The sequence below is a fragment of the Chloroflexota bacterium genome, from assembly GCA_040902225.1.
Classification (GTDB): Bacteria; Chloroflexota; Limnocylindria; order QHBO01; family QHBO01; genus CF-167.
Window position 1 is genome coordinate 166,539 of record JBBDXT010000007.1, and the last position, 55,230, is coordinate 221,768.

The following is a 55,230-nucleotide window of genomic DNA, read 5'->3' on the forward strand; positions in this document are numbered from 1 at the left end:
GGCCAGCACATTGTCTCCGGGGTCCGCGACCGTCTCGTTGGTGCCGCTGACCATGGACTCCGACGCCGGCACGTTGATGAAGAAGATGCGAGCCTTGCTGAAGCCGAACGGCTGTCCGCTGGCCCAGGTCGGCTGCGTGCCGGCGATGTCGGCCGCGGAGCCGATCGTGAACTTGCCGCCCAGCCCGCTGCGCACGTTCGGCCACAGGAAGTTGACGCTGCCGGCCAGGAACTCGATCGACAGGATGCCGGTTCCCACCCAGAGGATGCGGCGCATGAAGCTGCGCCGGCTCATCTCCCCGACCGGAGCCGCCGGGACCTCGCCGTAGGTAGGAAGGTGGCTCATAGGGTGAAGTAGAGCCCATCCCACGGCCAGACCCAGTTCCAGCCGGGGCCGCGGAAGAAGGAGCCGATGAGCGTGATCAGCAGGCCGCCGACCATGAGCGACAGGAAGAAGACCCAGGCCGTCTTGCGGTCGCGAGCTGCTTTGTAGGGCGAGCGGTCGATGTACGGAATGACGGCCAGCCCGACCAGGTACAGGGTCGGCAGCAGGACGCCGCCGACGGTGGCATTGAAGTACGAGAGCAGCTCCTGCAGGCCGAGGAAGTACCACGGGGCCTTGGCGACGTGCGGGGTGACGCCGGCGTTCGCCATCTCCTCCAGCGGCGCGTGGATGAAGACCGAGGCCACGACGAGCAGAACGCTGATCAGCAGCGCCATCAGGAACTCAGCGCGCAGCAGGTGCGGCCAGGTCAGGACGGTCTCATCGGGCCTCTTGTCGACGCGAACCATCGACTCCTGCTTGACGTAGGCCAGCAGGCGGAAGCGCTCGGTACCCGGCACGCCGGGCGGGCCGGGGAGCTTGGGCCCACGGTCGCGCTCGACCGCCGGGAGGCGCGGCGCCTGGGTGGGGGCGGTCTTGTCAGCGGTGGCGTTCGGCCGCTTCTCGATCGTCATCGGTTCACTGCGCCTTTCAGACGGGGCCCGAGACGCCGCCGTCCTTCCGGATCCTCCAGAAGTGGACGACCAGGAGGATGGCGACGATCAGCGGGAAGGCGATGACGTGCATGACGTAGAACCGGATCAGCGTCCCCTGACCGACCTCCACGCCTCCGAGCAGGATGAAGCTCGACTCCTGGCTGAGCAGTGGCGCGTAGGTCGCCATCTGGGTGCCGACCGTGATCGCCCAGAACGCGATCTGGTCCCAGGGCAGGAGGTAGCCGGTGAAACTGAGCCACAGGGTGCAGAAGAGGAGGACGACGCCGATCACCCAGTTGAACTCGCGTGGTGGCTTGTAGGCACCGTGGTAGAAGACCCGGATCATGTGCAGGAAGACGGTCAGCACCATGAGGTGTGCGCCCCAGCGATGCATGTTGCGCACGAACGTGCCGAAGGCGACCGAGTTCTCGATCGAGAGGATGTCCTGGTAGGCGCGGGTCACCGACGGCACGTAGAAGAACATCAGGTACACGCCCGTCACGGTCAGCACCAAGAAGAGGAAGAAGCTGACCCCGCCGAGGCAGAAGGTGTAGGTGTAGCGCACCGCATGCTTCTTGACCCGAACCGGGTGGAGGTGCAGGAAGACGTTGTTCATGACCGCCAGGGCGCGAGTGCGGCTGGTGGTGGGATACGGCTGGCGGAAGAGGCTGCGCCACACCGACGACTCCCTGACGACCCGCATGAGGTCGCCGGGGCCGGGGAAGGTCATCGCTGGACCGCCATGCCGGCCTCCTGGCCGATCTGACCCAGCACGTTGTCCTTGTAGCTCTCCAAGAGCACCTTCCCGTCAGGCGTGAGCCGCTCGAGCTCGAGTCGGTCCATCGTGATGCAGTTGGTCGGACACCGCTCGACGCAGAGGTTGCAACGGATGCAGCGCTCCTCGTCGATGATCATGGCAATCCCGCGCGGCCACGACTGGAAGAGGTCGATCTCCGGGTCGTCGCCGCCGACCTGCGCCTTGTCGATCATGTAGATCACGCCCTCGGGGCAGACATCGGCGCAGAGCCCGCACAGGATACAGCGGGGCCCATCGATGTTGATGTTGTGGTTGCACTGCAGGCAGCGCTGCCCCTCGGCGATGGCGCTCCGCGTGTCATAGCCGACCTCCACCAGGCTGGTGAAGTCGCGTCGCAGCTCCGGCGGCGCCATCGGGATGTGCTGGCGCTGGATCGCCTCGTACTTGTCCGGCATGTCGTGCTCGAGCACCTGGGTCACCACCGCGCGGTTGATCACCGGCAGCTCGACCAGCTCCTCGCCGCGTACGCCGAGGAGCCAGCGGTCGACCGCTCGCGCCGTGCGGCGGCCACGCCCCGCCGCCTCGATGATGGTGGCGGGGCCGGTCACGAAGTCGCCGCAGGCGAAGATCCCCTCGACATTGGTCTGGAAGGTGTCCGGCTCGGCCACCACGTTGCCGCGGCTGAGCTCGAACTGGAGGGCGTTGTATTTCTTGCCATCGGGGCCCACCGGCGTGGTCCCGTTCAGCGGCGGAGTCCGCCACGACGAGACCGATCCGCCCGGCACGAACTCGCGCGTGTCGGTCACTCCCAGGTGCCGGTTCAGCTTGGCGCCGTACTCGCCCAGCACGTTGTTGTCGGACGCCTGGCTGGTGCACGGGATGACCATGTCGCAGGGGATCGTGAACTCGCTGCCGGGGATCGGCTCCGGGCTGCGCCGGCCGCTGGCATCCGGTGGGCCGAGGCGCGTCCGCTGGAAGGTGATCCCGGCCACCTTGCCGTCCTTCTCGACGATCTCGACCGGCGACGAGAAGAACTCAAAGCGGACCCCTTCGAAGCGGGTCTCGTGCTGCTCCTCCTCGTCGACCACCATCTCCTCCGGGCCGCGGCGGTAGACGATGGTGCTGGTCTTGGCGCCGATTCGCAGCGCGGTGCGCGAGGAGTCCATGGCGGTATAGCCGCCACCCACCACCACGACGTGCTCGCCGACCCACTGCTCCTCGCCCAGGTTGGCGCGCTTCAGGAAGTCGACGCCGTAGATCACGCCGTCGATCTCCTCGCCGGGGACGTTCATGGCGACGGGGTACATGCACCCGGCCGACACCACCACCGCATCGTGCCGCTCCCGCAGCTGGTCGAGGGTGATGTCGCGGCCGACCTCGACGTTGTAGTGGAAGTCCACGCCGTGCTTGGCGACCCAGCTGACGTCCAGCTCGATCACGTCCCTTGGAAGCCGGAACGCCGGCACGCCGATGAGGCAGGTTCCGCCACCCGACGGCAGCGCCTCGTAGATGTCGACCTTGTGGCCGTAGCTGGCCAGCTCCTTGGCAACGGTCAGCCCGGCCGGGCCGGCGCCGATGACGCCCACGGTCTTGCCGGTCGGGGAGGCGGTCACGATGTTGTCCGGCATGTTGTTGCTGTAGTGCCAGTCGACCAGGAAGCGCTTCATGGCGCGGATCGAGAGCGGCTTGTCGATGTCAGCCCGTCGACAGGCCTTCTCGCAGGGCGCGCTGCACACGTAGCCGCAGATGGCGGCGACCGGGTTCGGGTCGCGCGCCAGGATGTAGCCCTCCTCGAAGCGCCCCTCGGCGGCAAGCATCAGGTAGCCACGGCAATTCGTGTTGACCGGGCAACCTTCCTGGCATTCGATGTTGCACTGAAGCCAGTCGACGCCGACTTCGGCGGTCTGGAACCTCAGTGGAATGGCGTTGGCGGAGATCACTGGCACCGTCGTAGAGCGGGTTCCACCACGAGTTGCCGAGGCGAGTGAGCGGCGCACCGATGGTATCCGTCGCGGAGAGTAGGTGTCAAAGCAACGGGAGGGAGCGGGATACGTTCAGCGAGGCTGCCGGCGTGCGCTGCGCAAAAGGCTGATCAGTCCGGCACCGGCCAAGAGCGGTGCCATGAGAAAGACAAGGAGCATTGATGCGATGTACGCGGCCGCCGGCAGCGGACTTTCCGGCCCTGACGTCCAGGCGAGCGGAGCCGTCAGCATCAACATGGCGACGCTGCCCAGGTATGCACCAACCGCGAGCGCCAGCCAGGTCCACCACTTCATGCGCAGATGGTAACCGCCGGTGACGCCCACTGTGCGGTGCGGCTCCGGACGGTCAGGGCAGGCCGGCGGCCGGCGCAGGCTGTTGCGAGGCCAGCCAAGCCGGTCGTCGGACTGACCTCACGGTCCGTAGAAGTACGTGGACATCACGCGCCGGACGAGTGGGGCGGCATCAGTGCCGCCTGTCGCCAGCCTGACGTGGACCAGCACGGTGGCGGCGGCGATCTCGGCGTTGCTCGCCGGCGCGTACGCGGGGAACCACGCATCTGGCCTGGGCGTGCCGGTCTCGGCGGTTCCACTCTTGCCGGCAGCCGGGATAGGGAATCCGGCAAAGGCGCGGTGAGCAGTGCCGTAGGGAAGCGTGATCACCGCGCGCAGCGTCTTCGTCAAATAGGCGAAGCTCTCGGGCTTTACGTTCACCTGGCGCGCCGCGCGGGGCTCGTTGCGCTCGAGGACCACTCCATCGGGTCGCGTGACGAGCGTCACTAGGCGCGGTACCCACAGCGTGCCTCCATTCCCGAACGCCGCGTAGGCGTTGGCCAGCTGGAGGGGAGTGCCAAGGAAGCTGCCCTGTCCGATGGCGAGCTGGATCTGGTCGAAGGGCCCGTACGGGCTGATCTGGCCGCCGCCCCGAGGGGTCAGGGAGAAGTAGCTTGCATTCGGGAGGATGCCGGGGTTGTCCGCAAGGTGGAGGATGCCGGTCGAGACGCCGAACCCGAACTCGGCGACCAGGTCGGGGAGCGCCGTCTGGTCTGCGTCCCAGACCCTGATCGAAAGCGGCATGTAGGTGGTGTTGCAGCTGAAGGCCATCGCCTCCTCGAGCGACACGCTCCCGCCCAGGGTGTGATCCAGATAGTTGTGGAAGGTGAATCCGCTGTAGGTCCAGGTGCCGAAGCAGGACATGCGGGTCGTAGGCGTCGCCACCCCGGTCTCCAGCGCGGCCAGCAGGGTGAAGGGCTTGAATGACGAGCCGGCCGGGTAGGCGGCGAGCGTCGCCTTGTTCAATGACGCGCCTTCGATGGGAGTTGGCAGAGGCTGACCGGCGAGGGTTGTGCCCAGGGTCATCGCGTTCGGGTTGAAGGCAGGCGCCGATGCGAGTGCCCAGACGTCGCCGGACTTCGGATCGAGCACGGCAGTGGCCGCGTCAGCGTACGGGGCCAGGGCGGCCTGGGCCGTGGCCTGAAGGTCCGGACGGATGGTGATCGTCACGTCGGCGCCAGGAACCATTGACCGTGTCAGAAGGGGTACCGGGTCCCCGGTGCGTGGCACAGCCGCCAGGGCAACTCCCGGCCTTCCCCGCAACAGCCGCTGCGCCCCCTGCTCGAGGCCGCTGCGTCCCATCGCCTCCCCCACCTGGTAGTCCCCCGTTGGTGGCAGTGTTGCCAGCTCAGCGGCAGTCACCGGAGTTACGTAGCCGACCGTCTGCCCAGCGAGCCACTCCTGCGGATACACGCGCGCCCCGTCCTCACGGTTTTCCGCCCAGATCGTGCCGGCGACGCCGACGATGCGGCCGCGCGGCGCGGCGGTGCGCTGCAGCGCCAGGGCGTCTCCGTCACCGAGGGCCGGGAAGAGGAGCGACGGGCTCCAGCGCGCCTCCCATCCCTGCGGCCCCCGGGTGAGCAGCAGCCGTGTGCGAATGGCCACCGTGCCAAATCGGTCCGTCTGGAAGGTGAGGCTCAAATGGACCGCGAAAGCGGGGACCGGGCCTTCGGCCGGGACGTCCGGGTGAGCGCTGCTGCGGATCGGGGGACCGGTCTCCCCAACCATGCTGGTCACACCGGCCAGCTCGTCGAATTGGCGGAGCAGGCGAATGATGACCGCGGGGATGTACCGCTTGCGGTCCTGCACGGCAACAAGATCGATCAGCTGTTCGTAGCGCCGTTCGCTCCATTCGGCCACGAACTGACGCGCAACGAGGCCGGCGGCGTCGGCTTCCGGGTCGCGTGGGGCTGCTGTAGCCGATGGCCCGGCGCTCGGGCTCGGCTCGGGCGGCGTTGGTGCGCATCCCGCCAGGACTGTCGCGGTGAGCAGGAGCATGGCGAGGCGCATCGTGACGCGCGAGCGGATCATCGGGCGAGCATCACCCGGCGAAAGCCCTCCGCCGCGGGGTAGCCGGCCCGCTCACCCAGCTCCTCGGCTCCCCGGCGCAGCCATCGAGCGGTCTCGCCAAAGTCGCGGAACTGGCTGGCGTGATGCGCCAGGGCCGCGATCTTGCGTTCAAGCGTGTCTCCGATATCCACCAGCTGGTTTGCCTCGTTGGTGCTCCACAGGAAGAGCTCGGCCACCTTCCAGGCAGCGAGGCCTGCGGCGAGGTGCTCCGGGAAGTTGAGCGGGTCGCGCGCGGTCGGGAAGACGGCGTCCACCACCACCGTCCCGACCGCCCGATGGTCGGGATGGTTGATCCACTCGTTGTTCACGAACAGGACGGTCGGGTCGTGGCTCATTACGATCTCGGGCTGAAAGGCTCGGATCGCGCGGGTGACCCGCTCGCGGAGCCGCAGGCTGGGCTCCACCTGGCCGTCCGGCTCGCCCAGGAACTCGACGTCGGTGACGCCGATCTCGGCGGCCGCGGCCCGCTGCTCTCCCTCTCGCAGGCTGGCCAGCGCGACCGGGTCCGTGGCCGCGTTGTCACTCCCCTTGTCGCCGCGCGTCATCAGCAGGTACTGCAACCTGGCCCCCTCGTCGATCCAGCGTGCGACCGTCCCCGCCGCGCCGAACTCGATGTCGTCTGGATGCGCGGCGACGACCAGGACGCGTTCGGGTGTCGGGAGCCGGTCGTTGGGCATCGGTCACTGGTGCGGGGCCGGATGAAGGTGGGCCGAATCCTACCAGTCGAGCGCCGGATCAGCGGTTAGCGGCCTCAGCCAGTGGAGTCGTGGCCGGAGCCACCAGCCGGACAAGCCTGTCCCGCGGCTCGGCAAGGGATGAGCTGGCCCAGTCCACGACCTCCGCATCGTGGCTGAAGAGGATCACCTGCCGGTCGGCGCTCAGCGCGTGGAGCACTTCCAGGATCCTGCGCTTGCGCTCCGGGTCGGACTGGGTCGTCACCTCATCGAGGAGGAGCGGAGCCCGCTCGTCGGTGGTGACCAGGTGCTCGGCCATCGCCACCCGCAGCAGCAGGTAGATCTGCTCACGGGTCCCCTCCGACAGCAAGCGAGCGTCGCGCCACTGGCCGGTGCGGGCCTCCCTGACGTCGACGGAGAGGTCCCGCGGGTTCATCCCCACCTCCACGTAGGCGCCGCCGGTGATCGCCGACAGGTGGCGCTGGACGGACTCGGTGAGGATCGGCGCGAGGTCGCGGTGGACCCGCCGTTCGGCGGCCTCGAGGAGGGCGAGCGTCTCGTCGATCACCGCAGCCAGCTCCTGGACACGCGCCAGCTCGGTGCGCGCCGCGTCCGAGCGCTCCTCCGCCTCGGCCACGTCAGGCAGCGTGGTGGCCAGCAGGCGAAGCTCCCCGGTGAGCGCGTCAACGGCCTCCTTGGCCCGCGACGCGTCGGAACGGGCAGATGCGACCGCAGCACTCGAGTCCGCCTTCGCGGGGAGAGATACCTGCTCGCCGGCCACGGCGAGCAGCCCGGTTGCCGCTTCATCGCGCCGAGCGGACTCTTCCTGGAGATCAACCAGGCTCCTGCCCGCCAGGAGTCCCTGCAATTCCTGCCATTCCCGGATCGCGACCTCGCTGGCACGGGCGATCTCGACCCGCTGTCCCTGCCACGCGGCGAGGCCGGCAGCCAGTGAGTCGGGCGCCCCTTCACTCTGCTCGCCGATGAGCCGCGCGGCCTCGCGAAGCGCGCTTTCGATTGCGGCGGCCGCCGCGACGGCGCGCTCCGCGCCCTCTTCGGCAGTCAGGCGCGCCTCGATCGCGCGCTGGAGGCCCTCCGACCCCGCCGATGCGCGAGCGAGATCGTCACGCTCGGCGCAGGCAGTCTCGTAGGCCGCGGTGGCCGCGCGCAGCTCACCGTCAGCAGCCGCTCCGCGGGCTGCCAGTGTCGCGCGCAATTGGCCCTCGCCCAGGCGAATCGCCTCTCGCAGGCGATCCGATCTGGCCTCTTGGTCAGCGGCCACGCCCGGATTCGATCCAGGGTCAGCGGCGGTTCGGCGGCTCGACCAGGCCCACGTCGCGATCACGAGCGCAACCGCGGCCAGTGCGATGCCCGGAAGGGCCTGGCCGAGGGTGATGAGGACCAGCCCCGCAACGCCGACGCCGGCCGCGACGAGGAGCGAAGGCCATGGCAAGGCTCCAGGTGTCGAGGGCCTGGACGACGGTGCTGGGATCTCCGTCGGTTCGACGTGGAGACGGAGCGCCTCTTCGGCGAGGTCGAGCGCCCGGGCGGCGTCGATGACAGATCGGTCCGGCCGGCGATCTCCGTCGGGTACGGTCGGCAGTGCGGCGAGCCGGGCCTGCAGCGCCGCGGCGGACGGTCCGGTGAGCGTGACCGGTGCAGGACGTCGACGCCACGCCTCGAGCGCAGCCGCCACCTCGTCGGCCAGCTCGTCGCGGCTCGCCAGAGCGGCCGGTGGCTCAGGGTGTGCCGCCGCCAGGACCGTCGCCCGCGCTGCCCGCGCCGCGAGGTCATCGGCTTCGCGCCGGGCCAGTCCCGCTTCAGCTGCAGCCAGCTGGCGACACGCGGCGAGGTGAGCACGCGAGGCATCTTCGAGCCTCGCCTCCCGGTCGAGGTAGTCGGCATGGATGCGGCGCGCCTCGGCCAACGCCGATTCAGCTGCCTCCTGCTCGCGCATGGCAGCCCACATCGGCCCGGTGGCTCCGACACGGACCGCTCCGACGGCCTCGCGGCGGAAAACCTTGAGCCGCTCGATCGCCTCGGCCGCGGTCGCATCGGTTCCATGGGTGGCGGCGGCGCGCTGCATATGGTCCTGCAGGGAGCCTGCGCTATCGGCCACGGCCATGATCTGGGCTTGGCTGACGGCGGCGACCGATGCGAACGACTCGCGATCGAGGCCGAGCCAGCGGGTCGCGTCCGGCGTCCCCTCGTTGATGATCTCCATCGAGACGTTGTCGCCCAATACCACGTCGCGCGCACGGGACTGGATCCGTCCGGCAAGGTCCTGGTTGATGTCGACGGTGCGGCCGTCGGCCAGGTGCAGGCGAGCCTCCACCTCCCAGCGCTCGGGCGAATCCCAGGGGCGGTGGCGCTCGATGACCGCCGCCGTCTCCTTCGTGCGTCCCGGCCCGCGGCGAACCCCGGTCAAAGCCAGCCGCGTGGCGGCGTGCCAGCTCGTCTTGCCGGCCTCGTTCGGGCCGCCGATGACAGTCATCCCCTCGCCCAGCTCGAGGGTCTCGTCGGTGAGGGGGCCGAAGGCGCGGGCGATCACCCGCTCGATCCACATGCTCAGGCCACTTCGAGGTCCGCGCGACCCTCAAGGGCGCGCAAGCCGGTGATCAGCACCTTGCGGCGACGGTCGTCATCGGTGATCGCGAGGGTGTCGCGCGCGAACTGGCCGCGCACCGTCGCCTCGGCGTGAATCGCCTCCAGGTCGTAGGAGGGCAGGAGGGCGGCGCTTCGCACGACGAAGCCGTCGAGGTGCTCGCCGAGCTCGGTCAGCGCTCGCGGATCCACCGGCAGCTCGGGTGGCACCTCGCCGCTGAGCATCACGCGCACCGAGCCGGCGAGCGGGGCGATCGTCATCGCGATCCGCTGGCGGACGTCATCGAGGTGGTGGCAGCCGTCCAGGGTGACCGTCAGGTCATGCACCTGGCTGACGGCGACCGATCGACGCTCGCGCGTCACCGTGCCGTCATCGGCGACGGTTGCCAGCACCACGCTCCGCCCATCCGACTCGCCGAACTCCAGGGGATCCGGGTTGCCTGGATACGTGTAGCGCTCGCGATCGCGCGCCACGTGGTAATGCCCCAGGAATGCGTGGGCGATGCCGGCCGCCTCGAGCTCGGCAGCGTCGAAGGGCGAATGCGGCTCCTTCCCCGATTCCTGGAACGGCAGGGCGCTGCGCTCCGAGGCATGGGCCAGGGCGAGGTGCACGCCCCCCCGATCGGCCCGGAAGTCGGCAAAGAAGGGACCCGTTCCGGCTGGGGCCTGATGGGCGGCGCCCCACAGCGTCAGGCCGTCAGCGAGCTCAACCGGGGTCAGCTGCGACTCCGTGAAGAGATGGACGTTCGGGCTCCAATCGACCAGCGCATACGGGCTGCGCGGCGAGTACCAGTCGTGGTTGCCCGGCGCGAGGTAGATCGGGAGACTCGTCCGGCCGAAGCTCTCGCGCAGGAAGGCGACAGTGTCGGGAGTAAAGCGATCGTGCTCGAACAGGTCGCCGGCACACAGGATGGCGTCGACGCCTTCGTCATCGGCAAGCTGGAGGATGCGGGTCATGGTCTCGCGGCGGTTCCGTCGCCGCAGCCGTGCGATCTCGGGACGCGCCCAGGCGAACGGCGCATCGAGGTGCAGGTCGGCGAAATGCAGGATCCGCATGATCGCCAAGCCTAGCCCCCTTCGCGACACCTAGGCCGTCGCGTTCGGACAGCCGAGACGGGGACTAGCTCGAGCGCTCCGAGATCAGCTGGTACCCGAAGACCGCGATCCCCGCCAGCAGGAAGAGGTGCAGCAGGCCACCGAGGCTGAAGCCGCCGATCAGGAGCAGGAACCAGGCGAGGACCAGGACGACCGGCAGCGACCGCCAGGCCAGGTGTTGCCAGGCGGGGCTCACGGCTCTTCCTGCCGCTCGTTGATGACCTGGACCACCAGCAGCACCGCCGCCACGACCAGCAGCAGGTTGACCAGCGGCCCCAGCCGCAGCAGAAGCCCGATGAACCAGGCCACCAGTGTCACGGCGATCCCGGTCCAGATCATGCCGCCAGCCGCTCCATCAGCAGGTCCACATGCTCGCCCGCCTTGACGCGCGGCAGGACATGCTCGATCCGGCCGTCCGGTCCGATGATGAAGGAGGTGCGCTCGATGCCCATGTACGTCTTCCCGGCGAACTTCTTCTCGACCCAGGTGCCGAACGCATCGGCCACCCCGTGCCCCTCGTCGGAGAGGAGCCGGAAGGGGAGGTCGTACTTGTCGCGGAACTTGACGTGGCGCTCGATCGAGTCGGGCGAGACGCCAAAGACCTCGACCCCGGTGGCGGTCACGCGCGCGAAATTGTCCCGCAGGCCGCATGCCTGCCTGGTGCAGCCGGGCGTGTCGTCCGCGGGGTAGAAGTAGATGACGTAGCGGTGTCCCACGAGGCTCTGGGTCGAGACCGTCGAGCCGTCGTCGGCGTGCATCTCGAAGGGCGGTACAGGGTCTCCCACCAGGGGCTGGGTCATGGTCGAATCGTACCTCACCCCATCTCCTCGATCGCCAGGAGGACCGGGGGCAGGTCGCGCGGAAGGAGGCGGTTGGCCAGGTCTGCCGCGACCTCGCCGATGAGCTCGTCACTCGCCTCAACCAGATCGTGACCTGCCCCCGGAACGAGCCGCGTCCCCGGTTCGTTGCCGGCGTCCGACAGGGCGGCCGCCAGGAGCGCCAATTCGTCTGGATCGGACCAGCTGTCGGCCTCGCCGTGAACGAGCGCAACGGACCGATGCAGCATGGTTGCCAGCGCCAGCGGCGGCGTGTGGATCGCCTGCTCGTACGGTGCCAGGGCCAGCGTCACGGTCCCGGCTCCGTGAAGCGGCAGGGTGAGGTTCGGCTCACGTCGCTCGGCATGCTCGATCAGCTCCTCGCTCCAGCGGTCGATGGCGACGACGATCGGGTGCTCGTGGTCCGTGCCCTCGCGGCCACGCGTTGCGGCGGCACGGCGCAGCGTCTCGCGCCACGACCGAGCCGAGGCCCCGATCAGGGTCAGGGCCGAGACGGCTGGATCACCGATCGCGACCGCCAGCGCGATCCCGGCCCCCTCGCCGTGCCCCACGATCCCGGATCGGCGCAGGTCGAGCTCCGAGCGGCCGCGCATGGCGGCGAGCAGGTCGCGGGCATCGTCGATCTTGGCGAAGAGGGTGACCTCTTCCCAGAGGCCCTCGGAAGCGCCGCACCCGCGCGGGTCGGCGCGCAGGGAGGCCACGCCGCGGCTGGCGAGCGCCTCGGCAAGGCGGGCAAGGAGGCCGGGCTGAGTCCCCGACGGGAGCGCCGCGAACCAGCCGGGATGGCCGATCCGATCGTAGGCGCCATCACGGTCGCGCGGCAGCCACGAGGGGAGCAGCAGGACATTCGGGTAGCGGCCGCTTCCGCCGTCGGGCGCCGGGCCGTCCGGCAGCAACAGGGTCGCCGCCAGGCCGGCGTCGCCGGCCCGGACGCGGAGCTCCTCCGAGCGGGGCATGCCACGAGGGTACACGCGCCTCAGACCCGGAGCGCAGAGCCGATCCCGAGCGCCGCTGCGCCGAGTGCGACCGCGGCGAGCAGCAGGCCCCAGTCGGCGATCCGCATGCGCTGCGGTCGGGCGATCGTGCGGCAGGGTGCCGCCCCAAAGCCGCGCGCCTCCATCGCCAGCGCCAGGCGCGTTGCGCGCCGCACCGCTCCGACCAGCAGCGCCAGCAGCTTTCCGAATGCGAGTCGCGCGGCGAGGAGGGGCGACCAGCCGGCGCTGACGCCGCGCGCCCGGCGCGCCATGCCCAGCAGCTGCCACTCGGCCGCGAGGATGGGCAGCATGCGGATCGCTGCCATCGCCCCGACTGCCAGGCGCGGTGAGAGGCGACCCTGCTGCTGCAGCGAATCGGCCAGGTCGGTCGGGTCGGTGGTGGCCAGCGCAATCACCCCGGAGAGCGCGATCCCCAGCAGCCGCAGCCCGAGCGCCAGGCCGGTCACGATGTCCGGGCCGCCGCGCGAGCCTGGAGCAAGCAGCACGTTCAGCACCCCCACCATGAGGGCGACGACGAGCAGCGGCCAGGTGCGGACAAGCAGCGTGCGCACCCCAAGGCCGGCGATCGGCAGGCTGGCCAGGATCCCCGCGAGCACGAGCGCGGGGGTGACCGGCCCCGACGCCAGGAACAGCACGGCCATCAGGATCGCGGCCGCACCCAGCTTGGCGACCGGGTTGGCCCCGGCCAGCGGGGCACGCGGGTCGGGTCGGAGAGGCGTGAAGCGCTTCATCTGGCCAACTCCAGCGTGCGGTCGGCGAGGGCATCGGCGAAGGGGAGGTCGTGCGTGACGAAGCAGATCGCCCGGCCCACGTCGCGTTGCCGGGAGAGCAGGTCGAGGAGCTCGACCGCCGTCCGCCGATCCTGGCCGAAGGTCGGCTCGTCGAGGACCAGGACCCTCGGCTCACCGACCATGGCGGTGGCGACCGAGAGGCGCCGCTTCTCGCCGCCGGAGAGGGTGAAGGGATTGGCCTCGGCCAGCGCACTGAGGTGGAGCCGCTCCATCAGCTCCGCCGCCTTCCGCGACGCCTCGACCGGGGAGGCGCGGTTCCGCAACGGGGCGAGGGTCAGCTCATCGCGGACGCTCCCCGCCAGGAACTGGTGCTCGGGATCCTGGAAGACGGAGCCGATGAATCGCGCCAGCCGATGCGCCGGCAGCCGCCAGATCGGCTGCCGATCGGGATCGGTCACCGATCCCGTTGTCGGGCGAAGGAGACCGCCCAGGAGGAGGGCCAGCGTGGACTTGCCCGACCCGTTCGGTCCCACGATGGCCAGAGCCTCCGAGGAGCGCACCGCCACATCGATTGGCCCCACCGCCAGCGACCTCTCCCCTGGGAAGCGGTAGCCAACCTGCTCCGCCACCAGCACCACCTCGGTCTCGGGGCGTTGGCGCCGGCCCGGTATCGGCAACGGGTGGTTCGACACCCAGATCCCCGCCGCCACCAGCTCATCGCCGCGGGTTGCGAACACCTCGGCCGGTGGCCCATCGGCTCGCACGCCGCCACCCGCCTCGAGGACGATGACGCGGTCGACCAGGTCGGCCGACTCGGCCACGCGATGCTCGACCAGCAGCATCGTCACCTCGCCGCCGCCGGGAAGCAGCCGGCGGATGGCGTCTCGCACCAGCGCGGCACCGTCCGGGTCCAGGTTCGCGGTGGGCTCGTCGAGGAGCAGCAACCGGGGGCGCAGCGCCAGGGCCGCAGCCAGCGCCAGCCGCTGCTGCTCGCCGCCGGAGAGAGCGTCGGTGGGGCGCTCCCGGCCGTACGGGAAGCCGACCATCTCGAGCGCCTCGTCGACCCGCGGCCAGATCTCGTTCGACGGGACGCATCGGTTCTCCAGGCCAAACGCGACCTCGTCGCCTGCACGCCCCATTACCAGGCTCGACTCGGGATCCTGGAACACGATCCCGGTCCGGTCGCGCGTGTTTCGAGGATCGAGCCCGTCGACGCGCAGCTCGCCCTCGGATTCACCGCCGCCGAGCAGGCCCGCCAGGCCGGCGAGGAGGGTCGACTTCCCCGAGCCCGATGCGCCGAGCAGCATCACCCGTTCCCCGGCCTCGATGCGCATGTCCAGGCCGCGCAGCGCCCAGGCACGACGACCGGCGTGCCGCCAGCCCCAGCCGCGCGCCTCGATCGCGACGGGCGCGCTCAGCGGCTCAGACCTCCGGCTGCTCGCGCGCTGCCGGGAAGGCGCTCAGCACGCCGGTGCGGACCAGTGCCCGCACCAGGAGCCAGCCACCGAGGCCGGCAACGACAGCCGCGCTCGGGATGACCAGTGCGGCGTAGAGAACCTGGAAATCGGCGGCCCAGTTCGGGTAGTAGATGACCAGGTCCAGCAACACCGCGGCTGCGCCCGCCGCTGCACCGGCGAGGAGCGAGATCGAAAGTCCCCAGCGCCGATACAGCCCCATCGCGAAGACGAGCTCGGCCGCGCCTCCCTGCATCAGACCGTAGACGATCGTCAGCAGGCCCCATGGCGCGCCGAAGAGCGCGGATGCAACGGCCGCCACCCCCTCTCCCAGCAGGGCGGCACCGGGTCGCCGGATCACGAGCGGAACCAGCACTGCCGGAAGCAGCCAGACGCCATACATGAAGCCCTGCAACGGCGGCACGGCGACAAAGGCCGGTGACGCGGCGGTCCACAGCAGGTTCCAGGCCTGGAAGACCGCCCCAAAGGCGACCGCCAATGCGGCGCCCAGCACGATGTCAACCGTCCTCCACTGCGCAGTCATACGCTCGGCTCCTTTCGCGTCTCGATGATCAGCAGCGTCCCGCGCTCGAGCGAGACCGATGCGGGTGCGCGCTCAACCTCGTTGGAGAGACCCCTGGAGCGACCGGATTGAAGCGTCTCCCCGGCGAGCGGGTAGCGCAGGCCGGCGGTTCGCACCCCCGCTGCGTCACCGTTCAGGGGGAGCAGGGTGACGAGGTCACCCGCGATCCCCGCCAGCTCGCGGCGGCTGCCACCCTGGAGGGCCTGCACGGTCGTGCCACCGCGGGTCATGCGAAGCTCGATGCCTTCCCACCGGGGGTCGACCAGCAGGAGCAGATTTGCCAGCTCATGATCCAGCCGCTCCCCGCCGAGCCCTCCGAGGATCACGACCTCGTCGGCGCCGCCGGCCACGGCCCGAGAAAGGGCGAGCTCGACATCCGAGGCATCCTTTTCGGCGGGATGCTTCTCGACCTCGACCCCCAGCGTCGCCAGGCGCTCAAGCAGGGCGGGGCCGATCGAGTCCATGTCACCGATCACCAGGTCTGGCAGCACCCCACAGCTGTCCAGCCACCCAGCACCGGAGTCGGCGGCGATCACCATCTCTGCGCCGGGCAGGTGGGTAGCGTCTTCCGAAGCGGCATCGCCGCCGGCGACCACGATTGCTTTCACTCCGACTCCCTTCGCTGGCATGACCCAGATCAGGTTCGAGGGTCTGCGGCCTTCCGCACTCTCAGCGCTTGCGCGCTCCCCTGTCGCTCTTGGGGTTGTCGTCGATGAGGGTAGCACGCACGCGATCCGACGCATTGACCGGGCGCATTGACCGGGGCGAGACGGCCGGGTACGGTCTGCCGGAGAACCTCCAGGAAGGAATCGCTGGGCCGATGAGTGCGCCGACGCTGAACCGCGACATTGATGCAGGGGCGATCGGCGAGCTGCGCCAGAAGCTGCGCGGGGACCTGATCACCCCCTCCGATGCGGCCTACGACCAGGCGCGGCAGGCCTGGAACGGGATGGTCGACAAGCACCCGGCACTGATCGTGCAATGCGCCGATGCGCCGGACGTGGCAACCGTGATCGAATTCGGTCGGAGCCAGGGATTGGAGCTCGGGGTGAAGTGCGGCGGGCACAGCGTCCTCGGCATGTCGATCCCCGACGGCGGTCTGATGATCGACCTCTCGCGCATGAACGAGGTCAGGATCGAGCCGGAGGCGCGGCTCGCCCACGTGGGTGGCGGGGCCCTGCTGGGCGACCTCGATCGAGCCAGCATGGAGCACGGACTCGCCACCACCGCCGGTAACGTCTCGCACACCGGCGTCGGGGGATTGACGCTGGGTGGCGGCATGGGCTGGCTGGCACGCCAGTTCGGGATGGCGTGTGACAACGTCGTCGAGTACGAGATTGTCACGGCCTCAGGAGAAACCCTGGCCGCATCGGCCGATGAGAACGCCGACCTGTTCTGGGGGCTGCGCGGCGGCGGCGGAAACTTTGGCGTGGTGACGAAGTTTACCTTCCGGCTGCACCCCATCGACGGGCAGGCGCTGGTGGTCGATTTCTTCTACCCGATCGAGCGTGCGAGAGACGTGCTGCGCTTCTTCCGCGAATTCGCGGCTGAGGCGCCGGCGCAGGCGACGCCGACGGCCTGGATCGGGACGACCCGTGAGTGGCCGTTCCTCCCGCCCGAGCTGTATTTCCAGGACCTGGTGAATGCCGGCTTCGTGTGGGTCGGCGATCCGGAGGAGGGGCGGGCCTTGCTTCCCCCCTTCCGAGCGGTTGCAGAGCCAGTCTCCGAGACTGTTGACGAGATGACCTACGTGGATCTCCAGTCGAGCAACGACGAGCCGATGGGCAACCAGCGAGGGCGCCGGTACATGAAGGGCCATTACCTTCGCGAGCTCAGCGACGAGGTGATCGAGGCCTTCATCGGCCGCGGCGGTGCAGGCGATCTGCTGCCAAACGCATCGCTGCAGGGTTACGGCGGCGCGATCAATCGGGTCGGGATCGACGCGAGCGCCTTCAGCCATCGGCATGCCAAGTTCGAGTTCCTCACCTTTGGGAGCTGGGACGACCCGGCCGAGGATGGCGCGCGGATGGCAGCCTCTCGCCGCTTCGGAGCGGCCATGGAGCCGTTCTCATCCGGCGTCTACGTCAACGTCCTGTCCGACGAAGGCGAGGCCGGAGTTCGGCACGCCTACCAGGCGGAGAGCCTGGCCCGCCTCACCGCGCTGAAAGACCGTTACGACCCCGACAACGTCTTTCACCTGAACCACAACATCACGCCATCCCACGGTAACCGCCTCAGGGCCGATCAACTCTGATCTCGATCGCCACGCGCCCGTCCTCCGTGCTGCGCGCCACCATCTGCCAGACCTCCCCCTCTGGCACCAGGAAGCGGATCACGGCGAAATCACCCCCCGGGTAGAGACCGACGAGGGGATACCCCGCGGCCGGTAGCGCCACGACATAGAAGTCGTATGCCGCAGCCCCAAGCCGGTCGCTCTCCCAGCGGGCGATGAGTCCTGGATCATCCTGCGACAGTGGCACCGACACCGCGCCGGGCATGACCGGGAAGGCGTCTGGCAGTTGCCTCCGCACCTCAGCCGAGCGGGACGTGCCGGCCGAGGTGGACGGGGAAGACCCGCGGGCCGGTGCGCCCGCGGACGGGGAGCCGGTCGCGGTCATCGAGCATCCCGCGGCCACGATGGCCAGCAGTACCAGGCCAGGGATGGTTGAGTGGCGCACGGTCATTCAGTTCGTCACCTTGATCGGAATGTAAAAGCCACCAAGTCGTTGGTGATCGAACCAGCGGATGCCATACGACTGCAGGTTGAAGGTCTCGGAGTAACTGCCCGGCGCGGGCGATCCCTTCAGGCCGAACGTGAACCGGCCGACTCCGTTCGGCCCCACGCTGGCGGCATCCACGAACGTCGGCATCCAGGTGTACGGCCAGTCGCTGGCCCGGAACACGGAAGCGTGGGCGGCGGGGTCCCACGTCGTCAGGTTGGTCCGCCCAACCGTTCCGCTGCTCCGCCACGTGCGACCGCCGGTATTGCGGAACTCGACCCAATGCGTAACGGTCAGCCCCTGGCGGATGATCTCGGTCCCGGCGTTGCTCTCGCGAACGTAGGCGGCGTCGAACGGGACACGACCGGGCCAGGTCGTCCAGCGCCGCTCCGCGAGCGGGTCCGTGGGCTTGTAGGCCTTGGCCGTGGAGTTCCAGACCAACAGCTCGAAATGCAGGTGCGCGCCGTGGCAGATGCCGCTGCACCCCGATCGCCCGATCCGATGGCCGGCAGGTACGGCCTGCCCGACCCAGACCGCCGTCCCTCCATCGGTTGTGCTGGCCAGGTGGTAGTAGAGGGTCTGCCGTCCATCGGCGTGCTTGAGCCTCACAAAGTTACCGAACGACCCGAACTGCGTGGTCCCGTAGCCCCCCTCGAAGTCCACGACGGTCCCGTCCTTGGCGGCCGCAATCTCGGTGCGGACAGCCATCGGGTAGTCGACTCCCGTGTGCTGGTCGTAGACCCGTCCCCAATGCGGCTGTCCGTCATTCCAGACCTGCCCGGTCCAGTCAAGCTGACGATTCAGCGTTCGATCGCGGTCGACCCCGTAGCTCATGGTCACGGTCGGGTCGTAGAACGGAAGCGTGTAGTCGTCTGCGGCGAGAACCGAGCCGCTGCTGATTGCGATGATCGCGATTTGAAGGAGGACCGATGCCGCCGCGCGGCATAACAGGCGGGTCATGGCAGGCACCACGCCGAAGCGGCAAAGCCGGCTGGCTCGTCGGCCACGACCAGCACCGACCCGTCAACGTCGAGTGCCAGCGATTGATCCCCGCGCCGTATCAGGAGCGCAGATCCATCCGGACTGAAGCACGGGCGCGATCCGGCGGCGACACGGCGCGGGCCGGGACCCGCCGGGTCACGGACGTAGATCCCCCCGCCGCTGCGCTCGAACGCGATACGGCCGTTCCCTGCCACGGCAACATTGACGGCGCCGACGCCGAGGTCGACCAGCAAACTCTCCCCCGCGCTGGTGAGCCGATGAACCTCGGTGCCGGCCGGGTCGTGCGCCACGACCGCCAGGTCGCCGTCGTCGAGCGGAAAGACTGCGTACACCAGCTCCTGCGCGGAGATAAGGGTGACGGAACCAGCGGCCGGCGTGACGCGCACGAGCCGCGACTCGTATGGAGCCTCAACCGACGGGACCGCGATCACCAGGAGCGATCCATCGCCATCGATGAGCGGAGAGCCGATGAAGGGACCCTCGGCCAGGAGCGCAGTGTGGCCGGAGGTGGCATCGACCCGCCACAGGGCGCCGCGACCGTCGATCACCGCCAGCCACGTGCCGTCGGTGGCGAACGACGCCGCCAGCAGGCCGGTCATCCCGATGCGGAGCTGCTCACCGTCGGAATCCGCCAGCGTGAGGGATCCGGACGCCTCGCCAAGCTGGTCGGCAAGCGCGACCTTGCCACCGTCCGCCGAGACGGCAAGCAGGCTCATGCCGGTCGTCGATGACTCAACCTCGACAAGGGTTGAGCCACCGACGGGCCGCTGGATCAGGTGAATCGCCGATCCCGTCCGCTCGGCGTCCGCGGCGCTCACGCGCGCGACGCCGGCCGGCAGCTCGGCTGACGCGACGCCCATCGCCAGCAGGCCGAGGATGAGGGGAGCGGCAAGGTAGGCGGCAATGCGCGGATTGCCGGCCGGGTAGCGGCGCGCGATGGCGCCTTGGGACGGGGACATGGAGACCTCCGTAAGCGTTGAGGAACGACCGCTGACGACAAACGCTCCGGTGGCGACTGACCTCCATGAGTGGGACGACGACGGCTGCGAGCCTAGCCACCGCCCCTTACCGCAGACTTATCGGGACATGACTGGTCCCAGATGCCCCCCCCGCTGATGCTTCCCGGCTGGCTCGCGCTCGGCGGCGTCCTGCTGCTGGGACTCGGGCTTGTCCTCATCCGCCGCTCCGGGGCTCGACCGGCGATCGGCCGGCGGCTGGCCGGTGCCCGTCAGCTCCGCGTTGGGCAGCTGCTCGACCTCGCGCCAGGGGATCCGTTGCCCCAACGCCCGGTGCGGGTCCTCGGCCGCATCAGGTGTGCCGAACCGATCGTCACCTCGCAGCACGACAGGCTGGTCGCCTTCCATCGGGACGTGGAGGTGGCGGCGCCGCGTGGCGGGTGGAGGAGCATCGAACGGCTGCGCGAGACCCGCTCCTTCGAGCTGTGGGACCAGGACGGATCGCTCCAGGTCGATCCCGCCCAGGCGGCCGAGCCGCTGGTCGTGCTGCCGCACGTGTGGGCAGGGTCGGCCGCGGAGCTGGACGAGTCCTACGCGGGTGCGCTGGAGCGCGTCGCGGCTGAGCAGGGTCGCCCTCTCCATGCGCGAGCCACGACCCGGATGGTCAGCGTCGTCGACCGGCTGCTGCTGCTGGCGGCGGTCACGCGCGATACGGATGGCCGCGTGGCCCTGGCTGCGCCACCCGGCGGATACGTCATGAGCGCGCTGGAGCTCGACGATGCGATGCGGCTGCTGGGCGGCCCGCACCCGCGGCTGATGCTGACCGGGACCGCGGCCGTGGCGCTGTCGGGGGTGCTGCTGATCGCCGCAGCGCTCCTGCTGGTCGGCGGGCTCGTCGCCTCCTGACCGCCTCGCGCCCGGCGGGTACGGGGGCGATGGGGTACGAACGGGGTATCGAGCCGAGAGCTACCCAATTCTACCATCCGCTGCACGGGACTTACCAGAAGTTCCAAATGACTGCAGAGCAGGAGCGAAGAGTGGCGCACGCAGCGCGCGACCGCGCAGAGGGCCAGGAGGCCCTGGTCAGCGTTGCCCAGGCTGCCGCGCTGCTGGGCGTGCATCCCAACACGGTCCGCTCCTGGAGCGACGCCGGCAGGCTGCCCGCGTACCGGATCAATGCGCGCGGGGACCGGCGCTATCGCAGCGGCGACGTTCAGCGGCTCCTGGCGGAGGGCACCGCATCGGATTCGCCGCCGCCCGTGGAACGCCGGACCGACGCCGAGCTCGCGGTCCTGGCCCGGCTGACCGGACCCGGTGCCTCGGCCAATGCCACCGCCGTCTGCCGGACCGCCGTCGAGGCGCTCCGTTCACACCTACGCATCGCACGGGTCGCCGCCTACCTCACCCGGGAAGGTGGCGACGGCCAGCTTCAGCTCGAGACCCACGCGGGATACCAGGTCTCCCCTGCGGAGACCCTCGATCCCGCCGGCGCCGATCTGGCGGAGGAAGGCAGCCCGTTAGCCGACATCGTGGTCGGGCCGCTCCGTCGCCAGCTCGCGCTGCGGGCGGGCGGTGACATCATCGGGACGCTCATCCTCGAGGACGACCCGGATGGCCCCCTGGCGGGCGTGGCGCTCGCCTTCCTGCGAACCGTCGCGACGGCCGTGGCTGCCAATGTCCTCACTGCGCGCGCACTTGGTCGCGCCAAGCGCGAGGTGACGCGATCACGTGCCTTGCGTCACGTTGCCCAGGAGCTCGCCGGTCAGCTCGACCTGAGCACGGTCCTGGACGACATCGTCGACCGCACTCGCACGCTGTTCGACGCCGACAAGGCCGGCCTGTGGCTGGTCGAGGAGGGTGAATTCCCGTTCCACGTCGCGGCCGTGCGAGGCCTTGGCGAGGGCTTCCTGGCGAAGACACGGGCGCTGACCTGGGAGAGCACCACGGTGGGCGTCCAGGCCGCCAAGGAGCGCCGCAGCATCGTCGTGCGCAACGCCGATACCCGAGCAGGTGTCGGCGCCATGCAGCAGCACTACCGCGACGAGGGGATCAAGACTTCCTGCCTCGTGCCGTTGGTGAATCATGACCAGGCGCTGGGCCTCATCGGCCTGTTCCACACGCGGGACCGGGAGTGGCCGGACGACGAGGTCGCCCTGGCGCAGTCGTTCGCCAATCAGGCCGCGGTTGCGATCAGCAACGCGCGCCTCTACCGCTCGGTGGCGGACCAGGCCGCCCGCATTCGGTCGATCCAGGACCTCTCCTCCAGGCTCAACCGCCTGACCGATGTCCAGGCGATCGCCGACGCGATCGTCGCGGAGGCGAGCACCCTGGCCGCCTACCACGACATCCGCGTCTACGTGGTGAACTGGGAGGATGGCTTCTGCGAGCCGATCGCCTACACCGATCGGCTGCTCGGCGAGGGCGACTTCCACGAGCGCCTGAAGGTCGCCATCGGCGAGGGCTCGTTCACCGGCTGGGTTGCCGAGCACGGGGAGCCGCTGCTGATCAACGACGCGCTCAACGACATGCGCGGACACACCATCGAGGGAACCGACGACATCGAGGAGTCGATGCTTGTGGTGCCGATGCTCTTCGAGGGTCGCGCCGTCGGCGTGGTTGCCCTGTCGAAGCTCGGCAAGGACCAGTTCAGCAACGACGACCTGCAGACGATGCTGATCTTCGCCGGCTATGCCGCACAGGCGATCACGAGCGCGTCGGCCTACGAGCGGATGGAGCTGCAGTCGACCGAGCTTGCCCGACAGCTCCAGTCGCAGCGCCGCCTGCTGGAGATCAATGAGCGCCTGCTGTCGACCCTCGACCAGCAGCACGTGCTCGATACGATCGCCGACGGCCTGCGCTCGGTCGTCCACTTCGACAACCTGTCGATCTATCGAGCGGACCACCAGAACCGGGTGATGGTGCCTGTCCTGACGCGGGAGCGGCACGCCGAGCAGGTCATGCGCTTCCTCGCACCATTCGGGCGCGGCCTGATGGGCTGGGCGGTCGAGCACGCGGAGCCGTTGCTTGCCAACGACGCGCTGAACGACCCGCGGGCGATGCAGATCCCGGGCACCCCTCCCGAACCAGAGGCGCTGGCGATCGTGCCGCTGGTGAGCGACGGCGAGGTGATCGGCTGCATGAACATCTCCCGCATCGGCGGCGAGGAGAACTACTTCAGTGAGCAGGACTTCGAGCTGGTCAAGCTCTTCGCCGGCCAGGCGTCCATCGCCCTGCGCAACGCGGACACGCATCACGCCGTCAGCCAGCGAGCCGACACCGATGCCCTGACCGGGCTCGGAAACCATGGATCCTTCCAGCGCACCCTAGGCGAGCTGGCGAGTGATTTCGCCGCCGAGCCTGGAACGCGCCGGGGCAAGGGGGCGCGGAGCAAGCAGCGCCCCATCTCGCTGCTCATGATGGATCTCGACGCATTCAAGGGGTACAACGACCGCCTCGGCCACCCGGCGGGTGATGCGCTGCTGCACGCGGTCGGGACCGCGATCTACGGCGCAGCCCGCAGCGACGACCGGGTCTACCGCTATGGCGGCGACGAGTTTGCCCTGATCCTGCCCGCGGTCGATGCCGATGCCGCCGCCGCGATCGGCGAGCGCGCGCGCCAGGCGGTCTTACGACTCACCGTGCACGACCCGTCGCCGGTCACCATCTCGATCGGCGTTGCGACCCTGCCCGGCGACGCCAATGACAAGAATGAGCTGATCGCCGCCGCTGATATCGCCCTCTACCATGGAAAGCAGTCGGGCGGCGACCGCGTCACGCGCGCCTCCGACGTACCCGGCGAGATGCGCGACCTTCGCGACACCCTCGATCGGTCGGCGCGCACGGCGCTGCTCCGTCCGCCGGATGGCGTGGTCGAGGCTGACCCAGGCCAGGCACATCGCGGATCAGGGACGCCGATCATCTCAGGCACGGACGAAGGGGTGATCGATGCCCTGCTGGCTCTCGCCCGCTCCATCGACATGCGGGATCCCGCGGGGCGTGGCCACACCGAGCGGGTGGCCATCCTCTCCGGCAGGCTCGCGAACCAGCTCGGCATCCATGCCCAACAGAGGACCGAGATCGAGCTCGCGGCTCGGCTGCATGCGCTCGACCTGGTCGGTGCCGCCGAGCTCGAGGCGATTCGTTCGCTGCGTCCCGCGGCGGTCCTCGTCCGCCAGCACCGCGCCGCCATGAACCCGCAGGAGGCCCTGATCGGTTCGCAGATCGTCTCGGTGGCCGATGCCTACGACTCGCACCTCAGCGGCATGGACGGGAAGCGGCGTGGCCGCGCCACGGCCCTGGCCGCCATGCGGTCCGAGGTCGGGACGCGCTACCGAGCCGAGGTGGTGGAGGCGCTCGCCACCGTGGTTGCCGCCCGCACTGGTGGCGGGCAGCAGCGCCGGCGGAGCGACCGGCAGGCCCGCGAACGGGGAGCCGCCTGACCCGCCAAGGTCCGCGCCGGGCGCTATCATGGCGCCTCCCATGCCGACCACCCGACAGGACGCTGCCCGCCGGCGGCGCGCCACGCAGAAGCGGCGACTCATCCCGCTGTCCGCCCTTCTGCTGATGCTCGCCGGGTGCGCATCGCCGTCTCCGACACCCACCTCGAGCCCCACTCCCATCCCGACCGCCGTCCCGACCCCGACGCCGGAACCGACCGTCCAGCCAACGCCCATCTTCAGCAACGTTGCGGACCCCGCCCTGGTCGCGCTGATCCCGACCGAGGCGGCCGGACAGGCCGTCCAGATTCCGCCCATCACCGAATTCGCGATCACGCCCGGAGACATCGGCGAGGTCTACGGCGAGATCGGCACCCGCTTCCGCTCCCTCCAGCTGGCGTATATCTCGCGACCCCGCCTCTCCCTGTACGCCATGCGCATGAACCCACCGACGGTGAGGACCGCGGACCTCGAGCCGTACCTGGCCGCGGCAGCGCAATACGTCGGCATCGCCGGCCTCCACCGCGAGCCCTGGACCCTCCAGACCGTGGCCGGCCACGTGGTCTGGGTGCGGCCCGAGGACAATGCGACGCTGCCGGGCACGCGCGTCTATACCTGGGCGGTGGACGATCTCGTCTTGCTGATGATCGGGACCGACGAGGCGCAGAACCTTTCGATGCTCGCTGGCCTGCCGGGCGAGGCCCCGCCCACGCCAACGCCGGCCGCGTCGACCAGCGGCAGCGCCAGCGCGGGGCCCTCCGCCTCATGACCGATTGGGGTGCCTGGGGCGACGACGCTCGCGACGACCGCCTGTCCCGCAAGCGAGACCGGCTGGCCCGCCTCCTCTCGGTCGCGTCGATCCTCTACGCCCGCGGCAGCGGTGAGTCAGGCGTGCCGGTCTCCGAGATTGCCGGCCTGACCGGGATGACGACTCGCACCGTCTATCGCGACATCAAGGCCCTGGAGGAAGAGCTGGCGATGCCGATCTTTCAGGCGGGCAAGGGGCGCTACGGGATCGAGAAGAAGTACTTCCTCCCGCCGCTGCACCTCTCCCTGCCGGAGGCTGTGGTCCTCTTCCTGGCGTCCCGCCTGATCGCGCGCTGGTCCGACGCCTATGACCAGGCGGTGGTCAGCGCCTTCACCAAGCTCTCCGATCTCCTTCCACAGCCGATCGCACGGCACGTGGCCGCAACGATGCTGACCGTCGGCCGGGCGGCGCCGAACGACCAGTTCGTGCGCAACTTCGCCCACGTCGCCCAGGCGTGGGCCGATGGGCGGGTGGTGGAATTCGAGTACGAGTCGGGCGAGGGGGAGGGCCGCAGCGCGCGCGTGCATCCGTACTTCCTGGAGCCCGATGCCGCGGGGCGCAGCGTTTACCTGATCGGCTTCGATGAGACGGTGAACGCCATGCGCACCTACAAGGTGGAGCGCATCCGCAGTTCCACACTGACCGCGGAGCGCTACCAGATCCCTGACGACTTCGACCCAGATCGCTGGCTCGCCCACTCATGGGGGATCTGGTCGTCGGACACCACCGCCACGGCCGACGTCCGGCTGCGATTCGAGGCATCCGTTGCGCACCGCGTCCGCGAGGCGGTCTGGCACCGCTCGCAACGGGTCACCGAGCTGCCCGACGGTCGTGTCGAGCTGACGGTGACGGTCGCGGGGATCGTCGAGATCCGACCGTGGATCCTCTCCTGGGGCGATGGGGTCGAGGTGCTCGAGCCGCCGGAGCTGCGCGACGCGGTGGCGCGGGGACTTCGCGGCGCGGCCACCCGCTACGAGGGGTGACCTCGTCGCGGGTCGAGGCCGAGCTGAAATACACCGCCATCACCGACCGACCGCTTCAAGAGCTGGAGCGCGCCGAGGTGCTCGGCCCCGCACGCCTCGGAGTCCCCAGCACCGTCGCGGAGGTCGATCGATATCTTGACACCGCCGACCTGCGGCTGGCCGCCGCTCACTGGGCGTGCCGGCTGCGATCACGCGACGGACGGACGATCGTCTCGCTGAAGGGGCCCGCCGAGCATCGGCCCGGCGACCTGCTTCACCTCCGCCCGGAGGTCGAGGGACCCGCCGATGCCGATCTCGAGGCGCCCGCCTGGCCGCCATCGCTGGCGCGTGACCAGCTGCTCGCCATGGCCGCCGGAGCCTCCCTGGTCGAGCGATTCAGCCTCGAGCAGGAACGGACGGAACGCGGCGTGACCGTGGAGGGGACCCGGATCGGCGGCCTCTCGCTCGACCGGGTGCGGGTCATGCATCACCAGAGCGAGATCGGCCGGATGACCATCGTCGAGCTGGAGCTGGACCCCGCCGCGTTGGAGCAGGGCCTCGACCATGCTCCGCTCGCGCTGGCGCTGTCAGCGGTGGACGGGCTCCTGCCGGATCCGAGGAGCAAGTTCGAGCGAGCGCTGGCGATGCTGCCCCAACCTGACCCAGGCGTCAGTCGCCAAGCGGAAGGCGGAGGATGAGCGCCAGCGTCGGACGTGGTCGCGGCTCGGGCGCCAGCAGGGACGCGCGCAACCACGCCTCCCGGGCCGACCCCGCGCGATGCCGGGCGCTCAGCTGCCGTGCCGAGAGGCCATCGATCCCCAGGGCTGCCAGCGCCTCGGCAACCAGGGTCCCGTCGCCGACGTAGGCGCGCCCGACGGTGACCCGATCACCTGGGGTCAGGATCGCCTCGAGCCACCGACGCCGGACGCCGAACGACCTCGCCACCACCGCCTGGCCGCCGCTCCACAGCAGATCGCCGGCGACGTAGGCAGGGCGCCCGGGGAGGCCCCCTCCCGCAAGCCTGGCCCGCAGCAGCTCTGGATCGGGGCGTCCCGCGTCATCCAGGACGAGCAGCGTCCCGTCGAGCGCCACCCCATCCTCAGCGAGCTGCTCGGGCATCGGCATCAGCTCCGGGAAGGCCGCCAGGGCGTCGGCCATGCCGGCGACCTGCAGACGCAGGCTGCCGTGCTCGATGAACGCGATCGCACGGGCGCCGGGCCACCACGGCTCGAAGAGATAGCCGGGGTCGTCGAACGGGGCATCGACATCGGTCGCCTGCATCGGGGAGATGCGTGACGGCAGGCGTCGAGCGGGCGAATCGCTGCTTGGCGGGACCGGGAGCGGAAGCTGCTCTGCCGTCACGCGAACGGCTAGGCGCTCTTGCGTTGGCGCGGCCGAGCGACCTCTTCAACGGTCGCGGCCTTCCGGGACTTCGCGGCGACCTTCGCGGGCTTCGCGGCGACCTTCGCGGGCTTCCCGGCAGCCTTCGCTGCGGGAGCCTCCTTGGCCTTCGGCGATGCGCCCTTGCTTCGCGCCTCGCGCGCGCTGGCCACGCTCGCCTCGAGGGCGGCCATCAGGTCGCCGATGCGCGTCGGCTCGACCTTCTGTGCCGGCGCCGGAGCCTCGCCCGCGACCTTGGCCTCGATCACCGCCATCAGCGCCTCGCGGTAGTTGTCCTTGAACTCGTCCGGCTTGAACTCGCCGGTCATGGAGGCGACCAGCTGCTCGGCCATCTTGCGTTCCGCGGGCTTGACCTCGATCTCCTCGTCGGGGATGTTCAGCTCCTCGAGCGAGCGGATCTCGTCCGGCCAATGCAGCGTGGTCAGCAGCATCGTCTTGGTGTACGGGTTCAGGGCGGCGAGCTGCTCGCGATCCTTGAGCACGATCTTGCAGATGGCGGTCTTGCCCTGCTCGGCCAGCACCTGCCGCAGCAGCTCGAAGGCCTTGCGACCGATCGGGTCCGGCTCCAGGTAGTAGGCCTGCTTCACGAACTCGACCCCCTGCCCCTCGCGATGGGCGTCCACGAACATCTCGATCTCGATCGCACGGACCGTCTTGAGCGGCACAGACTCGATGTCCTCATCGGTCACCACCACGTAGCGCCCCTTGGCCCACTCGTAGCCGCGCACCGTGTCCGAGCGAGACACCACTTCATCGTGGAATGGGCAGTACACCTTCATCTGGATCCGGTTCAGACAGCTCTCGTGGAGCATGTTGAAACCGATGCCGCCCGTCTCGGTCGCCAGGTAGAGCTTGACGGGGATGGTGACCAGTCCGAATTGGATCGCGCCGCGCCACATTGAACGTGCCATGCGCAAGATCCTACAACGGAGAGGCAACGAGGCTTCGATATCGACGAAAGGACACGGAGCCTGCAGGACCATCACGCCATTGGCCGGCCGTCGCGCCACCGCGAGACTCGGCGAATGATGCCCTCAGAGGACCTGAGCGCCCTCCGGTCCCGTGACCGCCACCAGCGCGTTGACCTCCTCGCCGTCTCCCCGGACGAGTCGGAAGCGGTGCTCAATCCGCACCGAGCGCGACAGCATCGCGCTCACCGGGCAGTAGGTCGTCGCCGAGAGCTCAACCGCTCGTCGCAGCGCCTCGGGCTCGATCTCGCCCGCCAGCTGGTGATCGACCACGATGCTGGTGTAGACCTGCGGGTGCTCGTCTCTCTTCTCTCCAGTGACCGCAATGCGGTAGCTGGCCGCCGGCTGCCGCTTCTTGCGCAGGATGCTGCCGACGTCCATCGAGGTGCAGGCCGCAAGCGCTGCCAGGATCGACTCGGTCGGGCTCGGCCCGGCGCGATCCGCCCCTGCGTCGGCAGTGTCGAAGATCAGCTCGAAGCCGGTCCCACTCATCACGTCGACGCGCACCGCCTGCCCCGGATCGACCACGGTGGCCAGCGCGGTGAGCGTGGTGGGCATGTCATGAGCCTAGCAGTCGGATGTTGCCGGTGCGCCTGATCCATCCGGTCCTGATTCGCGGCATGCGCACCAACGCACTCGCCGTCGCGCTCGGCATGCTGGTGGTGGGGAGCAGCGCGCTGCTGCTGATGGCCCTCCTGCCAGCGAATCGCCTCGCAGCGCTCGCGCTGCTCGGCCTCTCCGCGACGCTCGGCATCGGGGTGGGCAGCGCCATGGTCTGGCGGGAGGCGAGCGCGGGCCGCCGCCGGCGGAATGAGATCGGCGACGACATCGCTCGACTGCTTGCACCGGCGTTCGACGACTCGTACACCCTGGTTCTGGCCCCCCGCCTGCCCGGAGTTCCCGCTGACCTCGCCGCCCTGCTGGTTGGACCGGCCGGCGTCCGATCCCTCGTCGCACGGCGCTGGCACGGGCGGTACCGGGTCCGTGGACGCGGATGGGAGCTCGACACCCGCTCGCGAGCGGGGTGGATCCCCACCCTCACCAACCCGTCCTTCGATGCCGAGGCTGTGGCCGGTGCGGTAGCGCGATGGTCGCGGACGGCCATCGACGACCCGAGCGTCGGTATCACGCCGGCGATCGCCTTCCCCCGAGCCTACTCCAGCGTCGTGCTGGAGGAGCCTGCTGGCGAGGTCGTGACCACTGACAACGCTCCGTGGTGGGCGCAAAGCATCGGGCGAATCCAGCGCCTGGATGCGCCCCGAGCGGCGCGCTTCGTCGAGGCCGTTCTCAGCGCATCCGAGGCCGAGGCAAAGGCGGCTTCGCACTGCGCTGCGCCCTGGGTCGCCTAGCCCTTCGCCTCCTCGTCGGCAAGCTCCCCGGTCGCGGCGATCCGCTCCGTCTCGCCCCTGGCGCCACGCGCCAGCAGGATCCTGCCGCTCGCCTGGGCCGCGAAGAGCTTCTCGACTGTGGCCAGGTCGTCGATGTCGGCGGGCGTCTTGTCGTCGCGAATTCGCACGATCCGCGGAAACCGCATCGCGAACCCGCTCTTGTGGCGCGCGCTGCGCGTGAGGCGATCGAACGCGATCTCGACCACGACCTCCGGCACCACGCTCCGGTAGCGCCCGAAGTCGCGCAGGGTGATCTCCTTGAAGTGCTCCGTCATGGTCGCGATCTCGGCATCGGTCAGGCCGGTGTAGGCCTTGCCGATGGTGAGAAGTGACTCGCCATCCGGGCCGCGAACGGCGAAGGTGTAGTCCGACAGGACGCCGCGACGCTTGCCGTGTCCCCACTCGACCCCCACCACCACGCAGTCCAGGGTGGCGAGCGCCTTCTTGAGCTTCAGCCAGCCAAGCCCGCGCCGCCCTGGCTGATAGACCGATGCGGGATCCTTGACCATCAGCCCCTCGTTGCGTCGCTCCCGCGCATCGTCGAAGTGAGCTTCCACGTCGGCCGCGGAATGCGCCGTGGCGAGATGCGAGTAGAGGAAGCGCTCGCCGCTGCGCTCCGGCAGGCTCAGCTCCTCCAGCGCGGCCCTGCGCTCGCGCAGCGGCGTCTCCAGCAGATCCCGACCGTCGAGGTGCAACAGGTCGAAAGCGACCAGGACCACAGGCACCTCCGCGAGCAGCTCGGCGCTCGGATCCACGCGGCCGAGCCGCGTCTGCAGGCTGGCGAAGTCGAGCACCGCGCCGGACCGATACGGAATCAGCTCGCCGTCGATCACCAGCCGGTGCTCGAGCGCTGCGGCAGCTGACACGACCTCCGGGAAGGCCCCGCCGATCTCGTTGAGGTCGCGGGAGAAGAGGAGTGGCGGCGCCGGAGGGTCCAGGTGCAGCTGCGCCCGAACACCGTCGTACTTGTCCTCGATCCAGGCCTCGTCGCCCACCCGGCGCATCACCTCGTCGGCATCGGCGACCGGCGTGGCCAGCATGAAGCGGATCGGCCGTGCCAGGTGCAGCGCCGCCTCGGCGAGCCGGTCGTCGCGGGCCAGGGCCGCCGCCTCGCCGGGCTCGCCGACCAGCATCAGCGCCCGGCGCACCGCCACGATCGGCCGCTCGAAGGCTTCGGCGATCGCCTCCTCCAGCAACCCCTCGCGCAGCCCGATCCGCAGCTCGCGCGCCGCGATGCGGCCCACGAAGCGCGCCTCCGCTGCGGTGGCGCGTCGAAAGAGGTCGGTCATCAGCGCCACGCGCTCCGCGGTGCTGCCCGCCTCGCTCATGGCTCGAAACGCCGCCTCGAGATCCGCCAGCGTCAACCGGGACTCCAGCGCGGAGCGCTCGCTGAGCAGCTCGGCTGCCGCGTCCCCGAGGTCGGAATGGCGCAGGTACGCCTCGTGCAGCGCCCGCTCGTCGGCACCACTCGCCGCGGCGAGCGCCTGCGTCTGCTGCACCCAGCCGAGCCCCAGCTTGTCGGCGCTGCCGGGGAGCGGCCTGCCGGCGAAGAAGGTGGCGGCGATCGGTACGTCGGCCATCGGGAGGGTGCGCAGGTAGGACGCCAGCAGGTCGCGTTTGCGCAGCTTGGAGGTCGTGCCCGCGACCGCCTCCGCCGTCTCGGCAAACGCGGCGAACGGGCTGGAGGACATGCGCCAAGTCTACGAGCGGGGCGCCTTGACGAGGCTGATCGGTCCATGCACGCTTCGCGGATGCACCCGTTCCTGCGCAACGTGGTGATCGGCGTGGTCGGGCTGCTGATTGCGGCCGGCCTGACGGCCATGTCCGTGCTGAGCGCCGATACCGGCTTTTCCGTGGCGGCCATGCTGGGATCGGCACTGATCGCGGTGGCGATCGGCATCTTCCTGTTCGTCCAGGGCTGGATCTGGTCCCAGCGCGCGTACCGCACCCGCTCGACCGGCATGTCGGTGGCGATCGCGCTGGGCGGCGGCTTCATGATCCTGCTGGCGGCCCTCGCGCTGGCCGGCGCCGTGATCCTGGTGATCCTCTTCTACCTCTGAGAGACCGGCACCGATGGCGGTGTGGAGCGCCTTGCTACGATGGGCGCGTCAGCGCCCCCATCGTCTAGAGGCCTAGGACGCCACCCTTTCAAGGTGGAGATCACCGGTTCGAATCCGGTTGGGGGCACCATTTTGATCGAGACCGATGCCCACCTGGCAGACGCTGCGCAGCCTGGCCCCCGAGCTGGTCACCGTCGGCGAGGCACGCCTCCGACATTTCCGCCTCGCGATGCTGGGCACGATCCGAGCGGATGGGTCGCCGCGCATCAGCCCGATCGAGCCCTATTTCGGCAGCGGGGAGCTGCTCTTCGGAGTGATTCGGGGCTCCGCCAAGGCGCGTGACCTCCTGCGCGATCCGCGCTGCACGCTGCACTCAATCATCGATGACCCCGATGGCGGCGACCCGGAGCTGACCCTGCGCGGCCGATTCATCGAGGTCGATCCTGTTGTCCGCCAGGCCGATCCTGACGCTTGGTGGCTCTCGTTCGAGGAGACCGCTCCGCTCGTCGGAACGATCGAGCTCGAGGCTGCCTCCCTCCTGCGCTTCGACCTGGAACGAGGCGAGTTATCGGTGATGCTCTGGACGCCGCCGAGCGGCGTCACGGAGCGGCGAAAACCCTACCCCTGAACGCGGCTAGACGTGGTTGATCTCGACCCGATCCCCGCAGTCGGGGCAGTACAGGAGCAGCAGCTTCGGGTCGTCCGGCACCGGGCGCCAGGAATAGACCATCTCCTCGGTGACCCGCTCGCCGCAGTGCGGGCACTCGGCGCCGATCTCCAGCCACTGGTCGCGCGGGACGTTCTGGCGACCCACCTACTCGGTCTCTCCGTCCGGCTCGTCGGCCTCCCTGCGGGCGGCGGGAGGAGGCGCCCAGCCGGGCTTGCCGACGGGATTGGTCGGGCTCGGGGCATCTGCGGGCGAGCCGTCCGCAGCCACGATCGCGGCCCGGGTCCGCTCGGCATGCGGCGACGGGGCGAGCAGTGGGTAGGCACGCGCCGCGTAGCCGGGCCACAGGCCGACCGCGCCGTCGCGGATCATCACCTGTGAGCGACGGAAGCTGCCGGTCACGTCGCTGGCGGCTCGATCCAGGACCTGGTAGTCGTGTCCGGTCACCTGGCGCAGGGCGGCCGGCAGCGTCTCGACCAGGTCATCGGGGTTCGGATTGGCGCTGAGTGCGATCTCGAGGGCGGCGAGGACCTGTTCGTCCGGCAGGTTGCGGGGCAGGGGAAGGCTGATCAGGGCCATCCGGGGGTCGCGGCTCGGGCCCTTGAGGGTGCGGATCAGGGAGTTGATCATCGGGTCGCGATTGTAGCGTTGTGGACCCTGGCCGCTTCGCGGGCGCGGCCGGCGAGCGTTGCTATACTCCTTCACCCGTGAGGCACCCCTGCATCAGGCGCAGCCTGAGATCCGCCGGCGCGCTGCGCCGCACAGAACCCGCCCGAGGAGAGACCTGATCACAGTGCGCGTCAGAAAGGCCGTCCTGCCGGCGGCCGGCTTCGGCACCCGCTTCCTGCCCGCGACCAAGGCCATCCCCAAGGAGATGATCCCGCTGGTCGACCGGCCGATCATCCAGTACGCGGTCGAGGAGGCGGTCGCCTCGGGGATCGAGCAGATCATCATCGTCATCGCCAGCGGCCGGAGCGCCGTCGAGGAGCACTTCGACTCGCATCCCGGCCTGGAGAGCTGGCTCGAGGAGCGTGGCGACATCGAGATGCTGCGCGTGGTGCGTCGCATCTCCGAGATCGGGCCGATCGCGTTCGTCCACCAGAAGGAGCAGCTCGGGCTCGGCCACGCGGTGCTGATGGCCAAGGAGCTGGTGGGTGACGAGCCGTTCGCCGTCCTCCTCTCGGACGACGTGATGCTCAACCCCGGTGGCAAACCCGTCACGGAGCAGCTGATCGAGCAGTACCACGCGCACCGCGGCTCGATGATCGCCGTCCAGCGCGTGCCGCGTGATGACGTCGACCGCTACGGGATCGTGGCGCCGCTCCACCAGGAGGGGCGGCTGGTCGAGATCGACGACCTGGTGGAGAAGCCATCGGTCGGCGACGCGCCGTCCGACCTGGCCGTCCTGGGACGCTACATCCTCAGCCCCAAGATCTTCGACAAGCTGGAGACGACCCAGCGGGGCGCAGGCGGCGAGATCCAGCTCACCGACGCCATCCGTGCCCTCTCGGCGGAGCAGCCGGTCTTCGGCTACCAATTTGAGGGCGTGCGACACGACGCCGGCACCAGGCTCGGCTGGCTGAAGGCCAACATCGCGATGTCCCTGGAGTCCGACCTCGCTGACGAGGTGCGGGCCCATGTGCGCAGCCTCGACCTGCGAGACTGATCCGCGGTGGAGATGATCGGGCGGCTGATCGGCGGTCGGTATCGAGTCATCGCCCCCCTCGGTGAGGGTGGGATGGCGACGCTGTGGCGCGCCATGGACGAGCAGCTCGACCGCGAGGTCGCCGTCAAGCTGCTCCGGCCGCAGTACGGCAACGACCCCGGCTTCGCCGCGCGGTTCAAGCAGGAGGCACGATCGGCCGGGTCGCTCTCCCATCCGAACATCGTCTCGGTCTACGACTACGGGACCGATGCGGAGACGGGCGGCCAGTTCATCGTCATGCAGCTGGTCGACGGCGAGGACCTGGCCGCCATCCTGCATAAGCACGGACGCCTCGAGACCGATGACGCGGTCCGCATCGCGATCGGGGTGGCATCCGCCCTCGAGGCCGCGCATCGGCGCGGGATCGTGCATCGAGACGTGAAGCCGGGAAACATCCTGATCGACCAGGACGTGAAGGTGACCGACTTCGGGATCGCCCGGGCCGTCAGCGAGGCATCGATGACGGTGACCGGCACCACGCTGGGATCGGTCCATTACTTCAGCCCCGAGCAGGCGCGTGGCGACGAGGTGACCGGCCAGTCCGATGTCTACGCGCTGGGGATCGTCCTGTACGAGATGCTGACCGGGCGCCGCCCGTTCGAGGGCGACTCGGCCGCGGGCGTTGCGCTGAAGCGGCTCTCCGAGGACCCGGCACCCCCGACCGTCCACGGGCCCGTCTCGCCGGGTCTCTCGGCGATCGTCATGCGCGCGCTCGAGCGCGATCCCGCCGGCCGCTACCCGGACGCCGGCGCGTTCGCGGAAGCCCTCAGGGTCTGGCAGCGCGACCCCGACGCCGCCAATGCAGTTGCCGCGGCCACCGTCGTCCCAGCGACACCGGCGGGGGGCGAGCCGACCGTCTACGTGCCGCCGCGGGTCACCCTCCCATCCGACCGCGCGGCAATCTCGGGCATCCCCCCGGACGGGGCCGGTGGCTCGCGTGGCGCACCGCCGGGCCGTCCGCTGCAGCGCTACCCTGAGCCGCGCGACGAGGGACAGCCATGGTGGATCTGGCTGCTGGCCCTGCTGGCGGTCATCCTGCTCGGCACGCTCGGCTTCCTGGGAGCCCAGCTGCTCGGCGGGCTCGGGCCGAATGGTTCGGCAACGCCGACTCCGAACGGGCTGACCGTGCCCAACTGGGTTGGCGACCCGATCGCCGGTGTCCGCGCGGACGCAGATCGCCTTGGCATCGACCTGAGGGAGCTGCCGACCGAGCCGAGCGACACCGTTCCAGTCGACCGCGTGATCCGGACCAGCCCCGAGGCCGAAACCCCCATCGAGCGGGGCGGAACCGTGAGCGTCGTCGTGAGCTCGGGGGAGGAGCAGGTGGTCGTTCCGGTCCTGATCGGGCAGACCCGCGCCGAGGCGACGGCCACCCTGGAGAGAAATGACCTGGTGCTGGGGCGCGTCACAAGCGAGCCGTCCGGCCAGCCCGCCGGGGATGTGATCAGCACGAACCCCAGCGCCGGCATAGAGGTGGGGGTAGGAAGCCAGGTCGACCTCGTGCTCTCCCTTGGGCCGACGCCGTCGCCCAGCCCGTCGCCGACACCCGTGCCAACGCCGAGCCCCACGCCGCTGCCGCCGCCGCCTACGCCGGAGCCATCGACGTCCTGAGCGGCGGACGCCCGGCCGCCGGCCGTGGTGCTACGATCCCGGCCGCACAACATCCCGACCTGGAGGTCAGCACGAAGATGACAGCCCCAATGACGGTCGATGACGCGACCTTCGAGGCGGAGGTCCTGAACGCCGAGAAGCCGGTCCTGGTCGACTTCTGGGCGCCGTGGTGCGGCCCCTGCCGCCTCGTCTCGCCGGTCGTCGAGGCCGTCGGCGAGGCGCATGCCGACAAGATCGCCACGGCCAAGGTGAACACCGACGAGAACCAGCAGCTGGCGATGCGCTACAGCATCTTCAGCATCCCCACGCTCATCGTTTTCCGGGACGGCCGCGAGGCCGCGCGCCTCGTCGGATACATGCCGCAGGAGGCGATGGAGGATCGGCTTCGCGAGTTTCTGGCCTAGGCCAAGAGCGTTCCTGCGCATCGGCAGTCGCTAGACTCAGCCGGTGATCATCAAGACGGAGCGCCGGACGCCCCCGGACCGGCGCCAGGTGGCCGACCCGTTTGCGCCGGAGCGCCCGACGGGCGACCGCCGCACCATGTGCTGGGAGGTCGAGAACTGTACCCTCACCATTCGCTACCGCTGCCCCGCCTTCATCCTGCGGCGGCCGTGCTGGGAGCTCTGGGCAGTGGAGGGCGTGGGTCCGGCGCGCGCCTGCTGCCACAACGAGATCGACTGTGAGCCTGGTCGCTGCGCCATCGCCGAGAAGCGCTTCGCCGCGACGGCCGAGCCGCTCACCGTCCACGTCGGACGGCGGGGAGTCCCCCTCGGTTACGGCAAGCCTCGGCGTCACTCCTGCCCCCACTTCTACCTGACCCACGGCTCGAAGGGTCGCGTCGGCACCGATTCGCCCGGCGTCCTGCGCATGCTGATGAAGCAGGAGGGGGTGGTGAACCGATGCGAGCTGCGCGGCGGCGTCCACCTGGACGCCAGTTACGTGAGCGACCTGTGCATGACCGGCCAGTATCACGACTGCGTCTTCTACGAGGACGAGGGGGCCTGAGCGCGTCCGCCGATCTGGACTACGACGGGGCGGTGGCCGCCCTGCGCAGCCGGGGCCGTTTTGGGATCAGCCTGGGCCTGACCCGGATCGCGGCGCTCCTCGATGAGCTCGGCAACCCGCAGCGACGGCTGCGCGGAGCGCTGGTCGGCGGCACCAACGGCAAGGGCAGTGTCGTTGCCCTGGCGCGATCCGTGCTGCAGGAGGCGGGCCTACGGATCGGCACCATGCCAAAGCCCCACCTGGTCAGCTACCGCGAGCGGATCGCCATCGACGGCCGGCCGATCAGCCGAGAGCGGTTCGCCGCCGCCCTGGAGGCGGTCACGCCGGCGATTGCGCGGGTGACGGCTCGCCTCGGACCACCGACCGAATTCGAGGTGCTGACCGCGGCCGCATTCCGGGAGCTGGCCAACGCGGGGGTCGACCTCGCCCTGGTGGAGGTGGGGCTGGGAGGGCGGCTCGACGCAACCAATGTCCTGGATCCCGGGGTGGCGGTGATCGCCAACGTTCAGCACGATCACGAGCGTCTGCTGGGATCAACCCTGGCTGCCATCGGCGCCGAGAAGGCGGCCATCATCAAGCCCGGCAACCTGGCGGTGACCGGCGCGCGCGGACGCGGGCTTCGGCCGATCCTTGCCCGCTGCGTCGATGTCGGCGCTTCGCTGCGTCGAGCCGGCCCTCGGCAGCCGTATGACGCCGCTCTCCGGGAGGCCGGCTGGGACGGGATTATCGTCGAGGCGACACGAGGGCCCGGCGGCCCGCTGCCGGGCCTGCGTATCGGGCTGCTGGGGAGCCACCAGGCCGCCAACGCCGCGGTGGCGCTCGGCCTGCTCGACGCCCTGGTCGAGGACGCGGTCAGGAAGGGCATGGTGCTGGCGGTGGACGAGGGGGCGATTCGGCGAGGCTTTGCGGCCGCCCGCTGGCCGGGCCGGCTCGAGCTGCTCAGGGAGACGGCCTTCGGTCCCGTGCTCCTCGACGGTGCACACAACCCGGCTGGCGCGCGCGCCCTGGCTCGCGCGCTCGGCGAGCTGGATCTGCGCCGCTTCCCGATGGTCTTCGGCGCGATGCGCGGCAAGCGGGTGGCGGCAGTCCTGCGCGCGCTGGCACCGCTCGATCCTCGGCCGGTCTTCACCCGCGTCGAGGACGCCGGCGCGATCCCGGCCGAGGAGCTGCTCGGGCGCTGGCGGAGCCTTGGCGGACACGGACGGACCGCGGCGAGCCCCGAGGCGGCCCTCCGGCTGGCAGCCGATCTTCGCCGCTCCGCGGAGCAACCCGTCCTCGTCGCCGGGTCGCTCTACCTCGTGGGCGCGGTGCGTGGGATGCTGCGCGGCGGGGGGGACCCGTGATCGACCTCTCGTGGGGCGAACGCACCTACGTGATGGGCATCATCAACGTCACCGCCGACTCATTCAGCGGAGACGGCATCGCCACGCCCGGCCGCAGCGAGGCGGAGATCGTTGGTGCGGCGCTTGAGCAGGCACGCAGTTTCGTGGCGGCCGGTGCGCAGCTCCTCGATGTCGGCGCCGAATCCTCCCGGCCGGCGCAGTTCTACGGTGAGCACGCATCGGTCTCCGCCGAAGAGGAGGCCGCGCTGGCCGTCCCGGTGGTGGCAGCGCTGGCAGTGAAGCTTGGCGATCGCGCCAGCGTGAGCATCGATACGACCAAGGGCTCGGTGGCTCGCGAGGCGCTGGCGGCAGGCGCCACCATGGTCAATGACGTGTGGGCGGGCCGCCGCGACCCGGACACGGTGGCCGCCGCCGCCGAAACCGGCGCCCACCTGGTCCTGATGCACAACAAGGATCTGGCCGAGTACCCCGCCGGCGTGTTCGACGAGGTGGTGTCGTGGCTTCGGGCCGCCATCGAGGACGCCATCGCCGCCGGTGTCCAGCGAGAGCGGCTGATCGTCGACCCGGGGATCGGCTTCGGCAAGACACCCGCCCATTCGATCGAGATCCTGCATCGGCTGGCGGAGCTCAAGGAGGCGCTGGGCGGGCTCCCGCTGCTGGTCGGCACGAGTCGCAAGCAAGTCATCGGCGAGCTGCTGGGTGGCGCCTCGCCGGACCAGCGGCTGGAGGGAACGGCCGCCAGCGTCGCGCTGGCCATTGCCGCCGGCGTAGACATCGTTCGCGTCCACGACGTGGAGGCGATGATGAAGACGGTGCGCGTGTCGGACGGGATCGTGAGGTGGCGACCATGAGCGACCGGATCACGCTGCGCGGGATGCAGTTCATGGGCCGCCACGGCGTTGCAGCCGAGGAGCGCGCGGAGCCGCAGCCGTTCGAGGTCGACCTGGTGCTGCGCCTTGACCTGTCCGGGCCCGCCGAGACCGATGACCTGGCCGACACGATCAACTATTCAACCCTCTTCAAGCTGGCGGGCCAGGTGGTCGAGGGGCGATCGTTCCAGCTGCTCGAGGCGTTGGCCGGGGCGATCGCCGACGCCGTGCTCGCAGCGCATCCGGTCGACGACGTGGAGGTTCGCGTCCGCAAGCCAAAGGCCCCGTTGCCCGGGGCCTTTGAGGCGGTGGAGGTTCGGATTCGCCGCCGACGCGGTGCTTAAGGCGTCTGCGGGAGCGTCCCAAGCGTCACGCTGATCTCCAGCGTTTGCCCATCTCGGACCACGCTGAGGGTCACCTTGTCGCCGGGTACGTGGGGCAGGATGCGAGTCGACAGGTCGTGGTCCGCGTCGACCGCGTCGCCATCGACCGCCACCACGATGTCACCCTCGGCCAGGCCGGCCTTATCCGCGGGGCTCCCCGCGAAGATCGCCGGATCCCCATTGGCGGGCTTGTCGATGAGCACGCCATGGTCGACCGCGAGCCCGAGATCCTTGGCGACCTGCGGGTCCACCAGCTTGTAGAAGACGCCGATCCAGGGCCGCGCGAGCGGCTCGCCGGCCAGCGCCAGCTCGACGATGGGCCGCGCTACGCTGATCGGGATCGCGAAGCCGATCCCTTGAGCGTCCTGGTTGACCGCGGTGTTGATGCCGATCACCTGCCCGGCGCTGTTGATCAGCGGCCCGCCCGAGTTGCCGGGGTTGATGGCGGCATCGGTCTGGATCAGGTTGTTCAGCTGCTCGGACGAGCTGCCGGTGGAGTCACCCGCCTGGATCTGCCGACCCAGCCCGGAGACGACGCCGGTGGTGACCGTGTTCTCGAAGTTTCCAAGCGGGTTGCCGATGGCGATCGCCAGTTGCCCCAGCTGGAGCTCTTCGCTCGACCCGAGGGTGGCGACCGGCAGCCCGGTGGCATCGATCTTGACGATGGCCAGGTCGGTCAGCGTATCGATGCCATACACGCGACCGCTGAAGACGCGACTGTCGTTCAGCTGGACGCTGATCTCATCGGCGCCGTCGACGACGTGCTTGTTGGTGAGGATCCACCCGTTCGAGTCGAAGATGAACCCGGAGCCGGTCCCGTTCGCGCCGCCGATGACTCCCCCGTTGCTGCGCGACTCGATGACGACCACGGCAGGCATCACACGCGCGACGGCCGTGATGACCGCGCTCGATTCGTCGATGTGCACCTGGCTCACGGAGCTGCCGGTCGGCGCATTCGTCACGCCACCCGAGCTGGGCCGCAGGAGGTTCGCCACGGCCGCGGCCGAGAGGGAGCCGGAGACGATCGCCGTCACCAGCGCGATGGTCATGACCGGGACGACGCCCAGGCTGCGCCGCTCCCGGGGTTGGGTCTGCTGGGCCGACGCCCGCGACCAGGCCGGGTTGTCCCAGGTTGGTCGTGTCGGCTGGCTCGGTGGGGGCCCGTAGCGCTGGACCTCGGGTTCAGAGGGCTGGGCGTCGGGGTCGTCTTGATCGATCATCTCTCGTTTCGTGCTCACTGCTTACGTATCGGGGGCGTCACGGCGATCCTGCGCCGCATGGGTTGCGGCCGTACGCAGCAGGGCGTGAAGTTTCATTGACCTTGCTGGACCGTCGCGGTGCGTGGCAGGCGCACGGTGAATGACGATCCCTCGCCGATCGCGCTGGCAACCTCGATCTGCCCGGCGTGCATCTCGACGATCGATCGCGCGATCGCCAATCCCAGCCCGCTGCCGGAGGCTCGCGCATCGCCGACATTCGTGCCGCGGAAGAAGCGTTCGAAGACGTGGGGAAGCTCCGATGCGAGGATGCCCGGCCCCGAGTCGCGGACCTCGAGCACGGCACCCTCCGGTTCATCGGTGAGCGTGACCCGTACCTGTCCGCCCCGCGGGGTGAACTTCAGGCCATTGCCGACGAGGTTGCTCAGCAGCTGCACGATGCGCTCGCGGTCGAACGGCAGCATCACCGGTGCCGGTGGAACCTCGCTCAACAGCGACACGCCGCGCTGCTCGGCCAGCTCGGCGTGCGCTTCGACCACGGAGCGCATCGGGTCGCGCAGATCGCCCGGTCGCACGTCGAGTGGGAAGATCCCCGCGTCGATGCGCGACAGGTCGAGCAGGTTGGTGCTCATCCAGTCCAGCCGGCTGATCTGCTCGCTCGAGCGATCGAGGAACTCGCGCCGCGTGGCCTCGTCCACCTGGCCGTCTCGCTGGAGCTCGGTGAAGGCCCGCAGCGCGGCGATCGGCGTGCGCAGCTCGTGCGACACGTCGGCCACGAACTCGCGGAGCCGATCGCGATCGGCCTCCAGCATGCGCAGCGATTCGGAGAGGCGATCCGCCATCACGTTGAACTGCCGGGCCAGGTCGTCGATCTCGACGATGTCGGAGCGAGGCGCCCGTTCGTCCAGCTCTCCCTGAGCCAGGCGGCTCGAGGCGCGCCGCAGGCGCGCCAGCGGGGTCGTCATGCGCCTGGCGACGAGGGCGCCCAGGACCATTGACACGGCCAGCGCGATGACCCCCGCGAAGATGAGCGTGCCGCGCACGCTGTCGAGCGTCGCCAGCCGGCTGGTGTACGGCTCCGAAACAATGATCGTGAGCCTGATCGGTTCGGGAAGGCCGCCCAGGTCCCTGAACGTCTGCGTGACGCCCTGGTCGGCAACAGCCGGATCCGGCCGAAGACCCTGCGAGCGCAGCTCGGTGTCGGTGGCGTCGTCAGGCGAGGCGCTCGCCGCCAGCGACCCATCGGCATTGAAGATCGAGACGGTGCCCTGCGCAAGCGTGTTGGCAGCCGTCCGGGCCATCGGGAGCAGGAACTGCGTGTTGCGGAGCTCCGGTGTGCCGAGAACCTCCGGCGGCACTCTCGAGGCGTTGTCCTCGATGAGCAGGGCCGTCGCGGCCGCGGCGATCCTGGCACGCGTCTCGGCCTGGCTCACGAAGAGGCCGGGTAGGATCTGGTTCAGCGTTGCACCGGAGATGAGCAGGGCGATCAGCGCCACGCTGGCCAGCGCGATGACCAACCGCACGTTCAGGCGCTGCATCAGGCCGGCCAACCCCCAGTTGCGTGATCAGTCTTCGCTGAATGCATACCCGACGCCCCTCACCGTCTTGATGAAGCGGGGCTGGGCGGGGTCCGGCTCGATCTTGTCGCGAATATGGCTGATGTGGACGTTGATCGTCCGCTCGTCGGCCTCCAGGGCCTCGTAGTCGCGGACCAGCTCGAGCAGCTGCGTTCGGGTGTAGACGCGCCCCGGCTTGGTGGCCATGTGGCGGAGCAGGTCGAACTCGGTCGTGGTCAGGCTGATGCGCTCGTTGCCGCGGGTCACGCGCCTTCGTTCGAGGTCGATCACCAGGTCGCCGCGGCGCAGCGTGCGCCCGGTCTGCGTGTCGGCCAGCTCGCCGTAGGCGCGTCGCAGCAGCGCCTTGATGCGACTCACCAGCTCGCGGACGCTGAACGGCTTGACCAGGTAGTCATCGGCTCCAATCTCGAGCCCCACCACCTTGTCGACCTCATCGGCACGCGCCGTCAGGAAGAGGACCGGTGCGCGTGTCTCGCGGCGCAGCTGACGGCAGACCTCGAAGCCATCGATCCCGGGCAGCCGGACGTCGAGCAGGATCAGGTCGGGCGCAATGTCGGCGAACTGCTTCACCGCCTCCTCGCCCGTCCCGACGATGGCGGTGCTGTAGCCCTCGCGCTCGAGGGCAACCTGGACGCCCCGCGCCACCGCCGGCTCATCCTCGACGATCATGATCGTTCCAGCCATTCGGTCTGGGATTCTAGACCGATCCCCCGATGGGCCTCCTTGCCGCTCGATCGGCCCGCTGGTACGATGCCGCCCCGCACAGCAATGTCGCCACCTTCGTCCGGCCGTGCCCGGCCCGAGCTATTCGAGGATCAGCCGCACCGATGGACCTGGAGATCGCCGTCAACGCACGCGACGTGTACGGCAAGCAGAACAAGCGCCTGCGGACCACCGGCGTGGTGCCCGGCGTCCTGTTCGGCAAGACGACCGGCTCGATTCCGGTCCAGCTCGACGCGAAGGCGCTCGACGCCCTCTACCGCCAGGCGGGCCGCACCAGCGTGGTCAAGGTCGCGGTCGACGGTGGCCAGCCGACGAGCGCGATCATCAAGGGGATCCAGCGCAACCCGCTCACCGGGAAGGCGCTGCACGTGGACTTCTTCGCCGTCGACCTGACCCACGAGATGCTGGCCGACATCCCGCTCGTCTTCACCGGCACCTCACCGGCCGTCGACCTCGAGGGGGCGATCCTGTTCACCTCGCTCGACCACCTCAAGGTGCGCGGCCTTCCCGGCGACCTGCCCCACGAGGTCGAGGTTGACCTCGCCCCGCTGGTCGACCTCGAGGCAACGATTCATGTTCGCGACCTGGTGGTCGACGAGAAGGTGACCGTCATCAACGACCCCGATGAGCTGGTCGCCAAGGTCACCCCGCCGCGCGAGGAGGAGGTCATCGAGCCTGTCGTCGTCGAGGGCGAGGGCGAGGAAGGTGCCGAGGGCGAGGGCGAGGAGGGCGCCGAGGGCGAGGGTGCTGGGGAGGGCGCCTCAGCGACCGACGAGGGCGACGAGGGCGACGAGAGCTAAATTACCCGGCCACACCGGTCCGGGCGAGCGGGCGGTTGAACCTCGGCGGGCGCAGTCCGCATGCCACGGCGGACTTGCCGCGACGTGTCTGACCGCTTGCGACGTCGGTTTATGCGACCAGTGGATTCGAAATGACGCGTTCTGGCGCCTCATGCGTCGTTGCTAGTCCGGTTAGACATATCCGCCGTCAGGAGCGGACGCAATCTCCACCTTTCCGGGCTTGACCCGCATGGCTATAGTCGCACCGTCCGGCTCGCCTTTCGCGACGAGCGCTCCAGTGGTTCGGCGCGTCACGTCGCGCTCGCAGCAGGAAGGAGGCGACCCGCACCACGCCGGCGGCCTTTCGCCCAACACGTGACCTGACCTTCGCCCGCGCAGCGCGTGCCCGTCACGCCCGCGGCTTCGTCCCAAGGAGGAGAGGTTCCACATGACGCAATCACGCGAAGATGCCATTCGGCAGGACGTTCGCGACCTGCACGGTCTGGGCTACGCCCAGGAGCTGCTCCGCAGCATGGGCGGGTTCTCCAACTTCGCGATCAGCTTCAGCATCATCTCGATCCTGACCGGCGCGGTCATTCTCTACAACCTCGGGCTCACCCTCGCCGGTCCAGCCGCCGTTGGTCTCGGCTGGCCGCTGGTCACGCTCTTCACCCTGATGATCGCAGCAACGATGGCCGAGATCGCATCCGCCTACCCGACGGCGGGCGGCCTCTACTACTGGGCCAGCAAGCTCCGCAACAAGGACTGGGGCTGGTGGACCGCCTGGCTCAACCTCGGGGGCCAGATCTCCATCGTCGCCGGCATCAACTACTCCGCCGCCTTCTACCTGTGCGCCACGATCCTGAACCCGCTCTTCGGGGTCGATCCGAACGTCGAGACGTTTGGCGTCCTCAACGCAATCTGGATTACAGGGATCCTGATCGCCATCGAGATCGGCTTCAATGTCGCCGGGACCCGGATCGTCGCGTTGATGAACGACCTCTCGGTGTGGTGGCACATCTTCTTCGTACTGGCGATCGCCTTCGCGCTCTTCGCGTTCGGCAGTCAGACAACGCATGACCTTGGGTTCCTGTTCACCGTGGCGCCCGGCACCAATGCCGACGGCGTATCGTGGCAGCAGGTCATCCCGTTCGGGGTTGCCGGCGCCTTTGCGTTGAGCCTCCTCCAGTCGCAGTGGACCTACACCGGTTACGACGCCTCCGCTCACGTGGCCGAGGAGACCGTGTTCGCCCGCCGGGCATCCGCCTGGGGCGTCTTCCTCTCGGTGGCGGTTTCGGCGGTAGCCGGCTACATCGTCCTGGTCGCCCTCACCCTGAAGATGTCGAGCCCGGCTGATGTGCTTGCCAACAGCGGCGGCGGCGGCGGCGTCCAGTACATCCTCGAGCAGAACCTCGGCGCCGGCCTGAATGCGTTGGGCGGACTGCTGGCGGCGGGCGTGGCCTTCGCCATGACCTTCTGCGGCTTCTCATCCATCGCGTCGGCCGGACGGATGCTCTTCGCCTTCAGCCGCGATGAGGGCGTGCCAGGCAGCGGATGGCTGAAGAAGGTGAGCCACCGCTGGCGCACCCCCAGCAACTCGGTGATCGCGATCAGCACCCTGAGCTGGCTCCTGATCGTCCTGATCTACGTCCTCACCAACCTATTCCAGGGCGACCCGCTCTTCCTGATCGGAGGGATCACGTCCGTCAGCACCGTGCTCCTGTACTGGGCGTATGGCGTATGCATCTGGCTCGGGATGCGCGGCGACCAATCATGGCGCAGCCGTCAGACATGGAGCCTGGGCCGGTGGAGCAGGCCGATGGCCTGGCTCTCCGTGATCTGGATCGTCCTGTTCAGCCCGGTCTTCCTGTACCCGTTCGCGCTGAACCCGGCGTCGTGGATCATCGTGGGCTCGTTCCTGGTGCTGCTGCTCATCTACTACTTCGTCTGGGCCCGGAACCGCTTCCGCGGTCCTGTGCCGCAGGGCACGGAGCAGGAGCTGAGCGATATCGAGCGCGAGTTCTCGCAAGCGGCCGCCGAGATCGGCGCCTGAATCTCGGGCACCGCGGATCGCGGCGCTCGTCTTCGAATGATGGGCCGGTCGGGCAATCCGGCCGGCCCATCGGCATCAGTGATCAAGAAAGCGAAGGACGCGATGGCCAACGAGCACAAGGGCAACCACCCGAAGCTCGCCGAGCTGAAGGCGATGGTGCGCGACGGGCGGATCGACACGCTCATCGTGGCGCTGACTGACATGCAGGGGCGCCTGATGGGCAAGCGCGTCCAGGGCCAGGCCTTTCTGAACGGAGCCATCGACCACGGCGCGCACTTCTGCACCTACCTGCTCGGCACCGACATGGAGATGAACACGCCGGACGGCTTCCAGCTGATGAACTGGGAGACCGGCTACGGCGACTGGATCGCCGATCCGCTGTGGGACACCATGCGGGTCGTGCCCTGGCTGGAGAAGACGGCGCTGGTTCTCTCCGACACGATCGACCACCACGGCCACGAGATCGCCGTCTCGCCGCGGACGATGCTGAAGCGCGTCGTCGAGCGCGCCACCAAGCAGGGGTTCCGCGTCATGGCCGGCTCAGAGTTCGAGTACTACCTGCTGACCGATACCTACGAGCAGGCCTGGAAGAAGGGCTACGTCGGGCTCGAGCGCTTCGGCTACTACAACGAGGACTACCACCTCCTGCAGGCGACCAAGGGCGAGCCGATCCACGGCAAGCTGCGCAACCTGATGACCGAGGCCGGGATCCCGGTCGAGTTCAGCAAGGGGGAGGCGGCTCCCGGCCAGCACGAGGTCAACATCCACTACACCGATGTCCTGGAGATGGCCGACCAGTCGGTCATCTTCAAGCACGGCGCCAAGGAGATCGCCTACCTCAATGGCTTCGGCCTCTCCTTCATGGCCAAGCCGGACCACACCTGGACCGGGTCGAGCGGCCATCTGCACATGTCGCTGTGGGACAGGGCCGGCAAGAAGTCCCTCTTCTATGACGCCAAGGGCGAGCCCTACGGCATGTCCAAGACCATGCGCCACTTCCTGGGCGGGATGATGAAGTACTCGCGCGAGCTGGCCGTCTTCTGGGCCTGGAACGTGAACTCCTACAAGCGCTACGCGGTCGCCTCGTGGGCCCCGGTCAACGTGGTGTGGGGCCGGGACAACCGGACGACCGGCTTCCGCATCGTAGGCGAGGGGTCAGGGCTGCACGTCGAGGACCGCTTCCCCGGAGGCGACATGAACTCGTACACGACCTACGCGGCGGTGGTCGGAGCGGGGCTGCTCGGCATCGAGCGCGAGATCGAGCCGCCCGATGAGTACATCGGCAACGGCTACGTGGCGACGGACTGCGACCGCATGCCAAGGGCCCTGCACGAGGCGATCCGCGAGCTGGAGGGGAGCGAGGCGGCGGCCGAGATCTTCGGCGCCAACGTCGTGGCGCATTACCTCAATGCGGCGCGCGTCGAGCAGGAGACCTACGACGCGGTCGTCCACCCTTGGGACCGCGAGCGCTACCTGGAGCGCGGCTGATGCGACTCGAGGGCAAGGTCGCGATCATCACCGGGGCCGGCAGCGGCATGGGCCGCGTCGCGGCGCAGCTCTTCGGCGCGGAGGGCGCAAAGGTCGTGGTCGCTGAGTTCGACGAGGCGGCCGGCAACGAAACCGTCGAATCTGTGCAGAAGGCAGGCGGCGAGGCGACCTTCGTGCGCACCGACGTCAGCAACGAGGCCGATGCGAAGGCCATGGTCGACCACGCGGTGGCGACCTTCGGCCGGGTCGACGTCCTCTACAACAACGCGGGTGTCATGCCCGAGCCGGATCACTCGGTGATCGACACCGACGTCGCCACCTGGGACAAGGTGATGGCCGTCAACGTGCGCGGCGTCTTCCTGGGTTGCAAGTACGCGATCCCTCAGATGCTCGAGCAAGGGGCGGGATCGGTCATCAACATCAGCTCGTTCGTGGCGCTGCTGGGCTGCTCCGTCCCGCAGGACGCCTACACGGCCTCCAAGGGAGCTGTGCTGAGCCTGACCCGCTCGCTGGCGGTGCAATTCGGCCCACGCGGTGTGCGTTCGAACGCCATCTGCCCCGGCCCGATCGAGACGCCGCTGCTGATGGATTGGCTGCTGAAGGACGAGGCAGCCAAGCAGCTGCGCCTGGCGCGCAACCCGACCGGGCGCTTCGGAAAGCCCGAGGAGGTCGTCAGCGCCGCGATCTACCTCGCCTCGGACGAATCGCGCTGGACGAACGGCGCCTCATTCGTGATCGACGGCGGCATCAGCGTCAACTACTTCTAGCGGCCGCCCATGGGCCAACGCTCCCTCCTGACCGATCTCGCCGGCTCGGGACTCCTGGCGTGGGCCGTGCTGCTGGCCTACATCAGCATCCCGACGCTACTCAGTCAGGACCCGTTGTGGGACGGCGGGATCTCCCTGCTCGCCGCTCTGCTGGCGGCCGGCCATCTGGTTGCGGCGCTCGGTGTCACCCGGCGCGCCGCGTGGGCTCGTCGCCTGGGGCTGTGGATGGGCGTGATCGGGTTCTTCGGGAGCAGCATGGTCCTGCTGACCCTGGCAGCCAGCCTGCTGGCACGAAGGGACAGCAGCGTCGACGCCTTTCCGGGGCTCCTGCTCGCGATTCCGGCCAGGCGCGGGATAGTAGTCGGGAACGCGCGTCGGCGGCACGGCGTCTGGTTGCCGTCGTGCGCTCCATCGGACTGTTCCTTGTCGTTGCCATCCTGCTTGCCGGGTGCTCGGAGGCCGGACCGTCGACCAGCGGGGAGGGTGGTGGCAGCCCGAGCGCAATTCCGGCGCCGCTCGCCCTGCTCGACTGCGATGGCGCTCCCTCCGAGATGGGCGGTATCGGCCCGTTTGGCGTTGTAACGCTCGGCGAAACGGCAGCGGCAGCGCTCGCCAGCTGGCTTGAGGCTCCCGTCTTCGTCGTACCGGTGAACGATTGGGCGCTCTACGCGATCGTGGGGGATCGGGCGATCTTCGTGTATCGCAGCGCGGACCGGATCAAGGTCGTGGCGGTCTTCTCGACTGAACGCACCGAGGTGGGCGAGGGGATCTTTACCCTTCTCGAGCTCCGTGCCTGCAACGAGAGCGAGTTTGGCCCCGACGCAGTTTTCGCCAACGGCGAGCGGGTGTGGGCTAATGACGCCGGGTTGATCCTGCGCGACCAGCCCGGGCCTGCGCACTGCGGCTGGCAGCAGGCGCGCTTCCTGCACATCGGGGAAGGCGTCGACAGTCGTCAGTACATCGGCGACCCTGTCGGCGTCATGCCCAGCCGAACGCTCCTTGAGCCCTACGACGGCGACGCCCCGCTTGCCGCGGACGGGACGGCGAGCGGGTACCGGAACGGTGACCTGGAGCTGTGGTTCGTCCCCGATGGGCGGGCCATCTTCGTGGTCGGCACTGACCGCGTCGAGCTGTGGCCGCGCAGCGACCCGCCTGTCGGCTGCGCCTGACGAGCCCTGATCGCGCGACAGTTCGCGACGCTTTAGGATCGCGGGGTGAACGACCGCATCCGTCAGGCCCTGCTGGCGGTCGCCGTCGCGTATCTCGCCTTCGCCGGCTACATTCTCGGCCGCTTCGCGAACTCTGCGTTTCCGACGTTTTACCTGCTTCGCCCGCTCCTGCTCGTCATCCCGCTGGCAATCCTGGTCGGCCTGCTCGTGGCCTGGCTGGCGCGGTCGCACGCTCCCCTCGCGGCGGGTGCGGCGGTCGGCCTCATCTGCTTCTGGGCGACCTTTGCACGGCACTGGTGGGAGGCCACGCTGCTCGGCGTGGCGTGGCTCGCACTTGTCCTGGTGGTGCGCCGCTTCGGCCGGCCCATGCCGTTCGTTCCGCGCGCAGCCTCGACGGCAACCACCGCCTTCGTGCTCGTTTTCTTCGTCACCGGAGTGGCTCGCGCCTTCATGAGCGCCGAGGGGCCGATCACTCCCGTCGCGGCAACCGAGGTCGCCGACGGGCCGAACATCTACCTCGTGCTGCTGGACGGGTACCCGCGGCGCGACACGCTGATGAACGACATGGGGATCGACAACGGGCCGTTCGAGGAGGCGCTGGCTGACCGGGGCTTCGATGTCTACGACGACGCCCATACCGATCGCCGCTATACCGACCTCACCCTCATGACGCTCCTGACCGGAAGCACCGAGGGTGTCCCCGACGACACCGCGCCCGCCAGCGAGGTGCAGTGGCTGGTGCGACGCGCGCTATCCGCCGCCGACCTGCCACGGCAGGCCCAGGCGGCGGGCTACGAGTGGGACGTCATCGACTCCCCGGCTGGGCATGTAACCTTCGCGGCCGGGGAGCACATCCAGCACGGCGGGGTCAATACCTTCGAGGACAACATGCTCGCCGAATCGATCTTCGCCCATCCGGTGAAGGCGACCCTGCCATACCTGCTCACCGACTCGCTGCGTGCCCACTTCGAGGGGAGCGTCGATAGCCTCATCTCGCTGGCAGACCCCGAGGCGCATCGGCTCGTGCTCGCGCACCTCTTCCAGCCGCACCTGCCCTTCCTGTGGGACGGCGACGGGCACCCGGTGCCGGTCCCAATCTTCTGGCCGAGGGAGAACATCTTCGCGGCGCAGATCGAGACGATGGGGATGACCCTCGCCGACTATTCAGCCGCCATGAAGGGTGACCTCGCCACGCTCAACCCGAAGCTGCTGGACATGGTCGACGCGATCGTGGCTCGCGACCCGGGGGCGGTGGTCGTGCTCTTCAGCGACCATGGCGCGCGCTACAGCCTGGACCTCAGGACGACTGAGTGGTACCACTCCTTCCTGGCGGCCCGCACCCCGGATCATCCTGAGCTGTTTGCCTCGGAGCCCGTCCCGACCGCGATCCTGCGCACGCTGCTCCCAACCTACTTGACGCCTAGAATCAGCCAATGACCACGCAGACAAGCGCCCAGCCGGCCGTCACCAACGTGAGGATGATCATCGGCGGCGAGCAGGTCGACGCCGCGGACGGGCAGACCTTCGACGTCATGAACCCCGCCACCGGCGAGATCATCGCCCGAGCCCCGCTCGGCGGCGCCGAGGACGTCGATCGCGCGGTCAAGGCCGCGCAGTCCGCCTTCGAGGGTCCGTGGTCGACCTGGTCAGCCTCCAAGCGGGGACGGACGCTGCAGAAGTACTCGAACCTCGTGAAGCAGAACATGGAGGAGTTGGCCCAGCTCGAGAGCAGGAACGTCGGCAAGCCGATCAGCAGCGCTCGGGGCGAGGCATTTGCGGTCAGCCTCGTGTTCGAGTACTACGCCGGCGCTGCCAACAAGCTCTTCGGCGAGACGATCCCGGTCAGCACCCCGGGGCTCGACTTCACTCTTCGCGAGCCGATCGGGGTCGTCGGCCTGATCGTCCCCTGGAACTTCCCGATGAACATGGCCAGCTGGAAGCTCGGCCCCGCGCTGGCGGCCGGCAACACCACCATCCTCAAGCCGGCCAGCTACACGCCGCTGACGGCGATTCGCTTGGGCGAGCTGGCGCTGGAGGCGGGCTTCCCGCCCGGCGTCGTCAACGTCGTCACGGGGCCTGGCGGCTCGGCCGGCGCGGCCCTGGCCGGTCACTCGGGGGTCGGCAAGATCGCCTTCACCGGCGAGACGACGACGGGGCAGGAGATCATGCGGCTGGGCGCCGGCAACGTGAAGAAGATCTCGCTGGAGCTCGGTGGCAAGAGCCCGAACATCGTCTTTGCCGATGCGGACCTCGAGCGCTTCGCCACGGAGTCGCCGCTGGCGGTCTTCGACAACGCGGGGCAGGACTGCACAGCCCGCAGCCGGATCTTCGTGGAGGCCTCGGTCCACGATCGGGTGGTCGAGCTCTTCACCGATGCGACCCGCAAGCTGGTCGTCGGCGATCCATCGCAGGAGGCCACCCAGATGGGCAGCCTCGTCAGCGAGCGGCAGCGGGAGCGCGTGAGCGACTACATCGCCATCGGTCGTGACGAGGGAGCGGAGCTGGTCTACGGTGGCGAGGCGCCCAGCGGCGAGGTGTTCGACATCGGCGCCTACCTGATGCCGACCATCTTCGACGGCGCCAGCACCGACATGCGCATCGTGCGGGAGGAGATCTTCGGCCCGGTGGTGGCCATCATCCCGTTCAGCGACGAGGCGGATGCGATCCGCCTGGCGAACGACACGCCGTACGGGCTGTCCGGCTCGATCTGGAGTCGCGACATCGGCAGGGCGCTGCGCGTCGCCAAGGCGATCAAGGCCGGGGTGCTATCGGTCAACAGCAACAGCAGCGTGCACACCGAGGCGCCGTTCGGCGGCTACAAGATGAGCGGCACGGGGCGCGAGCTGGGGATGCATGCGCTGGAGTTGTATACCGAGGTCAAGAACGTCTTCGTCGACCTGACGTAGCCCGCGCGGCGTCGACGAAGGCGCACCACAGGCGGTCGAACTCGGGGCCGATGAACTCCGGCCGCTCCGGGTGGAACTGGACGCCGATCAGCCAGTCTTGCGGGTCGTCTGCCTCCAGCGCCTCGACCAGCTCGCCGTCCTCGTGTGGCGCCATCGCGGACGCGACCAGCCCAGGGGCGAGGTCGGCGGGTCGAATCGCCTGGTGGTGGTACGAGTTCACCTCGGTGCGGCGCAGTGCCTCGTCCTCACCGAGGATCCCCGCCAGGCGCGACGCCGGATCCAGGTACAGCTCATGCGCCTGCGGAGCGCTGGTCGGGCTGTCGTGCCCCTCGAGGTGCTGCACCAGTCCTCCACCTGAGAAGACGTTGATCGCCTGGAAGCCGCGACATACGCCGAGGATCGGCACGCCACGCTCGCGTGCGGCCGTCCACGCAGCCAGTTCCAGATCGTCGCGAGCTCCCTCCACCGCCACCGCGGGATGCGGCACCTCCCCATACAGAGCCGGGTCGAGATCCGCGCCGCCCGGCAGGAGCAGCCCGTCCATCGCGGCCAGGGCCTCCGCGCGCTCTGCATCACGCGACGTCGGGTCGAGCGCGACCGGGTCACCGCCGGCGCGGCGCACCGCGTCGAGGTAGTTATCGAACGAGGCCCAGGTCGGTTCCTCGAGCGCTGCCTGCTCCGGACCATGCAGGGTCACGACGATCCGGGGTCCATCGCTCATGGACCGATGATACGGTCGCGCCTCCTACAATCGGCCGCGTGACCGAGAACAAGACACGCAGCGAGGGCTGGCCCGCGCACCGTGTGACGGGCGTTGACGTGTGGCCGTATCGCGAGTTCGAGGGCACGGCCGAGTTCCTGCTGCTGCATCGGTCCGGGCGTGACGGCGCTCCGTTCTGGCAGGGAGTCTCCGGCTGGATCGAATCCGGCGAGGCCCCGCACCTTGCCGCCCTGCGCGAGCTGCGCGAGGAGACCGGGCTCGAGGCCGCGGAGCTGTATTCGGTGGACGCCGTATTCGACCTGTACGCGTGGCGGCGGGGAACGGTCGAGGCGATCGTCCCGTTTGCCGCGCTGGTCGCTGCCGAGGCGGAGCCGCAGCTGTCCGCGGAGCACGACGAGTGGCGCTGGGAACCGTTCGCGGAGGCCGTCCAGCTGGTCCCTTATGAGCCGCAACGGGCAACCCTGCGACGGATCTCGGCTGACCTCCTCGAGCGTCCGGACCTCGCGCACCTGTACCGCATCGGGCCGCCATTCGAGGGGCGCGAAAAAGGTCGTTGACTCCGCCATCTGGGCGCTCCTACGCTGCCGCCCAGCCCGGCCGATCGGTCGCCTGCGCGGAGCTGTCGCGGGCTACTCCTCGGCGTCCGCCGCCTTCCGGTGCTTGGCGCCCACCCGAACCTCGTGGGGGAATGCGCGCATCAGGCGCCGCAGCAGGGCGTGCAGGCGTTCCTTCTCAGTTTCGGTCAGGGCCGATGCGATCAATGCTTCCTTGCCGGCCTGCGTATCGGTGGCGCGGTCCCAGGCCGCGTGCCCGGCCTCCGTGGGCTCGACCAGCACCCCGCGCCGATCCTCAGGATCCGGCAGGCGCCGAACGAGGCCGGCAGATTCCAGGCGATCGAGCCGGTTGGTCATGGCACCGCTCGAGAGGCCCATCCCCTCGGCGAGCTGTCCAGCGGAGAGGCGATAGGGCAGCCCCTGGTAGCGGAGCCTGGCGAGCACCCGATGCGTGCGTCGGTCGAGCCCGAATTCGGCCAGCGTAGTCTCCATCGACTGGTCGAAGTATCGGGAGAGGATGTCGATCCGCTCGACGATCCCCTCGGTCAGACGATCGAGGCTCGGGATCTCGCGGACCCAGACCCCTAGCATCCTGTCGACGTAGTCGGCCCGTTTCTCGACAGTCCGCTCCTTTTTCGAGGCCATGGCGTAAGTGTGCGCTTGACGGACTCTTAATGTCAAGTCTCTTGACATCGAACGAATGAGACTCTACACTGACGCAACAGTCTTCAGATAAAGAGTCTTGGACCGGAACGACAAGGGCAGCGGGCCGCCACCTGGAGGACCAACCAATGAATACGTACATCATCCAGCAGGCGCTCTCGGTTGGCGTGCAGGGACGCGACGAGCCTGCCGCCAAGACCATGCGCGATCCGCGCCACACCAGCGGCGCGCGCCAGGCACTCGGGGCGTCCCTGGTTTCGATTGGTCAGCGGATAGCAGGCGAGATGCCGGTCGCGCGGACTGCGCGACCGGACGCAGACTGCGTCTAGCAGGCGTTAGTCGCCGGTGCGAACCTCTTCGGCGTAGTACCGGCGCTCGCCCGTGGCGGGATCGAGGTAGACCCGCAGTCGTTGCCCGCTGGTCGGGTCCACGAACAGCTGCGTGTTCACCAACACGATTGGGCGCCACCTGGACGCTTCGACGGTGACGCATCAGTTCCAGGCGCTGCTGGCCGAGGCCGGGCTGCCCCGCATCCGGTTCCACGACCTACGGCACAGCTGCGCCACGCTGCTGCTGAATGACGGGGTGCCGCTTCACACCGTGTCGCGGCTGCTCGGCCACTCGCAGATCGCCATCACCGCCGACACCTACGGGCACCTCGTGCCCGACGCGGCCCGACAGGATGGGCGTACTTGCTGGCCGGTGCGGCGGTCGGCTGAACTAATGGGCCTACAGATGGGCCTACACGCGGGGCCGCAAGGCCGCGTGGCGCCGATTCGTGCGTGAATGATGGAGCCGAAGGTGGGACTCGAACCCACGACCGACGGTTTACGAAACCGTTGCTCTACCACTGAGCTACTTCGGCCCGATGCAGGCGGGGCCGAAGTCTAGCAGTCCCCCGAATGGTCGGCCGCGCGAGGGAAGAGGGAGCCGCCCCCGCGCAGCCGATGGAGTCAGACGGGTGAGCGACCGGGGAGGGCGCGCACGAGGAAGATCAGGATCACCGCGCCGACGAAGGCCACCACGATGCTGCCCCAGAAGCCGGCAGTCCCGCCACCGGTGATCAGGGTGAAGACGAGTCCACCGACGAAGGCGCCGATGAGCCCGACCACGATGTTTCCGATGATCCCGTAGCTGCCCTTCATGACCATGCCGGCCAGCCAGCCAGCGATCAGTCCGACGACGAGCCATGCAATGATGCCGCCTGGATCGAGGTCCATCTTCACTCTCCCAACTTCCAG

Annotated in this window: 58 protein-coding genes, 2 tRNA genes and 1 riboswitch (1 of these 61 cut by a window edge); of the genes, 27 read left to right on the top strand and 33 right to left on the bottom strand. The window is 69.3% G+C overall.

The window, feature by feature from the left end:
* From WEB29_09485 to WEB29_09565, 17 genes are all read right to left on the bottom strand, one after another.
* Positions 1 to 345, bottom strand: partial view of a Rieske 2Fe-2S domain-containing protein gene (locus WEB29_09485; GenBank protein MEX2137160.1) — the 5' portion only. 270 nt of this gene lie to the left of the window's left edge; only the first 345 of its 615 coding nucleotides appear in the window; the start codon lies at positions 343 to 345; the stop codon falls past the left edge of the window.
* Positions 342 to 956, bottom strand: a complete 615-nt coding sequence (locus WEB29_09490; protein MEX2137161.1) for a menaquinol oxidoreductase — start codon at positions 954 to 956, stop codon at positions 342 to 344. The genes WEB29_09485 and WEB29_09490 overlap by 4 nt, the downstream gene beginning before the upstream one ends.
* Before the next feature lie 16 nt (positions 957 to 972).
* Positions 973 to 1,707 (bottom strand): selenite/tellurite reduction operon b-type cytochrome ExtP, encoded by a 735-nt coding sequence (gene extP, locus WEB29_09495; GenBank protein MEX2137162.1) that lies wholly within the window; start codon positions 1,705 to 1,707, stop codon positions 973 to 975.
* Entirely contained in the window at positions 1,704 to 3,674 is a 1,971-nt protein-coding gene (locus WEB29_09500) for an FAD-dependent oxidoreductase (GenBank protein ID MEX2137163.1), read from the bottom strand. Before WEB29_09500 ends, extP begins: the two co-directional genes overlap by 4 nt.
* A gap of 114 nt (positions 3,675 to 3,788) precedes the next feature.
* The gene (locus tag WEB29_09505) at positions 3,789 to 4,010 is read right to left on the bottom strand and encodes a hypothetical protein (protein MEX2137164.1); all 222 of its coding nucleotides are present in this window, start codon (positions 4,008 to 4,010) and stop codon (positions 3,789 to 3,791) included.
* A gap of 117 nt (positions 4,011 to 4,127) precedes the next feature.
* Complete coding sequence (locus tag WEB29_09510; protein ID MEX2137165.1) at positions 4,128 to 6,077, bottom strand: penicillin-binding transpeptidase domain-containing protein; 1,950 nt, start codon at positions 6,075 to 6,077, stop codon at positions 4,128 to 4,130.
* Entirely contained in the window at positions 6,074 to 6,793 is a 720-nt protein-coding gene (locus WEB29_09515) for a PIG-L deacetylase family protein (GenBank protein ID MEX2137166.1), read from the bottom strand. The genes WEB29_09510 and WEB29_09515 overlap by 4 nt, the downstream gene beginning before the upstream one ends.
* Before the next feature lie 58 nt (positions 6,794 to 6,851).
* Complete coding sequence (locus WEB29_09520; GenBank protein MEX2137167.1) at positions 6,852 to 9,356, bottom strand: AAA family ATPase; 2,505 nt, start codon at positions 9,354 to 9,356, stop codon at positions 6,852 to 6,854.
* Between the two features lie 2 nt (positions 9,357 to 9,358).
* A complete protein-coding gene (locus WEB29_09525; protein MEX2137168.1) occupies positions 9,359 to 10,450 on the bottom strand; it encodes a metallophosphoesterase in 1,092 nt (363 codons plus the stop codon).
* Positions 10,451 to 10,514: 64 nt separating this feature from the next.
* Positions 10,515 to 10,685 carry a hypothetical protein gene (locus tag WEB29_09530; protein MEX2137169.1) on the bottom strand — a complete coding sequence of 57 codons (171 nt, stop codon included), beginning with the start codon at positions 10,683 to 10,685 and terminating at the stop codon, positions 10,515 to 10,517.
* On the bottom strand, positions 10,682 to 10,828 hold the full coding sequence (locus WEB29_09535; GenBank protein MEX2137170.1) for a DUF5670 family protein: 147 nt from the start codon (positions 10,826 to 10,828) through the stop codon (positions 10,682 to 10,684). The genes WEB29_09530 and WEB29_09535 overlap by 4 nt, the downstream gene beginning before the upstream one ends.
* Complete coding sequence (gene bcp / locus WEB29_09540; protein ID MEX2137171.1) at positions 10,825 to 11,289, bottom strand: thioredoxin-dependent thiol peroxidase; 465 nt, start codon at positions 11,287 to 11,289, stop codon at positions 10,825 to 10,827. Before bcp ends, WEB29_09535 begins: the two co-directional genes overlap by 4 nt.
* A gap of 14 nt (positions 11,290 to 11,303) precedes the next feature.
* On the bottom strand, positions 11,304 to 12,281 hold the full coding sequence (locus tag WEB29_09545; GenBank protein MEX2137172.1) for an alpha/beta fold hydrolase: 978 nt from the start codon (positions 12,279 to 12,281) through the stop codon (positions 11,304 to 11,306).
* 20 nt (positions 12,282 to 12,301) lie between these two features.
* On the bottom strand, positions 12,302 to 13,051 hold the full coding sequence (locus WEB29_09550) for an energy-coupling factor transporter transmembrane component T (protein ID MEX2137173.1): 750 nt from the start codon (positions 13,049 to 13,051) through the stop codon (positions 12,302 to 12,304).
* The gene (locus WEB29_09555; protein MEX2137174.1) at positions 13,048 to 14,451 is read right to left on the bottom strand and encodes an ATP-binding cassette domain-containing protein; all 1,404 of its coding nucleotides are present in this window, start codon (positions 14,449 to 14,451) and stop codon (positions 13,048 to 13,050) included. Before WEB29_09555 ends, WEB29_09550 begins: the two co-directional genes overlap by 4 nt.
* A gap of 22 nt (positions 14,452 to 14,473) precedes the next feature.
* The gene (locus tag WEB29_09560; protein MEX2137175.1) at positions 14,474 to 15,049 is read right to left on the bottom strand and encodes an ECF transporter S component; all 576 of its coding nucleotides are present in this window, start codon (positions 15,047 to 15,049) and stop codon (positions 14,474 to 14,476) included.
* Positions 15,046 to 15,717, bottom strand: coding sequence for a thiamine diphosphokinase (locus WEB29_09565; protein ID MEX2137176.1), 672 nt, complete (start codon positions 15,715 to 15,717; stop codon positions 15,046 to 15,048). Before WEB29_09565 ends, WEB29_09560 begins: the two co-directional genes overlap by 4 nt.
* Positions 15,686 to 15,788, bottom strand: a riboswitch (TPP riboswitch). It overlaps the preceding gene by 32 nt.
* A 120-nt stretch (positions 15,789 to 15,908) precedes the next feature.
* Between WEB29_09565 and WEB29_09570 the strand changes: the two genes are divergently transcribed.
* Complete coding sequence (locus WEB29_09570; GenBank protein MEX2137177.1) at positions 15,909 to 17,342, top strand: FAD-binding oxidoreductase; 1,434 nt, start codon at positions 15,909 to 15,911, stop codon at positions 17,340 to 17,342.
* Here the strand turns inward: WEB29_09570 and WEB29_09575 are convergent.
* The 3 genes from WEB29_09575 to WEB29_09585 are packed head-to-tail and all read right to left on the bottom strand — an operon-like array spanning position 17,323 to position 19,769.
* Positions 17,323 to 17,772, bottom strand: coding sequence for a hypothetical protein (locus WEB29_09575; GenBank protein MEX2137178.1), 450 nt, complete (start codon positions 17,770 to 17,772; stop codon positions 17,323 to 17,325). The two genes, WEB29_09570 and WEB29_09575, sit on opposite strands and share 20 nt — an antisense overlap.
* A complete protein-coding gene (locus WEB29_09580; protein ID MEX2137179.1) occupies positions 17,773 to 18,768 on the bottom strand; it encodes a M23 family metallopeptidase in 996 nt (331 codons plus the stop codon).
* Entirely contained in the window at positions 18,765 to 19,769 is a 1,005-nt protein-coding gene (locus tag WEB29_09585) for a hypothetical protein (protein MEX2137180.1), read from the bottom strand. The genes WEB29_09580 and WEB29_09585 overlap by 4 nt, the downstream gene beginning before the upstream one ends.
* Before the next feature lie 141 nt (positions 19,770 to 19,910).
* Between WEB29_09585 and WEB29_09590 the strand changes: the two genes are divergently transcribed.
* The 5 genes from WEB29_09590 to WEB29_09610 all read left to right on the top strand — a co-directional run bounded on the left by WEB29_09590 (position 19,911) and on the right by WEB29_09610 (position 26,670).
* The gene (locus WEB29_09590) at positions 19,911 to 20,672 is read left to right on the top strand and encodes a hypothetical protein (GenBank protein MEX2137181.1); all 762 of its coding nucleotides are present in this window, start codon (positions 19,911 to 19,913) and stop codon (positions 20,670 to 20,672) included.
* Positions 20,673 to 20,779: 107 nt separating this feature from the next.
* Positions 20,780 to 24,205, top strand: coding sequence for a GAF domain-containing protein (locus WEB29_09595; protein MEX2137182.1), 3,426 nt, complete (start codon positions 20,780 to 20,782; stop codon positions 24,203 to 24,205).
* Between the two features lie 40 nt (positions 24,206 to 24,245).
* Positions 24,246 to 24,971, top strand: coding sequence for a hypothetical protein (locus tag WEB29_09600; GenBank protein ID MEX2137183.1), 726 nt, complete (start codon positions 24,246 to 24,248; stop codon positions 24,969 to 24,971).
* Positions 24,968 to 25,993: a transcriptional regulator gene (locus WEB29_09605; GenBank protein ID MEX2137184.1), complete on the top strand. Its 1,026-nt coding sequence runs from the start codon at positions 24,968 to 24,970 to the stop codon at positions 25,991 to 25,993. The genes WEB29_09600 and WEB29_09605 overlap by 4 nt, the downstream gene beginning before the upstream one ends.
* Positions 25,990 to 26,670 (top strand): CYTH domain-containing protein, encoded by a 681-nt coding sequence (locus tag WEB29_09610; GenBank protein MEX2137185.1) that lies wholly within the window; start codon positions 25,990 to 25,992, stop codon positions 26,668 to 26,670. The genes WEB29_09605 and WEB29_09610 overlap by 4 nt, the downstream gene beginning before the upstream one ends.
* Here WEB29_09610 and WEB29_09615 read toward each other — a convergent pair.
* The 3 genes from WEB29_09615 to WEB29_09625 form a co-directional block, all read right to left on the bottom strand.
* Positions 26,642 to 27,334 (bottom strand): hypothetical protein, encoded by a 693-nt coding sequence (locus WEB29_09615; GenBank protein ID MEX2137186.1) that lies wholly within the window; start codon positions 27,332 to 27,334, stop codon positions 26,642 to 26,644. The genes WEB29_09610 and WEB29_09615 overlap by 29 nt on opposite strands.
* An 8-nt stretch (positions 27,335 to 27,342) precedes the next feature.
* Positions 27,343 to 28,284, bottom strand: coding sequence for a Ku protein (locus tag WEB29_09620; protein ID MEX2137187.1), 942 nt, complete (start codon positions 28,282 to 28,284; stop codon positions 27,343 to 27,345).
* Between the two features lie 123 nt (positions 28,285 to 28,407).
* Positions 28,408 to 28,899, bottom strand: coding sequence for an OsmC family protein (locus WEB29_09625; GenBank protein ID MEX2137188.1), 492 nt, complete (start codon positions 28,897 to 28,899; stop codon positions 28,408 to 28,410).
* Positions 28,900 to 28,928: 29 nt separating this feature from the next.
* Here WEB29_09625 and WEB29_09630 point away from each other — a divergent pair, with 29 nt between their 5' ends.
* Positions 28,929 to 29,690 carry a hypothetical protein gene (locus WEB29_09630; GenBank protein ID MEX2137189.1) on the top strand — a complete coding sequence of 254 codons (762 nt, stop codon included), beginning with the start codon at positions 28,929 to 28,931 and terminating at the stop codon, positions 29,688 to 29,690.
* On the opposite strand, the gene WEB29_09635 is transcribed toward WEB29_09630, so the two are convergent.
* On the bottom strand, positions 29,687 to 31,420 hold the full coding sequence (locus WEB29_09635) for an ATP-dependent DNA ligase (protein MEX2137190.1): 1,734 nt from the start codon (positions 31,418 to 31,420) through the stop codon (positions 29,687 to 29,689). The genes WEB29_09630 and WEB29_09635 overlap by 4 nt on opposite strands.
* Before the next feature lie 45 nt (positions 31,421 to 31,465).
* On the opposite strand from WEB29_09635, the gene WEB29_09640 reads away from it, so the two are divergent.
* The 3 genes from WEB29_09640 (at position 31,466) to WEB29_09650 (ending at position 32,417) form a co-directional block, all read left to right on the top strand.
* Positions 31,466 to 31,789, top strand: a complete 324-nt coding sequence (locus WEB29_09640; protein MEX2137191.1) for a hypothetical protein — start codon at positions 31,466 to 31,468, stop codon at positions 31,787 to 31,789.
* Positions 31,790 to 31,842: 53 nt separating this feature from the next.
* Positions 31,843 to 31,919: transfer RNA gene (locus WEB29_09645), tRNA-Glu, on the top strand.
* Between the two features lie 15 nt (positions 31,920 to 31,934).
* Positions 31,935 to 32,417, top strand: coding sequence for a pyridoxamine 5'-phosphate oxidase family protein (locus tag WEB29_09650; protein MEX2137192.1), 483 nt, complete (start codon positions 31,935 to 31,937; stop codon positions 32,415 to 32,417).
* Positions 32,418 to 32,423: 6 nt separating this feature from the next.
* On the opposite strand, the gene WEB29_09655 is transcribed toward WEB29_09650, so the two are convergent.
* Both WEB29_09655 and WEB29_09660 read right to left on the bottom strand, forming a co-directional pair.
* Positions 32,424 to 32,603: a hypothetical protein gene (locus tag WEB29_09655; protein MEX2137193.1), complete on the bottom strand. Its 180-nt coding sequence runs from the start codon at positions 32,601 to 32,603 to the stop codon at positions 32,424 to 32,426.
* On the bottom strand, positions 32,604 to 33,086 hold the full coding sequence (locus WEB29_09660; protein ID MEX2137194.1) for a hypothetical protein: 483 nt from the start codon (positions 33,084 to 33,086) through the stop codon (positions 32,604 to 32,606).
* A gap of 163 nt (positions 33,087 to 33,249) precedes the next feature.
* Between WEB29_09660 and galU the strand changes: the two genes are divergently transcribed.
* From galU to folB, 7 genes are all read left to right on the top strand, one after another.
* Positions 33,250 to 34,122 carry a UTP--glucose-1-phosphate uridylyltransferase GalU gene (gene galU, locus WEB29_09665; protein MEX2137195.1) on the top strand — a complete coding sequence of 291 codons (873 nt, stop codon included), beginning with the start codon at positions 33,250 to 33,252 and terminating at the stop codon, positions 34,120 to 34,122.
* Between the two features lie 12 nt (positions 34,123 to 34,134).
* Positions 34,135 to 35,772, top strand: coding sequence for a Stk1 family PASTA domain-containing Ser/Thr kinase (pknB, locus tag WEB29_09670; protein ID MEX2137196.1), 1,638 nt, complete (start codon positions 34,135 to 34,137; stop codon positions 35,770 to 35,772).
* Between the two features lie 89 nt (positions 35,773 to 35,861).
* The gene (gene trxA, locus WEB29_09675; GenBank protein MEX2137197.1) at positions 35,862 to 36,176 is read left to right on the top strand and encodes a thioredoxin; all 315 of its coding nucleotides are present in this window, start codon (positions 35,862 to 35,864) and stop codon (positions 36,174 to 36,176) included.
* Between the two features lie 43 nt (positions 36,177 to 36,219).
* Positions 36,220 to 36,777 carry a hypothetical protein gene (locus WEB29_09680; protein ID MEX2137198.1) on the top strand — a complete coding sequence of 186 codons (558 nt, stop codon included), beginning with the start codon at positions 36,220 to 36,222 and terminating at the stop codon, positions 36,775 to 36,777.
* A gap of 32 nt (positions 36,778 to 36,809) precedes the next feature.
* On the top strand, positions 36,810 to 38,120 hold the full coding sequence (locus WEB29_09685) for a Mur ligase family protein (GenBank protein MEX2137199.1): 1,311 nt from the start codon (positions 36,810 to 36,812) through the stop codon (positions 38,118 to 38,120).
* A complete protein-coding gene (folP, locus tag WEB29_09690; GenBank protein ID MEX2137200.1) occupies positions 38,117 to 38,971 on the top strand; it encodes a dihydropteroate synthase in 855 nt (284 codons plus the stop codon). The genes WEB29_09685 and folP overlap by 4 nt, the downstream gene beginning before the upstream one ends.
* Complete coding sequence (gene folB, locus WEB29_09695) at positions 38,968 to 39,333, top strand: dihydroneopterin aldolase (GenBank protein MEX2137201.1); 366 nt, start codon at positions 38,968 to 38,970, stop codon at positions 39,331 to 39,333. Before folP ends, folB begins: the two co-directional genes overlap by 4 nt.
* On the opposite strand, the gene WEB29_09700 is transcribed toward folB, so the two are convergent.
* The 3 genes from WEB29_09700 to WEB29_09710 form a co-directional block, all read right to left on the bottom strand.
* Positions 39,330 to 40,592, bottom strand: coding sequence for a trypsin-like peptidase domain-containing protein (locus WEB29_09700; GenBank protein MEX2137202.1), 1,263 nt, complete (start codon positions 40,590 to 40,592; stop codon positions 39,330 to 39,332). The two genes, folB and WEB29_09700, sit on opposite strands and share 4 nt — an antisense overlap.
* 92 nt (positions 40,593 to 40,684) lie before the next feature.
* Entirely contained in the window at positions 40,685 to 42,127 is a 1,443-nt protein-coding gene (locus WEB29_09705) for a HAMP domain-containing sensor histidine kinase (protein ID MEX2137203.1), read from the bottom strand.
* Positions 42,128 to 42,154: 27 nt separating this feature from the next.
* The gene (locus WEB29_09710; GenBank protein MEX2137204.1) at positions 42,155 to 42,850 is read right to left on the bottom strand and encodes a response regulator transcription factor; all 696 of its coding nucleotides are present in this window, start codon (positions 42,848 to 42,850) and stop codon (positions 42,155 to 42,157) included.
* A 143-nt stretch (positions 42,851 to 42,993) separates the two neighbouring features.
* On the opposite strand from WEB29_09710, the gene WEB29_09715 reads away from it, so the two are divergent.
* From WEB29_09715 to WEB29_09745, 7 genes are all read left to right on the top strand, one after another.
* Positions 42,994 to 43,689: a 50S ribosomal protein L25 gene (locus WEB29_09715; GenBank protein MEX2137205.1), complete on the top strand. Its 696-nt coding sequence runs from the start codon at positions 42,994 to 42,996 to the stop codon at positions 43,687 to 43,689.
* A 427-nt stretch (positions 43,690 to 44,116) separates the two neighbouring features.
* Entirely contained in the window at positions 44,117 to 45,721 is a 1,605-nt protein-coding gene (locus WEB29_09720) for an amino acid permease (protein MEX2137206.1), read from the top strand.
* Between the two features lie 102 nt (positions 45,722 to 45,823).
* Positions 45,824 to 47,209: a glutamine synthetase family protein gene (locus WEB29_09725; GenBank protein MEX2137207.1), complete on the top strand. Its 1,386-nt coding sequence runs from the start codon at positions 45,824 to 45,826 to the stop codon at positions 47,207 to 47,209.
* The gene (locus WEB29_09730) at positions 47,209 to 47,976 is read left to right on the top strand and encodes a glucose 1-dehydrogenase (GenBank protein ID MEX2137208.1); all 768 of its coding nucleotides are present in this window, start codon (positions 47,209 to 47,211) and stop codon (positions 47,974 to 47,976) included. Before WEB29_09725 ends, WEB29_09730 begins: the two co-directional genes overlap by 1 nt.
* Before the next feature lie 401 nt (positions 47,977 to 48,377).
* On the top strand, positions 48,378 to 49,145 hold the full coding sequence (locus WEB29_09735) for a hypothetical protein (GenBank protein MEX2137209.1): 768 nt from the start codon (positions 48,378 to 48,380) through the stop codon (positions 49,143 to 49,145).
* 45 nt (positions 49,146 to 49,190) lie between these two features.
* A complete protein-coding gene (locus WEB29_09740) occupies positions 49,191 to 50,582 on the top strand; it encodes a hypothetical protein (protein ID MEX2137210.1) in 1,392 nt (463 codons plus the stop codon).
* Entirely contained in the window at positions 50,579 to 52,051 is a 1,473-nt protein-coding gene (locus WEB29_09745) for an aldehyde dehydrogenase family protein (protein ID MEX2137211.1), read from the top strand. Before WEB29_09740 ends, WEB29_09745 begins: the two co-directional genes overlap by 4 nt.
* On the opposite strand, the gene WEB29_09750 is transcribed toward WEB29_09745, so the two are convergent.
* Entirely contained in the window at positions 52,023 to 52,772 is a 750-nt protein-coding gene (locus WEB29_09750; GenBank protein MEX2137212.1) for a gamma-glutamyl-gamma-aminobutyrate hydrolase family protein, read from the bottom strand. The genes WEB29_09745 and WEB29_09750 overlap by 29 nt on opposite strands.
* A 38-nt stretch (positions 52,773 to 52,810) precedes the next feature.
* Between WEB29_09750 and WEB29_09755 the strand changes: the two genes are divergently transcribed.
* The gene (locus tag WEB29_09755) at positions 52,811 to 53,329 is read left to right on the top strand and encodes an NUDIX domain-containing protein (protein MEX2137213.1); all 519 of its coding nucleotides are present in this window, start codon (positions 52,811 to 52,813) and stop codon (positions 53,327 to 53,329) included.
* Between the two features lie 72 nt (positions 53,330 to 53,401).
* On the opposite strand, the gene WEB29_09760 is transcribed toward WEB29_09755, so the two are convergent.
* Positions 53,402 to 53,971 (bottom strand): MarR family transcriptional regulator, encoded by a 570-nt coding sequence (locus WEB29_09760; protein ID MEX2137214.1) that lies wholly within the window; start codon positions 53,969 to 53,971, stop codon positions 53,402 to 53,404.
* Positions 53,972 to 54,117: 146 nt separating this feature from the next.
* Between WEB29_09760 and WEB29_09765 the strand changes: the two genes are divergently transcribed.
* Positions 54,118 to 54,318, top strand: coding sequence for a hypothetical protein (locus WEB29_09765; GenBank protein ID MEX2137215.1), 201 nt, complete (start codon positions 54,118 to 54,120; stop codon positions 54,316 to 54,318).
* A gap of 112 nt (positions 54,319 to 54,430) precedes the next feature.
* Positions 54,431 to 54,775 carry a site-specific integrase gene (locus tag WEB29_09770; GenBank protein MEX2137216.1) on the top strand — a complete coding sequence of 115 codons (345 nt, stop codon included), beginning with the start codon at positions 54,431 to 54,433 and terminating at the stop codon, positions 54,773 to 54,775.
* Positions 54,776 to 54,779: 4 nt separating this feature from the next.
* Here WEB29_09770 and WEB29_09775 read toward each other — a convergent pair.
* A tRNA-Thr gene (locus WEB29_09775) sits at positions 54,780 to 54,854 on the bottom strand.
* Between the two features lie 88 nt (positions 54,855 to 54,942).
* A complete protein-coding gene (locus WEB29_09780) occupies positions 54,943 to 55,209 on the bottom strand; it encodes a GlsB/YeaQ/YmgE family stress response membrane protein (protein MEX2137217.1) in 267 nt (88 codons plus the stop codon).
* Positions 55,210 to 55,230 lie beyond the last annotated feature (21 nt).

What these genes read in the sequence shown, in the direction of transcription:
- WEB29_09560 (MEX2137175.1), bottom strand. Translation starts at nt 15,049, where the DNA reads ATGACTGCGCAGTGGAGGACGGTTGACATCGTGCTGGGCGCCGCATTG.
- WEB29_09550 (MEX2137173.1), bottom strand. Translation starts at nt 13,051, where the DNA reads ATGAAGCGCTTCACGCCTCTCCGACCCGACCCGCGTGCCCCGCTGGCC.
- WEB29_09730 (MEX2137208.1), top strand. Translation starts at nt 47,209, where the DNA reads ATGCGACTCGAGGGCAAGGTCGCGATCATCACCGGGGCCGGCAGCGGC.
- WEB29_09625 (MEX2137188.1), bottom strand. Translation starts at nt 28,899, where the DNA reads ATGCCCACCACGCTCACCGCGCTGGCCACCGTGGTCGATCCGGGGCAG.
- WEB29_09510 (MEX2137165.1), bottom strand. Translation starts at nt 6,077, where the DNA reads ATGATCCGCTCGCGCGTCACGATGCGCCTCGCCATGCTCCTGCTCACC.
- WEB29_09490 (MEX2137161.1), bottom strand. Translation starts at nt 956, where the DNA reads ATGACGATCGAGAAGCGGCCGAACGCCACCGCTGACAAGACCGCCCCC.
- WEB29_09515 (MEX2137166.1), bottom strand. Translation starts at nt 6,793, where the DNA reads ATGCCCAACGACCGGCTCCCGACACCCGAACGCGTCCTGGTCGTCGCC.
- WEB29_09520 (MEX2137167.1), bottom strand. Translation starts at nt 9,356, where the DNA reads ATGTGGATCGAGCGGGTGATCGCCCGCGCCTTCGGCCCCCTCACCGAC.
- WEB29_09660 (MEX2137194.1), bottom strand. Translation starts at nt 33,086, where the DNA reads ATGATCAACTCCCTGATCCGCACCCTCAAGGGCCCGAGCCGCGACCCC.
- WEB29_09590 (MEX2137181.1), top strand. Translation starts at nt 19,911, where the DNA reads ATGCCCCCCCCGCTGATGCTTCCCGGCTGGCTCGCGCTCGGCGGCGTC.
- WEB29_09535 (MEX2137170.1), bottom strand. Translation starts at nt 10,828, where the DNA reads ATGATCTGGACCGGGATCGCCGTGACACTGGTGGCCTGGTTCATCGGG.
- bcp (MEX2137171.1), bottom strand. Translation starts at nt 11,289, where the DNA reads ATGACCCAGCCCCTGGTGGGAGACCCTGTACCGCCCTTCGAGATGCAC.
- WEB29_09705 (MEX2137203.1), bottom strand. Translation starts at nt 42,127, where the DNA reads ATGCAGCGCCTGAACGTGCGGTTGGTCATCGCGCTGGCCAGCGTGGCG.
- extP (MEX2137162.1), bottom strand. Translation starts at nt 1,707, where the DNA reads ATGACCTTCCCCGGCCCCGGCGACCTCATGCGGGTCGTCAGGGAGTCG.
- WEB29_09715 (MEX2137205.1), top strand. Translation starts at nt 42,994, where the DNA reads ATGGACCTGGAGATCGCCGTCAACGCACGCGACGTGTACGGCAAGCAG.
- trxA (MEX2137197.1), top strand. Translation starts at nt 35,862, where the DNA reads ATGACGGTCGATGACGCGACCTTCGAGGCGGAGGTCCTGAACGCCGAG.
- WEB29_09650 (MEX2137192.1), top strand. Translation starts at nt 31,935, where the DNA reads ATGCCCACCTGGCAGACGCTGCGCAGCCTGGCCCCCGAGCTGGTCACC.
- WEB29_09575 (MEX2137178.1), bottom strand. Translation starts at nt 17,772, where the DNA reads ATGACCGTGCGCCACTCAACCATCCCTGGCCTGGTACTGCTGGCCATC.
- WEB29_09600 (MEX2137183.1), top strand. Translation starts at nt 24,246, where the DNA reads ATGCCGACCACCCGACAGGACGCTGCCCGCCGGCGGCGCGCCACGCAG.
- WEB29_09760 (MEX2137214.1), bottom strand. Translation starts at nt 53,971, where the DNA reads ATGGCCTCGAAAAAGGAGCGGACTGTCGAGAAACGGGCCGACTACGTC.
- WEB29_09570 (MEX2137177.1), top strand. Translation starts at nt 15,909, where the DNA reads ATGAGTGCGCCGACGCTGAACCGCGACATTGATGCAGGGGCGATCGGC.
- WEB29_09585 (MEX2137180.1), bottom strand. Translation starts at nt 19,769, where the DNA reads ATGTCCCCGTCCCAAGGCGCCATCGCGCGCCGCTACCCGGCCGGCAAT.
- WEB29_09700 (MEX2137202.1), bottom strand. Translation starts at nt 40,592, where the DNA reads ATGATCGATCAAGACGACCCCGACGCCCAGCCCTCTGAACCCGAGGTC.
- WEB29_09710 (MEX2137204.1), bottom strand. Translation starts at nt 42,850, where the DNA reads ATGGCTGGAACGATCATGATCGTCGAGGATGAGCCGGCGGTGGCGCGG.
- WEB29_09720 (MEX2137206.1), top strand. Translation starts at nt 44,117, where the DNA reads ATGACGCAATCACGCGAAGATGCCATTCGGCAGGACGTTCGCGACCTG.
- WEB29_09605 (MEX2137184.1), top strand. Translation starts at nt 24,968, where the DNA reads ATGACCGATTGGGGTGCCTGGGGCGACGACGCTCGCGACGACCGCCTG.
- WEB29_09725 (MEX2137207.1), top strand. Translation starts at nt 45,824, where the DNA reads ATGGCCAACGAGCACAAGGGCAACCACCCGAAGCTCGCCGAGCTGAAG.
- WEB29_09765 (MEX2137215.1), top strand. Translation starts at nt 54,118, where the DNA reads ATGAATACGTACATCATCCAGCAGGCGCTCTCGGTTGGCGTGCAGGGA.
- WEB29_09635 (MEX2137190.1), bottom strand. Translation starts at nt 31,420, where the DNA reads ATGTCCTCCAGCCCGTTCGCCGCGTTTGCCGAGACGGCGGAGGCGGTC.
- pknB (MEX2137196.1), top strand. Translation starts at nt 34,135, where the DNA reads ATGATCGGGCGGCTGATCGGCGGTCGGTATCGAGTCATCGCCCCCCTC.
- WEB29_09620 (MEX2137187.1), bottom strand. Translation starts at nt 28,284, where the DNA reads ATGGCACGTTCAATGTGGCGCGGCGCGATCCAATTCGGACTGGTCACC.
- WEB29_09545 (MEX2137172.1), bottom strand. Translation starts at nt 12,281, where the DNA reads ATGCCCCGCTCGGAGGAGCTCCGCGTCCGGGCCGGCGACGCCGGCCTG.
- WEB29_09595 (MEX2137182.1), top strand. Translation starts at nt 20,780, where the DNA reads ATGACTGCAGAGCAGGAGCGAAGAGTGGCGCACGCAGCGCGCGACCGC.
- WEB29_09580 (MEX2137179.1), bottom strand. Translation starts at nt 18,768, where the DNA reads ATGACCCGCCTGTTATGCCGCGCGGCGGCATCGGTCCTCCTTCAAATC.
- WEB29_09525 (MEX2137168.1), bottom strand. Translation starts at nt 10,450, where the DNA reads ATGCGGATCCTGCATTTCGCCGACCTGCACCTCGATGCGCCGTTCGCC.
- WEB29_09780 (MEX2137217.1), bottom strand. Translation starts at nt 55,209, where the DNA reads ATGGACCTCGATCCAGGCGGCATCATTGCATGGCTCGTCGTCGGACTG.
- WEB29_09745 (MEX2137211.1), top strand. Translation starts at nt 50,579, where the DNA reads ATGACCACGCAGACAAGCGCCCAGCCGGCCGTCACCAACGTGAGGATG.
- WEB29_09565 (MEX2137176.1), bottom strand. Translation starts at nt 15,717, where the DNA reads ATGCCAGCGAAGGGAGTCGGAGTGAAAGCAATCGTGGTCGCCGGCGGC.
- folB (MEX2137201.1), top strand. Translation starts at nt 38,968, where the DNA reads ATGAGCGACCGGATCACGCTGCGCGGGATGCAGTTCATGGGCCGCCAC.
- WEB29_09750 (MEX2137212.1), bottom strand. Translation starts at nt 52,772, where the DNA reads ATGAGCGATGGACCCCGGATCGTCGTGACCCTGCATGGTCCGGAGCAG.
- WEB29_09640 (MEX2137191.1), top strand. Translation starts at nt 31,466, where the DNA reads ATGCACGCTTCGCGGATGCACCCGTTCCTGCGCAACGTGGTGATCGGC.
- WEB29_09505 (MEX2137164.1), bottom strand. Translation starts at nt 4,010, where the DNA reads ATGAAGTGGTGGACCTGGCTGGCGCTCGCGGTTGGTGCATACCTGGGC.